Source organism: Pirellulales bacterium, assembly GCA_036267355.1.
Taxonomy (GTDB): Bacteria; Planctomycetota; Planctomycetia; order Pirellulales; family DATAWG01; genus DATAWG01.
In genome coordinates this window covers 1-57671 of record DATAWG010000057.1, presented here as the reverse complement: position 1 = coordinate 57671, position 57671 = coordinate 1, and the positions used below count along the sequence as shown (strand labels likewise).

At 61.4% G+C, this 57671-nt stretch carries 44 protein-coding genes (1 of these 44 running past the window's edge); 20 read left to right on the top strand and 24 right to left on the bottom strand.

Features of this window, described 5'->3' with window-relative positions; translation table 11 throughout:
• On the bottom strand, positions 1–309 hold the start of the coding sequence (locus tag VHX65_09185) for a citrate/2-methylcitrate synthase (protein HEX3998708.1). It extends 834 nt beyond the left edge of the window; the window shows 309 of its 1143 coding nt (coding positions 1–309); its start codon is at positions 307–309; its stop codon lies off the left edge, out of view.
• A 126-nt stretch (positions 310–435) separates the two neighbouring features.
• Positions 436–1326, bottom strand: coding sequence for a methylisocitrate lyase (prpB, locus tag VHX65_09180; GenBank protein ID HEX3998707.1), 891 nt, complete (start codon positions 1324–1326; stop codon positions 436–438).
• A gap of 192 nt (positions 1327–1518) precedes the next feature.
• On the opposite strand from prpB, the gene VHX65_09175 reads away from it, so the two are divergent.
• Together VHX65_09175 and VHX65_09170 are read left to right on the top strand one after the other, a co-directional pair.
• Positions 1519–3291 (top strand): DUF6798 domain-containing protein, encoded by a 1773-nt coding sequence (locus VHX65_09175; GenBank protein ID HEX3998706.1) that lies wholly within the window; start codon positions 1519–1521, stop codon positions 3289–3291.
• A gap of 457 nt (positions 3292–3748) precedes the next feature.
• Positions 3749–5437, top strand: coding sequence for a SpoIIE family protein phosphatase (locus tag VHX65_09170; GenBank protein ID HEX3998705.1), 1689 nt, complete (start codon positions 3749–3751; stop codon positions 5435–5437).
• 205 nt (positions 5438–5642) lie between these two features.
• Here VHX65_09170 and VHX65_09165 read toward each other — a convergent pair whose 3' ends face one another.
• Entirely contained in the window at positions 5643–6116 is a 474-nt protein-coding gene (locus VHX65_09165; GenBank protein HEX3998704.1) for a hemerythrin domain-containing protein, read from the bottom strand.
• Positions 6117–6587: 471 nt separating this feature from the next.
• Positions 6588–8630, bottom strand: coding sequence for an arginine--tRNA ligase (gene argS, locus VHX65_09160; GenBank protein HEX3998703.1), 2043 nt, complete (start codon positions 8628–8630; stop codon positions 6588–6590).
• A 385-nt stretch (positions 8631–9015) separates the two neighbouring features.
• Between argS and thrS the strand changes: the two genes are divergently transcribed.
• From thrS to VHX65_09145, 3 genes are read left to right on the top strand one after another with little or no spacing between them, the layout of a single operon-like run.
• The gene (gene thrS, locus VHX65_09155; GenBank protein HEX3998702.1) at positions 9016–11019 is read left to right on the top strand and encodes a threonine--tRNA ligase; all 2004 of its coding nucleotides are present in this window, start codon (positions 9016–9018) and stop codon (positions 11017–11019) included.
• Entirely contained in the window at positions 11009–11200 is a 192-nt protein-coding gene (locus VHX65_09150) for a hypothetical protein (protein HEX3998701.1), read from the top strand. Before thrS ends, VHX65_09150 begins: the two co-directional genes overlap by 11 nt.
• Positions 11201–11203: 3 nt before the next feature.
• Positions 11204–11434, top strand: a complete 231-nt coding sequence (locus VHX65_09145) for a hypothetical protein (GenBank protein HEX3998700.1) — start codon at positions 11204–11206, stop codon at positions 11432–11434.
• A gap of 189 nt (positions 11435–11623) precedes the next feature.
• On the opposite strand, the gene VHX65_09140 is transcribed toward VHX65_09145, so the two are convergent.
• From VHX65_09140 to VHX65_09130, 3 genes are all read right to left on the bottom strand, one after another.
• On the bottom strand, positions 11624–15943 hold the full coding sequence (locus tag VHX65_09140; GenBank protein ID HEX3998699.1) for a hypothetical protein: 4320 nt from the start codon (positions 15941–15943) through the stop codon (positions 11624–11626).
• Between the two features lie 330 nt (positions 15944–16273).
• Positions 16274–18286 (bottom strand): hypothetical protein, encoded by a 2013-nt coding sequence (locus VHX65_09135; protein ID HEX3998698.1) that lies wholly within the window; start codon positions 18284–18286, stop codon positions 16274–16276.
• A 79-nt stretch (positions 18287–18365) separates the two neighbouring features.
• The gene (locus VHX65_09130) at positions 18366–21527 is read right to left on the bottom strand and encodes a PA14 domain-containing protein (protein HEX3998697.1); all 3162 of its coding nucleotides are present in this window, start codon (positions 21525–21527) and stop codon (positions 18366–18368) included.
• A 382-nt stretch (positions 21528–21909) separates the two neighbouring features.
• On the opposite strand from VHX65_09130, the gene VHX65_09125 reads away from it, so the two are divergent.
• Positions 21910–22707: a hypothetical protein gene (locus VHX65_09125; protein HEX3998696.1), complete on the top strand. Its 798-nt coding sequence runs from the start codon at positions 21910–21912 to the stop codon at positions 22705–22707.
• A 55-nt stretch (positions 22708–22762) separates the two neighbouring features.
• Here VHX65_09125 and VHX65_09120 read toward each other — a convergent pair whose 3' ends face one another.
• Complete coding sequence (locus VHX65_09120; protein HEX3998695.1) at positions 22763–22945, bottom strand: hypothetical protein; 183 nt, start codon at positions 22943–22945, stop codon at positions 22763–22765.
• Between the two features lie 532 nt (positions 22946–23477).
• Here VHX65_09120 and VHX65_09115 point away from each other — a divergent pair.
• From VHX65_09115 to lysA, 5 genes are all read left to right on the top strand, one after another.
• Positions 23478–24644 (top strand): aminotransferase class V-fold PLP-dependent enzyme, encoded by a 1167-nt coding sequence (locus tag VHX65_09115; GenBank protein HEX3998694.1) that lies wholly within the window; start codon positions 23478–23480, stop codon positions 24642–24644.
• A gap of 215 nt (positions 24645–24859) precedes the next feature.
• Entirely contained in the window at positions 24860–25483 is a 624-nt protein-coding gene (gene nadD / locus VHX65_09110; GenBank protein HEX3998693.1) for a nicotinate-nucleotide adenylyltransferase, read from the top strand.
• A gap of 114 nt (positions 25484–25597) precedes the next feature.
• Entirely contained in the window at positions 25598–27448 is a 1851-nt protein-coding gene (locus tag VHX65_09105; protein HEX3998692.1) for a hypothetical protein, read from the top strand.
• Between the two features lie 154 nt (positions 27449–27602).
• Positions 27603–29546 carry a di-heme oxidoredictase family protein gene (locus VHX65_09100; GenBank protein HEX3998691.1) on the top strand — a complete coding sequence of 648 codons (1944 nt, stop codon included), beginning with the start codon at positions 27603–27605 and terminating at the stop codon, positions 29544–29546.
• A gap of 468 nt (positions 29547–30014) precedes the next feature.
• Positions 30015–31286, top strand: a complete 1272-nt coding sequence (lysA, locus tag VHX65_09095; GenBank protein ID HEX3998690.1) for a diaminopimelate decarboxylase — start codon at positions 30015–30017, stop codon at positions 31284–31286.
• 64 nt (positions 31287–31350) lie between these two features.
• Here lysA and VHX65_09090 read toward each other — a convergent pair whose 3' ends face one another.
• From VHX65_09090 to VHX65_09060, 7 genes are all read right to left on the bottom strand, one after another.
• Positions 31351–32133 (bottom strand): MBL fold metallo-hydrolase, encoded by a 783-nt coding sequence (locus VHX65_09090; protein HEX3998689.1) that lies wholly within the window; start codon positions 32131–32133, stop codon positions 31351–31353.
• Positions 32134–32431: 298 nt separating this feature from the next.
• On the bottom strand, positions 32432–32899 hold the full coding sequence (ruvX, locus tag VHX65_09085; GenBank protein HEX3998688.1) for a Holliday junction resolvase RuvX: 468 nt from the start codon (positions 32897–32899) through the stop codon (positions 32432–32434).
• 256 nt (positions 32900–33155) lie between these two features.
• A complete protein-coding gene (locus VHX65_09080; protein ID HEX3998687.1) occupies positions 33156–34256 on the bottom strand; it encodes a mannose-1-phosphate guanylyltransferase in 1101 nt (366 codons plus the stop codon).
• 76 nt (positions 34257–34332) lie between these two features.
• Entirely contained in the window at positions 34333–35745 is a 1413-nt protein-coding gene (locus tag VHX65_09075; GenBank protein ID HEX3998686.1) for a UTP--glucose-1-phosphate uridylyltransferase, read from the bottom strand.
• Between the two features lie 300 nt (positions 35746–36045).
• A complete protein-coding gene (gene ndk, locus VHX65_09070; protein ID HEX3998685.1) occupies positions 36046–36507 on the bottom strand; it encodes a nucleoside-diphosphate kinase in 462 nt (153 codons plus the stop codon).
• Positions 36508–36636: 129 nt separating this feature from the next.
• Positions 36637–39192, bottom strand: a complete 2556-nt coding sequence (locus VHX65_09065) for a serine/threonine-protein kinase (GenBank protein HEX3998684.1) — start codon at positions 39190–39192, stop codon at positions 36637–36639.
• A gap of 17 nt (positions 39193–39209) precedes the next feature.
• Complete coding sequence (locus tag VHX65_09060; GenBank protein HEX3998683.1) at positions 39210–39839, bottom strand: sigma-70 family RNA polymerase sigma factor; 630 nt, start codon at positions 39837–39839, stop codon at positions 39210–39212.
• 163 nt (positions 39840–40002) lie between these two features.
• On the opposite strand from VHX65_09060, the gene VHX65_09055 reads away from it, so the two are divergent.
• Together VHX65_09055 and VHX65_09050 are read left to right on the top strand one after the other, a co-directional pair.
• Complete coding sequence (locus VHX65_09055) at positions 40003–40371, top strand: hypothetical protein (GenBank protein ID HEX3998682.1); 369 nt, start codon at positions 40003–40005, stop codon at positions 40369–40371.
• Positions 40372–40385: 14 nt separating this feature from the next.
• Positions 40386–41171, top strand: a complete 786-nt coding sequence (locus tag VHX65_09050) for an enoyl-CoA hydratase/isomerase family protein (protein HEX3998681.1) — start codon at positions 40386–40388, stop codon at positions 41169–41171.
• A gap of 49 nt (positions 41172–41220) precedes the next feature.
• Here VHX65_09050 and VHX65_09045 read toward each other — a convergent pair whose 3' ends face one another.
• A complete protein-coding gene (locus VHX65_09045; protein ID HEX3998680.1) occupies positions 41221–41430 on the bottom strand; it encodes a hypothetical protein in 210 nt (69 codons plus the stop codon).
• 259 nt (positions 41431–41689) lie between these two features.
• Here VHX65_09045 and rpmG point away from each other — a divergent pair, with 259 nt between their 5' ends.
• On the top strand, positions 41690–41854 hold the full coding sequence (gene rpmG / locus VHX65_09040; GenBank protein HEX3998679.1) for a 50S ribosomal protein L33: 165 nt from the start codon (positions 41690–41692) through the stop codon (positions 41852–41854).
• Between the two features lie 205 nt (positions 41855–42059).
• On the opposite strand, the gene VHX65_09035 is transcribed toward rpmG, so the two are convergent.
• The 3 genes from VHX65_09035 to VHX65_09025 form a co-directional block, all read right to left on the bottom strand.
• Positions 42060–42260, bottom strand: coding sequence for a hypothetical protein (locus VHX65_09035; protein ID HEX3998678.1), 201 nt, complete (start codon positions 42258–42260; stop codon positions 42060–42062).
• Positions 42261–42447: 187 nt separating this feature from the next.
• Complete coding sequence (locus tag VHX65_09030) at positions 42448–43173, bottom strand: DUF6677 family protein (protein HEX3998677.1); 726 nt, start codon at positions 43171–43173, stop codon at positions 42448–42450.
• Between the two features lie 446 nt (positions 43174–43619).
• Positions 43620–44453 (bottom strand): AAA family ATPase, encoded by an 834-nt coding sequence (locus tag VHX65_09025; GenBank protein ID HEX3998676.1) that lies wholly within the window; start codon positions 44451–44453, stop codon positions 43620–43622.
• Between the two features lie 257 nt (positions 44454–44710).
• Here VHX65_09025 and VHX65_09020 point away from each other — a divergent pair, with 257 nt between their 5' ends.
• The gene (locus VHX65_09020) at positions 44711–45421 is read left to right on the top strand and encodes a 16S rRNA (uracil(1498)-N(3))-methyltransferase (GenBank protein ID HEX3998675.1); all 711 of its coding nucleotides are present in this window, start codon (positions 44711–44713) and stop codon (positions 45419–45421) included.
• A 30-nt stretch (positions 45422–45451) separates the two neighbouring features.
• On the opposite strand, the gene VHX65_09015 is transcribed toward VHX65_09020, so the two are convergent.
• Positions 45452–46924, bottom strand: a complete 1473-nt coding sequence (locus VHX65_09015; protein HEX3998674.1) for a DUF1501 domain-containing protein — start codon at positions 46922–46924, stop codon at positions 45452–45454.
• A 469-nt stretch (positions 46925–47393) separates the two neighbouring features.
• Positions 47394–48035 (bottom strand): UdgX family uracil-DNA binding protein, encoded by a 642-nt coding sequence (locus VHX65_09010; GenBank protein HEX3998673.1) that lies wholly within the window; start codon positions 48033–48035, stop codon positions 47394–47396.
• A 168-nt stretch (positions 48036–48203) separates the two neighbouring features.
• On the opposite strand from VHX65_09010, the gene VHX65_09005 reads away from it, so the two are divergent.
• The 4 genes from VHX65_09005 (at position 48204) to VHX65_08990 (ending at position 52070) form a co-directional block, all read left to right on the top strand.
• A complete protein-coding gene (locus VHX65_09005) occupies positions 48204–49325 on the top strand; it encodes an aldo/keto reductase (protein ID HEX3998672.1) in 1122 nt (373 codons plus the stop codon).
• Between the two features lie 44 nt (positions 49326–49369).
• Positions 49370–50413: an aldo/keto reductase gene (locus VHX65_09000; GenBank protein HEX3998671.1), complete on the top strand. Its 1044-nt coding sequence runs from the start codon at positions 49370–49372 to the stop codon at positions 50411–50413.
• A gap of 215 nt (positions 50414–50628) precedes the next feature.
• Positions 50629–51651: a hypothetical protein gene (locus tag VHX65_08995; GenBank protein ID HEX3998670.1), complete on the top strand. Its 1023-nt coding sequence runs from the start codon at positions 50629–50631 to the stop codon at positions 51649–51651.
• A gap of 8 nt (positions 51652–51659) precedes the next feature.
• On the top strand, positions 51660–52070 hold the full coding sequence (locus tag VHX65_08990; protein HEX3998669.1) for an NUDIX domain-containing protein: 411 nt from the start codon (positions 51660–51662) through the stop codon (positions 52068–52070).
• A gap of 28 nt (positions 52071–52098) precedes the next feature.
• Here VHX65_08990 and VHX65_08985 read toward each other — a convergent pair whose 3' ends face one another.
• From VHX65_08985 to VHX65_08975, 3 genes are all read right to left on the bottom strand, one after another.
• Entirely contained in the window at positions 52099–55206 is a 3108-nt protein-coding gene (locus VHX65_08985; GenBank protein HEX3998668.1) for a TolC family protein, read from the bottom strand.
• 177 nt (positions 55207–55383) lie between these two features.
• Complete coding sequence (locus tag VHX65_08980) at positions 55384–56121, bottom strand: CPBP family intramembrane glutamic endopeptidase (GenBank protein ID HEX3998667.1); 738 nt, start codon at positions 56119–56121, stop codon at positions 55384–55386.
• Between the two features lie 456 nt (positions 56122–56577).
• The gene (locus VHX65_08975) at positions 56578–56745 is read right to left on the bottom strand and encodes a hypothetical protein (protein HEX3998666.1); all 168 of its coding nucleotides are present in this window, start codon (positions 56743–56745) and stop codon (positions 56578–56580) included.
• Between the two features lie 37 nt (positions 56746–56782).
• Between VHX65_08975 and VHX65_08970 the strand changes: the two genes are divergently transcribed.
• The coding region (locus VHX65_08970) for a hypothetical protein (protein ID HEX3998665.1) at positions 56783–57671 on the top strand (889 nt) is incomplete at its 3' end.

The window sequence follows — 57671 nt, the reverse complement described above, 5'->3', positions numbered from 1 at the left end:
ATGGGCCAGAATGCTCGCGCCGGATCGCATCGCGTCCATCAGCGGCACATGCCCCGGAATCATCCGCACCATGTCGATCACCTGGTGCGGCACGGCTGCATAGTGCGCCAAGCGATGGCGGAACGCGCTCAATTCATCGACCTTCGGCAATTCGCCGTACAATAGCAAATAAGCCACTTCGTCGAACCGTGCTTTGGCAGCCAATTCCTCAATGCCATAGCCGCGATACGCAAGCCCGCCGGCAATGGTGCTGACCGCCGTTTCGCCGGCAACGATTCCTTCCAAACCAGGGCGATAGAGATCTTCCATAGCGAAAGGCTTGCGGCTGTAGGCTGCAGGTCGCTCCCTCTCGAACGCTTCGGGCAATAGATCGGCAACACTAGCCCGAAGCGTTAGCGAGGGACGGCCTCAATGCCAGACTTATTTTTCTTGCGTTTAGTGCGGCGGGTTGGGCTCGCCACCGAAATAACGGCGGTCGCGCTGTTCGTAGTCGGAATACTCCAGTAGCTCGTAGAGTTCTTCGCGGTTCTGCATCAGGTCCAGCAATCCGCTCTGCGTTCCCTCGTCGGCCAGCACGGCCAAGGCCGCTTCGACCGCCTTCATCGCCACGCGGAGCATCGTCACCGGATACAACACAACGGCATAGCCCAGGCCGGCGAGCTCCTCGAGCGGCAACAGCGGGCTTTTGCCAAACTCCGTCATATTCGCCACAAGCGGCGCGTCGACCTCGTCAGCGAACCGGGCAAATTCGTCTCGACCCGCGAGCGCCTCGGGAAAAATCCAATCCGCGCCGGCCGCCAGATACGCCTGCGAGCGGTAGATCGCGTCCTCGAGCGAACTGACGCCGCGAGCGTCGGTCCTGGCGATCAACACCAAATCCGAATCTTGCCGCGCGGCGGCAGCGGCTCGCAGCTTCGCGCACATCTCGGCCGGCTCGATGAGCGTTTTGCCCGATAAATGGCCGCAGCGTTTCGGCCAATGCTGATCTTCGATCTGGATCGCGGCGGCTCCGGCGGACTCCAATTCGCGCACCGTTCGTTCGACATGGATCGCCTCGCCAAAGCCGGTGTCGGCATCGACGATGACCGGGATCGCAACGCTCCGTGCCAATCGGGCCGTTTGCTCCGCCAATTCGGTGAGGGTAAACAATCCGACGTCGGGCATGGCCAGCGTGCCGGCGGAAAAAGCCGCCCCCGACAGGTAAACGGCATCGTAGCCCGATTGCTCAGCTAGCCGGGCAACCAGAGCGTCGAACGCCCCCGGAACTTGGATCGTCGCATCGACCACGGCTTGGCGCAATCGGCTTCCCGGTGAAAGATCGGACACGGCGTGGGGCTCCGGCAGTCTGGGCGGTGCGGCGAAACGACGCGCATGCGAATATACGGGCCGCGCCGCCAACCCCGCAAGGGCGCGAGCGGCCATGGGGCACTTGGCCCCGCCCGCGCGAAAAGATTCGACCTACCCCGATCCGTTTTCCTCGATTACGCTAATTCCATGCCCGCCCCCTCAACCTCCGCTATGCCCACCGCATCGCTGCCAGCGCCGTCGTTGGGCAATGGCTTGCAGCCGGTTTGGCGGCGCGTCGTCGAAACGCTGCTTATTTTCGTTGTCTTCTCCTTGCACGGCGCTTGGCCGGTGCCCGATGTGAACGAGGCCCATTATCTTTCCAAGGCAAAACACTATTGGAATCCGGAGTGGTGCAAAACCGATTTTTTCGTCAACACCGCCGATGCGCACCAAGTGTTTTATTGGACGTTTGGCTGGCTGACGCGGTTCGTGTCGCTGCCGGCGGCGGCATGGATCGGCCGATTGCTCACCTGGGGGCTTCTGGCGTTTGCCTGGGGGCGATTGAGTTGGGCCGTGGTGCCGCGAAATTGGCTCGTGATTCTCGGCGCCGTGTTGTTCGTGTCGCTAAATGAAAATGCGCACATGGCCGGCGAATGGGTCGTGGGCGGCGTCGAAGCGAAAGGTTTTGCCTACGTGTTGGTGCTGCTCGGAATGGAAGCGGTCGTGCGCGCGCGGTGGAATTGGGCGTGGCTCTTTCTGGGCGCCGCCACGGGAATGCATGCCATCGTCGGCGGTTGGTCGATTGTCGCAGCCGGTGTCGCGTGGCTCGGCAACCGGGCGCAGGGTGCCATGCCCGCTGCCCCGAGTGGGCATGCGAGCGGCGAGGAATCGCAGCCCAAAAAGCATGCCCACGCAAAGCCGTCGACACGGCACGCGAACCCACCGCTACGGCGAATGCTTCCCGGCCTGCTCGGCGGGTTTTTGCTGGCGCTGCCGGGCGTGTGGTTCGCGATCGCGCTGACGCACGGCGCGGATCCGCAAACCGTCGCCCAGGCCGACGCGATCTATGTCTGGCAGCGATTGCCGCACCATCTGGCCGCCGACCATTTTCAAATCGGCTTTCCAAGCCGGCACATGCTGCTGTGGGTGCTCTGGTTCGTGTTGATCACGATCTCGCCCGCCGATGGGCCGCAGCGGCGATTGCGATGGATGGTCAGCACCGCAATGCTGCTGGCGGCGATCGGCTATGCATTGGTCCTCGTCGCGCATTGGAACATGACATTCGCCACGTCGCTGCTGCGGTTTTATTGGTTTCGCATGTCGGATGTTTTCATCCCGTTGGGCGTGACATTGGTCGGTCTGAACTGGCTGCGGCAAACGATGGGCGGCGGGCTGCAAACCGTTCCGACCGCAACGAACGGATCACCGAACGATTCGCGGGCCGATGCTGCGAGCGACGCACGGTCTGAGCTTGGCCGCTTGCGGGCGGCGCGCTTGTGGCTGGCCGGATTGATCCTCGTCGCAGGCGTCGATTTGGCGGTGCAGCTTGAGCATTTGCCGCCGGAACTGGCTTGCTGCGGCCTGCCGTCGGTCAATCCGCGGGCCGACAAGGGAGTCGTTTACGACGATTGGCGAGCGCTTTGCCGCTGGGCCGGCGAGAACACTGCCCCCGAGGCGTGTTTCATAACGCCGCGAATGGAGTCGACCTTCCGCTGGTATGCCAATCGCGGCGGCGTGGTGAGTTGGAAAGACATTCCTCAAGACGCCGCCGGAATTGTCGACTGGTGGCATCGCCTGCAAGACATCTGGGGAATGGGGACACCGGCCGGCACGATCAAATCGCTAGGTATGCTTTCTCCGCAGCGCTTGGCCCAGCTGGCCGCAAAATATCGGGCCGAATATGCGATCGTGCAACTCTATCCCGACGTGCCGCGTGTGCCGCTCAAAGCGGTTTACGAAAACAATTCCTATGCGGTGTATCGGTTTTCGGGCGCGAGCAAGTGATTGCTTCGATTTCTCACGAGCTCGAACGGCATGGTGGCACGCGTTTCAAGTGGCCGACGGCATACGGAGTATGCCTGCTACGTAGTAGGCACACTCCGTGTGCCGGCGGCGATGCCGATTCGCTCTCGCCCGCAAGCAGGCAGTGCTAAAACTCAACGTCTTCAACCCGTCCGCATCGACCATTCTTGCTCGCGGTCGAAACGCTCGAAGGGCATGGTGGCACGCGTTTCAAGTGGCCGACGGCATACGGAGTATGCCTGCTACGTAGTAGGCACATTCCGTGTGCCGGCGGCGAAGCGCAGAGCGGTAAGGGGAGCCAAAGCGAGGCTAACGGCACGCGGAGCGTATCTGCTACTTTGGTTGCCATCTCGTTTCCAACCTTTCCAATCGCTAGATTAGAATTAGGTGGTCTTTGGAAGCGCGGGCGGCACGACGCCTTTGGCGGCGAATCTCCATCATGGCAAATCTCAGCATCCTTAACGGCCAGCGATCCGGCGAAACCTACGAACTTGTCAGTCCGCAGGTGCAGCTTGGCCGCGATTCGTTTTGCGATGTGGTGATCCCGACCCGCAGCGTTTCGCGGCAGCATGCCCGAATCGTTTGCGAGGCCGATGGCTTCTATATCGAAGACCTCAACAGCCTCAATGGCACCTATATCAACGGGCGGCGGATCAGCCGGCGCACGCGGCTTGCCGATCGTGATCAAATTCGATTGTTCGATGTGCTGCTGGAATTTCACTCGGGGGCCGTGCCGCCCGGCGCCGCGGCGAAATTTCGCCGGCAGTCTGCCGACGTCGGTGAAGAAACCCTCACCGCTCCGCGTCCGACAACGATCGTCAATTCGTTCGACGCGCGCGACGAATCACGCCTTGATGTGGGAGCACAAATCAAACTTCGGGCGGTGCTCGAAATTGCCCGCAATTTGGGGCAATCGCTGGCCGTCGACGAGTTCTTGAAGAGCATTCTCGACACGCTGTTTCAAATCTTTCCGCAAGCCGATCGCGGCTACATTCTGCTGGCCGACGAAACCGACGGTCGCTTGGCACCGCGGGCCGTCAAGCTCGGCCGCGGCGAGGGGAACGAATCGCTGACGTTGGGACCAATCAGCCAATCGGTCGCCCAGCGCGTGATGACCGAGGGAAAAGCGATCCTGAGCACCGACGCCCAATCGGCCGACCGGGCTGCTTCGGTGTTGGAAGAGGCAGCCAGTTCGATGATTTCGGCGCCGCTGATGGGTCCGTCGCATCAGCCGCTGGGCCTGATCCATATCGACACATCCGACCCGATTCGCCAATTCGGCGACGAGGATTTGGATGTGCTGGCGAGCGTGGCGGTCGTGGCGGGGCATGCCGTCGAACATGCCCGGCTGCACGAAACGGCGATGAAGCTCGACCGCCGCGAGCGCGAATTGGCAATGGCCCAGGACGTGCAACTCCACTTCTTACCGCAGCAGGCGCCGGCGCTGCCGGGCTATCGCTTTTACAGCTATTATCGCGCGGCCGAAAACGTCGGCGGCGATTATTTCGGCTATATCCCGCTGCCCGACGGCCGGCTGGCAATCGCCGTCGCCGACGTGTCGGGCAAGAGCATTTCCGCGGCGCTGTTGATGGCGCGGCTTTGCGCCGAGGTGCGGTATTGCCTGGCGGTGACTCAAACTCCGGTCGAAGCCATTGCGCGCTTGAACCGCGAATTTTCCGGTCCCGCCCTGGGCGATATGTTCATCACGTTTCTGATGGGCGTGCTCGATCCAAAGGAGCAAATGCTGACGCTCGTAAACGCGGGGCACATGCCGCCGCTATTGCGGCATCGGCGATCGGGCGCGGTCGAGCCGCTGGGGGTGGCCGAATCGGGTCCGCCGCTGGGTTACGATCCGAATCAGGTTTACGCCGCCTCGTCGGTCGTGCTCGAGCCGGAAGATGTGATCGTGATGTATACCGACGGGATCAGCGAGGCGACGAACCCGAAGGGAACGTTCTACGGCACGAAGGGCATCGAACGCCTCTTGGCCCGGGGTGCCCGAGACGTAGAAACCTTGGGCCGGCAACTGATGGGCGACGTCGAACAATTCACCTGCGGCAGCCCCCAGAGCGACGACATCTGCCTCCTCTGCTTCACCCGGGAAGCCGGCAAATTCGCGCCATCGTAGTCCGGCAGCCATTTCGCTTGCGGTTTCGCGCGTTGCAGTGCCACGACCAATCGTGTGCCGCTGGCTCCGCCGGCAAAACCAGGGGCACACGGCAAATCCAAGAAATAGAGGAACAACCACGGATCACACGGATGATGCAAAGACTGAATTTCCTCAATCCGTGTCATCCGTGTGATCGGTGGTTTTCTTGCTCGAACCACTGGTGTTAATCGCCGCCGCCGATTTCTTCGTTGAACATCTGCACCACCAGCGAAATTTCCTCCGCTTCGTGCTGCTGGAATTGGCGATGAAATCGCGCGAAGCCGCTCGCCAGATCACCGGCGCCGAGGGGCCGTTCGTGGTAGACCAATTGCTCCGCCTCCTCGACCAAATCGCAAAGGGCCACAAATAGCCGCGGATGTTGCGACCGCAACGCCTCGGCCCGGCGGCTCAAACGCGGGGCAACGTCGATGCCGTCATCGAAATAGCCATAGGCTTCTTCCAGCGAAAAGTGCATCGCCAATTGATCGCGGAGCTTGCCGAGCAGCCTGGCGACCCGCCGCAATTCGATTCCGGCCTCGTGCGGCCGCGCCAACAATCCCCCGGTTTCTTCCAAAAGTTGCCGCAATTCGCGGTTATCCTCCTTGATCTCCTGGAGAAACGCGGCATTGATCGTGAGAGTCCGTTGCGCGGTGACCATGGTCGGCCTCCTATTGCCCGTCGTTCGGGCAAATGGGTTTTGACACTCCAATCGGTATATTCGGAACCGGGTGCCATGCCCGCGGCTGCGCGTGGGCATGTGCGGCTAGCAGCCGATTTTGGTTTTGATAATGCCTGAAATCACTACTGATGTCCGGCGGGAGCGTAATCAGCATCGCCATCGGCACACGGAGTGTGCCTGCTACGTAGCAGGCATACTCCGTATGCCGTCAGCCATTTAACACGCGCCAAACTGCGAGCGCCATGCCAGTGCAATGCAGCATCCAGCGACCGCTGCCGAGGAATGCTACCTTCCAGACCGCACGCAAACGCCCACGTCGATAATCGCAAAGCACAAGTCGGCCATCTGTAAAGCGGAGTCGCTCGATGAGGAAATGGCCGCACCGCAAATGAGTCTAGCGCGCTGCGGCGACCCTTGCAACGATTTTTTTCAGCGACCGGCATCGAGCGGCTACATTTTTTCGACGACTTTGATCCCGAGCAGCTTCAATCCAAGTTGCAGCGTGCCGGCGGTTAGGTGGCAGAGCGCCAGGCGGCTGCGTTTCAGTTCGGGCGTTTCCGCTCGCAACACGTGGCACCGCTCGTAGAAGGTCGAAAGGCGATTCGCCAGCGCGAATAGATAGTTCGTCAGATGGTTCGGCCGATAATCGGCCACCACGGCTGCGAGCGTTTCGCCGAAGCGGAGCAGTTCCAAGGCCAACGCTCGTTCGGCCGGCTGATCGATCGTGATCGGCGTGTCGGCAATCGAAATCGACCCGAGGTCGGCTTGCCCCTTGGCAAAAATGCTTCGCACCCGGGCGTAGGCATATTGCATGTAGGTGGCGGTGTTGCCGTTCATCGCCAGCATCTTGTCGTAGCTGAACACGTAATCGCTGGTGCGATTCTGCGACAGATCGGCATATTTAATCGCCCCGATGCCGACCGCCTCGGCAACCTCGCGGCGTTGTATCGCGGGAAGCTCCGGTCCGCCGGGTTTGGCATCGTCGTTCTGCGACACGATCGCCAATGCCCGGCTCACCGCTTCATCGAGCAAACCCGACAGACCGACGGTGTCGCCCGAGCGCGTTTTGAACGGTTTGCCGTCGTCGCCCAAGACGGTGCCGAAGCTGATGTGCATCAACTCGACATGTTCAAGCCCGAGCCATATTCGCACCGTCTTGAAAAGCTGCTCGAAGTGCAAGCTTTGGCGATGATCGACGACGTAGAGAATCGCATCCGGATGCCAGCGATTCATGCGGTATTGGATCGTCGCCAGATCGGTCGTGGCGTAGAGAAACGCGCCATCTTTCTTCTGCACGAGAAACGGCGACGCATCGGGCGTATCGTCAAAAAAGACCGCCGCCGCTCCTTCAGAAGTGCGGGCAATCTTGCGCTCGAGCAATTGCTGCACAGCGCCGGCGAGAAGATGTTCGTACTGGCTTTCGCCAAGCGTTTCGTCGAACCGCACGTCAAGCCGCTGATACAAATCTTCAATTTCGCGGCGGCAGGCCGGCAGAAATTGCTCCCACAGCCGCCGGTTCTCGATGTCGCCAGCATGTAGTTTGGCAGTCTCTTCAAGCACCCGGCTGCCGATGTTCGGATATTCGGCTGCGGCGGCCGAAAGTGTCTTATCGCTCTCGAATGCCATCAGCGCGGCTTGCAATTCGCTGAGTTCGTTTCGCGTTTCGTCCAGCGAGCGGCGGGCTTGGCGGAGCATCTTTTCGGCCTTTTGATCGCCGGACGCCGCCGGCTCATCTCGGGCGATGGCCGCTTCCTGTTGTTGAATTCGCAGCCCGAGCACCGGCAAGCGTTCTTTGCCTTCGAAGTAGCTAACCAGCCGATTCACCAACCGGTAGTTGCGACCCAATTCAGCGACGCGGTTCTGCTCGTATGCTTCGCGATTCAGAAAATGCTTGTAGCCGAAGAGGATCATCCCGAATTGCGTGCCCCAGTCGCCGATGTGATTGTCGCTGATGACGGTGTGGCCCAAGTATTTCAGCGTGTTGTACAGCGCGGCGCCGATCACCGTGGAGCGGATGTGGCCGACGTGCATCGGCTTGGCGACGTTTGGGGCCGAATAGTCGATGATATAGGTCCGCGGGCTGGCAACCGGTGCGATGCCCAGCCGCGGATCGGCGGCGGCGTCCATCACCTGCCGCACGATCCAGTCGTCGCGCAGGCGAAGATTGATGAAGCCCGGCCCGGCGATTTCCGGCGGCAAGCACATATCGCCGATTTCCGCCCCCCGCGCCCCCTGCGGGAGAGGGTCCAGGGATGAGGGGTTAATGCCCGCATTCAGCCGCTCGACGATCTGCGTGGCCACCTCGCGAGCCGGCCGGCCGAGCAGCTTGCCGAGCGGCATCGCAAAATTGGCCTGATAATCGCCGAACTTCCGATCCTGGCTCGGCCGAACCATATCCGCAAATTCGTCGAGACGCGCCGCATCGAGTTGCGCGCCTGCTAAATCGGCGAGCGCCTCGCGAAAATACCGCTGCAATTGGGCAAGGATGTTCATGGACTCGAAGATACCCATGCATCCGAAGCCCGACAAGGCAGGGCGTCGCCAGCGTTCACACTAGCCCGAAGCGTCAGCGAGGGACGAACCGCCGGGACCCATTCCATCCTGCGCAAGCCCCACTCCGTGTGTCCGCCAAAGCGGCGGCAAAGAGAAAAACGATGCCTGTCAGCAGCCTCCGTCGCTAACGCTTCGGGCTAGTTTCGTTTCTTCCTTCGCAGTCTTTGGGGTTTTCACGTGATCGGGCTTTGCCGGCGTGAATCATTCCGGCAACGCGAACCACCCTTTGTCGGCGGCGGTCTTATCCGTATATTTGCAGATTGTCCCCTTCTGCGAATTTTCGCGGTGTTGCCCAGGATTTCTGTGTTGCCCAGGATTTTTTCTCATGCTCAAAGTAAAGCTCCCCGACGGCAGCGTTCGAGAATACAGCGCCGGGGTCCGGCCGATCGATGTGGCCCATGAAATCGGGCCCGGATTGGCCAAAGCCACGATCGCGGCCGAAGTCGACGGCAAAACGGTCGATTCCGTCTCGCCGTTGCCGAGCGACGGCGAAGTGTCGCTGCGACTGCTGACTAAGAAAGATCCCGAGGCGCTGCGGATCATGCGTCACTCTTGCGCGCATATCATGGCCCGGGCGGTGATGCGGCTGTTCGACGGCGTGCAACTGGCGTTCGGGCCGACGACCGATCACGGGTTTTATTACGACATGAAACTCCCCCGCTCGCTGACCGAGGCCGATTTTCCGGCCATTGAAGCGGAAATGGCCCGGCTCATCAAGGCCGACGAAGCCTTCGAGCGAATCGACGAACCTCGCGAAAAAGCGCTCGAGCTCTGCAAGGAGCTGGGGCAGGATTTCAAGGTAGAGCATGTCCAACAGGGGCTCGCCAACGAATCATCGCTGTCGTTCTATCGGCAAGGCGAATTCATCGATCTCTGCCGCGGGCGGCATATTCCCTCGGCCGGCGCGATTGGGGCGTTCAAGCTGTTGAATATCGCCGGCGCCTATTGGAAGGGGGACCAGTCGCGCGAGCAGTTGCAACGGCTCTACGGCACCGCGTGGTTCAGCAAACAAGACCTGGAAAAATATCTGCATGATGTCGAAGAAGCCAAGCGGCGCGACCACCGCGTGCTCGGCAAGCAACTCGAATTGTTCGCCACCAGTCCGCTCGTCGGGTCGGGGTTGATTCTGTGGCTGCCGAAAGGGGCCACGGTCCGGGGGGTATTGGAAAACTTCATCCGCGAAGAACTCACCCGCCGCGGCTATCAGGCCGTTTATACGCCGAATATCGCCCGAGTCGATCTCTACAAAATCTCCGGCCATTATCCCTACTATTCCGACAGCCAGTTCAAGCCGATCGTGATGTCGGACGACGAGCAGTATTTGCTCAAGCCGATGAACTGCCCGCACCACATCATGATCTACAAATCGAAGCCGCGCAGCTATCGCGAACTGCCGGTGCGGCTGGCGGAATTCGGCACGGTGTATCGCTATGAGCAATCGGGCGAGCTCGGCGGGCTGACTCGCGTGCGCGGCTTCACGCAAGACGACGCCCATATTTTCTGCACCGAGGACCAAGTGGCCGAGGAGTTCCGCGGTTGCATCGACTTCACGCAAACGGTGCTCCGCTCACTCGGATTGAGCGACTATCGGGCCCGGCTTGGCTTCCGCGATCCGGCGAGCGACAAATACGTCGGCACGGCGGAAAATTGGAACAAGGCCGAGGCGGCGATCCAGCGGGTGGCACTCGAAATGAACCTGCCGGGCTGCACTCCTGAGATTGGCGAGGCGGCGTTTTACGGGCCGAAGGTGGACTTCGTCGTGGCCGATTGCTTGGGCCGCGAATGGCAACTCGGCACTGTGCAACTCGACTACAACCTGCCAAGCCCCGAGCGATTCAATCTGGAATACACGGGGGCCGACAATCATCCGCACCGGCCGGTGATGATTCATCGCGCGCCGCTCGGATCGCTCGAGCGGTTCGTGGGCGTGTTGATCGAGCATTTCGCGGGGGCGTTTCCGCTGTGGCTCGCGCCGGAGCAGGTGCGCGTGCTGTCGCTCAGCGAAAAAGCCGAATCGTTTGCCCGCGAAGTGGAAGCGAAGCTTTTGGCGGCCGGCTTCCGCACCACCGGCGATTATCGGCCGGAAAAGATCAACTCGAAAATTCGCGACGCCCAGTTGGAATTGATTCCCTACATGTTCGTGATCGGGCCAAAGGAAGCCGCGGCCGGCGCGGTGGCCGTCCGCGATCGCATCGAAGGCGATCTCGGCGCGATGGACCTCTCGGCCGCGATCGAAAAGCTGGCCAGCGAAGTGCGCGAGAAACGCGTGCGGCAAGTCGTCAAATCGTCGGCGTCGCTGGTCGATCGCGAAAGCGCGAATGAGTATTGACGCGCTGCCGCGCGAAACCGCCGTTAGCCCGCCGCCGCTGTTAGCCCGCCGCGCTAGCAAGGGACCGTTTACGCCGCGCAAGCAAATGGATCACCGCATGGCCATCGCCTTCTTCAGCGCTTGGACAACCTACGGCACCTGGCTTCCCGGCGACGCACGCGGTTGGTGGGAACGCGACTAAGGCTTGCAGTCGGCCGACAAGCCGAGGCAGTTTGCCGCCGCCCTGCGGATGACCGAACAAGCGCTGATTTTGGGCGACGACCAACGCCGCTTGGTCGAAAAAGTCATCGCCGAGCATTGCGCCATCCGGCACTGGACCCTGCATGCTGTAAATTGCCGGACGAATCATGTCCACGCCGTCGTTTCGGCGCCGGGCGTGCCGATCGAACGGCCGCGCGAGCAGTTTAAGGCCTGAGCCACGAAAAGACTCAAAGTGATCGAGCTCGGAGGCAGAACTAAATATTGGACCGATCGGGGTTGGGACGAATACGTCGACCATGAACGCCATTTAGCAGCTGCTCTCGAATATACGCTCTATGGACAGGAGGATAGGAGCCGGTAGCTTGACGACGGGATCCGTTGCTTGCGCGGCCGGCTAACTACCCTACTTTCCGCTCTGCAAAATGCCTTGCTGGAAGGCATCGACTTGCTCGGAATATTCGGGCGGCGGGCCGGCGTCGTGCGAATCGTGCAGGCCGCGCTGCGCGTCGGTCGCGTTGCCGCCGCTGCGGCGATCTAAGCGGCCGTTGCGGGCGCCGAGGCCATGCAGGATGTCGCTCATTTGCCGACGGGCGTCGTCGCCGTTCGGGCCCGGAAGCTCCGCATTGCGGCGCATCCGCTCGAGCCGGTCGGCTAGCTGCTGGGCTTGCTCGGGAGTCCAGTTAAGTTCCTTGAGCAAGTCGGGCTTGCCTTTTTTCAGGGTGTCCAATGCCATGTCGAACTGTTTTTTGGCGAACTCGGGGTTTGCCGCTTCGGCGTTGCTTGCCGCTGGGGGTGGGGGAGGCGTGGTGGGGTCGTACGCGCCGCCGCCACCGCCGTGGGGCGTCCAACCGCCGCTCTGCTTACCGCTGGGATCGGCCCTGTTCTTTCCGCTTTGGCCTTGTGCGCTTTGCGAATTCGGTTGGCCGGCTTCTTGCGATTGGGATGGGTTCGGGCTGCTGGGATGATCGGCCGAGGCGGCGGTTTGCGAGCCGGCGCCTTTTTTTTCGCCGGATTGGCCGGTGCGATGATCGGATTGCTTGTCGGTGCCGGCCTTGCTGGAGGTGTCGCCTTGGCCGTGGCCATCGGCGACGCCGTTGCCCTGATCGGCCGCGCTGTGTTTGCCTGGGCCGCCGCTGCCGGCTTGGCTCGCGTTCTGCCCGCCTCCCTTGCCGCCGCCGCCGGAGTAGGTGCCGTCTTGTTGCTGGCTTCCTTTGGAATCGGATTCTTTTTTGCTCACGGTCGAGGCGCTGCCGGAGTCTTTGCTCTGGATTTCCTTCTTGCCGGAGGAATCGGGCTGTTGGTTTTTGTGGTCTTTCGGTTGACTGGCGTCGGACGGGCTTGGCGGCGTGGCTTTGTCGTTCTTGGCGCTATCGGTGCCGGCGCCGCTTTCGCCCTTGTGGCTGTCGGGATCGCCCGCCTTCGTGTTCGACGCCTGCTGGTCGGGCTTGGCTTCGTGCCGGTCGGCGGTGGGTTGCGAGCCATCGGCGGCGCGCTCGCCGTTGCCTTGATTGGGCTTTTCGCCGTTGGCGGAACGGTTTTGGCCGGGCTCGGAATCACGCGAGTTTTTCTCGCCATTCTTGTCGGCGCCGTTTTTGTCGTTCTTGTCGCCCGACTTTGAATTCGTGCCGTTCGATGATTGATCGGTGGGCGCTTTTTCATTGGGCGAATTGGCGCCGTTCGATTGGTCGTTGGCTTTGTCGCCGGGCTGCTGGTCGGAAGGTGGCTTTTTCTCGGCGGTGTTTCGCGGATCGCCTTGCTGCGTCGAATCTTGGCCGGCGTTTGGCTTGCCGGCGTTCGATTTGTCGGCATTTGGCTTGCCGCCGCTGGATTGGGCATTCTGGCCGTCGCCGTTTTGCGGAGTGCCACCTTGCGGTTTGTCGTTCGGCGATTTATCGCTTGCCCCATTCTTGCCGGCTTGATTGCCGGGCTTTTGGCCATCGGACGACTGCTGACCGTGGGGCGACTTGCCGCCGGGAGTGGAATTCGAGGCATCGCTGCCGGACTTTTGTTGCGGATTTTGCGGACCGGTTTTATCGCCGGGCTTCGGCTCGGAATTCGGCAGCTTTTGCGAATCGGATTGACGCTGGCCGCCCGATTGCTGCTCGTTTCCGTGTTTCTGATCGGTGCCGGACGGATTCTGGCCGGATTGGTTTTGTTGGTTATCGTTTTGGCTGGATTGGTTCTGCGGCGACGGAGTGCGCGGTTGCGGGTTTTGGCCGGCCGAATTCTGAGGGTGGTCTTGCGAGTTTTGTCCTTGCGACTGCTGGGAGTTGTTCTTGGCGTCCTTCTGCATTTGCTGCACAGCGTCTTTTAGCGCCTGAGCATCGTCACTGCCGTCGGAAGCAGGAGAATCGGGTCGCTGCTGGGGTTGATTGGCGTTTTGCGAGGCCTGATTTTGCTGACCGCTGTTTTGGGTGCCGCTGTCTTTCTGGTCGCCACTTTTGCTATCGCCGTTCGAGGGATTGCTCGACTTGTCATTCCGGGGCGAATGGCCACCGCCGGCATTGTCACTTTTGGAGTTGTTGTTATTGTCGGAATTGCTGTTCGAGCCGCCTTTGTCGCCTCCCGACTTGCCGGCTTGGCTGCCGTTTTTGCCGGAGTTGCCGCCGCCCTGTTGCTGCTGCGGCTGCTGGTTGTCCGACTTTGAATTGTTACTGTTTTGCTTGTTATCGGGATCTTTTTGCTCGTTGGAATCTTGGTTGCCGTTTTTCGGCTGCAGTTGGTCCGAATTGGATGAATCTTGCTGCGATGGACCTTTTTTCGCCCCACCCTTTTGGCCGTCTTGCTGCTTTTGCTTGTCGGCGGATTGGTTGTCTTGCGGGCGATCGTGTGACGCATCGGGGGCAGAGTTGTCGGGGTGGTTTGGATTGTCGTTCGCTTTGTCGCCCGGCTCGGCCTTCGACGCCTCGTCGGGCTGGGCATTCGCGTCGGGCTTCTTGTCGGCGGCCGGATTGTTTTGGTTTGCGTTGTCGCCTTGCGGCTTTTTGGCGGCGTTCGGATTGTCGGCGGCATTAGCATTGTCGGCCTGATCGGCGGCATTGCCTTGGTTGGCGCCGTCCCCCTGGCCTTGGGAATCGCCTTGCCGCGCGCCGGGCGCAACAATGCGGATTCGGCGCGGCGATGTTTGCGTTGCGTTCGGCGTTGGCGCGCGATTGTCCATTGCGGTCGCCCAATAATCGATGACATCGCCGACGTTCAGATGCAATTTGGCCGGGTCGATCGTGTAATTGATCTGCATCGGCTCGCGGCGAATTTCGTTGAGCAGATTCTGCTCCAATATCCGGTTATGCCCGGACTCGCACGACAATGTCACGCGCGAAATCGCGAAATCGGGATCCAAGGCCCGCAATCGCAATGTCAGCCGGCGATTCACCGGCAGCGCCACGTCGTCTTTTTCCGGCAGAATGAATTTCACGTCCGGCGGCAAATCGGGAATCACTTCGATGCGATATTGCACGGGCTCCGGCTCTGCCCGCTCCTCCGGCCGCAGGCGATAGTGCGAAAACTCGGGCGACGTGCGATCGTGCGGATCGAGCGCGAGCGTAAAACTGCCGATCACCGATCGGCCATCGCTGGCGATCCGCATCGGAAGCTTGGTGCGGCCGTCGCGACCGTCCAATTCCAGTTGGGCCGATTTGATCGCCTGATTGGCCCGGCCGTGGACGACGACGCGAGTTCCCTCGAGCGCTTGAATGTCGCCGATGCCTTTGAGCGTGAATCGCGAACGGCCGGTGTAGTCGGGATACTGATAATCGACGCTTTCCAGCGCGATCGTGGGAGCGGTGACGGCCGTGAGATGGTAGGTCGGGCTCACGGCGTCGCCCGCTTCGATTCGGTAGTCGATGTCTTGCTGCACGCCGGCGTCTTGCTGGGCGGATGTCGGCGGGGCGGGAATTTTGGCGCTGTAGCGGAAACGCTCGGCCGGGAGATACATCGTCACCGGCTGGTCGACAGCTTCGTGGTCGGCGGTGGAATAAACGACAAGCACCGGTTCGTCGCTCTTAAGCCCCTTGATCTCGGCCGACACTTCGACCATTTCGCCGCGATAAACCGTTCGCGTGCCAGGCTCCGCGTCGATGATTTCGACCCGCGTCGGCACGGCGATATCGGCCCAAGGGAACACGACGCGTTCGATCGTGTCCCACGGGCTCTTCGGGGAAAAGAGCAAATAGCCGGCGAACAACATGAACACGGCCAGCAGCGCATAGCCGATATGGATCAATCGCGAACGATCGACGGCCGACTCGACCGTGACGCGCGACAAGCCGGCGGCCGCCTGCTCTTCGACGGCCTGATACACGGCGGTCGACATGCGGGCCGATTGGCTGCGGAGAAAGAGGAAGTTGATCAGGCTATTTTTCAGCGTGGGGCGGCTTTTTTCGATCGCCTGCGCCGCGTAGATCGGATTGATGCGATAGATGAGCCACGGCAGAAGTTTATCGGCGGCGTAGTAGCCGGCGCCGCCCAAAAACATTAGCAAGCAGAGCAGGCGTCCCCAGAATCCGAGCCCGTGCGGCAAAATCCAATGGTCGACCACCGCGGCCAAGAGGAAAAACGCCAGCGCGCCGGCCGCCAACGTCATCAATGCCGAGGCAATTTCGACCCCCTTCACCTGTCCGCGCGTCTTGCGAATTTGGCGGTCGATGAATTCATCGTATTCGACCCATTCCCCGCCCGGCGGTTTTGGCCCGCGCGGCTTCGACACGGTGGAGGAGCTTGCCATAGGATCGGCCTCTTCGAGGTTCCGGACCACGTAGATCAGGCGTTGGGGGCCTGATGATCGACGCCCCGGCGCATGCGCCAATTGCGCTGCATCAATTATAGACGCCCCCAAGGGCCGATTTGATCCCTCACGGGCAAAATTTACCGCGCGGGCAGCGAAAGAGGGCGGAAACCCGGCGAGAGCCCGCAGCGCTAGCAAGGAAGAAAAAAACCGTTTTCACACGGAAAATTACGGCCCCGCCGCCCATCGGACCCTTGCTTGCGGTGCGGGCTCGGCCCCCCCCTCCGAGCCGTCGTATGGCCTCGAGCTCAAAGCCGCAAAGCCTCCCTCTCAAGGTGTTTCATTCATGGTGTAGTAGGCATCCGCGTGCAGAAGCGGTTTGCCGTCGGCTGAGGTCAGGCCGGTCAACTTCAGGTGAAAGACGTGTTTCTTGGCTCGTTCGGGCACGGTGAGGCTGACCGTTTTGCCGTCGTCCGACACCTTGATCGCCGTGATTGGGTTCTGTTTGCGATCGATTTCGTCGGACCCATAGGTCGACCAGTAATGGTACGTGTAGGATTCGAGAAAATAGGTTGCCGCGGCCTCGGCTTTTTTGCGGTCGATCGGCTGCGTGAAGTGAACATCCCAGCCGGTGGGAGTGATGTTCATCGAATGCATTTCGAACGGAAGCTTGCCGGTGTAGGCAATCCGCTCGACGCCAAACGGCCGGCCGCCGACCGAGCCCCAACCGCGATTCGTTTCGCCGACGATCAAGCTGCCGTCGGGCGCGAATACGAGCCGGTTGGGCCCGCATTGGAAGCCGGTGCGGAACAGGAATACGCAACCCTGCATCCGCCCTTTCACTTCTTCGAGATTCGCCCGCATGACGAGCGATTCGGTCAGTTCGCCGATGAAGCATTGGCCTTCGAACGGTCCGAACTTGCCGCCGGTCGTGTCCCACACCGGCTCGGTCGACGAGCGGCTCATCGTGAAATAAGGGAACCAGATCGCTGGCTCGACCACTTCCGGCTTGTCGCCATCTTTCTTTCCAGGCCACCAGCGAATGCTCGCCGCATGGCCGTAAAACTCGCCGTAGCGCACTTCTTGGAGCTTGCAAGCCGGTACCCATTCGCCCTGGTTGTCGGTGAAATAGAGCCGGCCGTCGGGGGCGAAGTTCAGGCCGTTCGGGCTGCGCAAACCATAGGCCCAAGGGATCATTTCGCCCTTGGGCGTGATCTTCACGCAAAACCCGCGATAGGGCACTTTAGATTGATGGCCGAAGCCGAAGCCGACATTGAGCGTGATAAACATGTTGCCATCTTTATCGCGGGCCGGGCCGTAGATGAATTCGTGGTAATCGCCCGACAGGCCGAACTTATCGCAGATCGTGGTGAAGTCGTCGGCAACGTCGTTTTCCTTCGTGCTGCGAACCAGCGTCAGCTCCGGCCGCTGAACGAGATAGAGATCATTCTTGCCGACGACATTCAGCCCCAGGACCTCGTGCAGTCCGCGGACGTAGGGCTTCCAAGTGATCTTGTCGGGATCTTCGTCGGTCGGATTGCTCACGAGCCACACGTCGCCGCGGCGCGTGGCGACGTAGAGCTTGCCGTCGGGGCGGAACTTCAGTCCGCCGACTTCGATGGCTTCGCCGGTGGGCGTTGGGAGCGTGTCGATTTCATAGGAATCGGCCTCGCCACCCTGGGGAAAATCGCGGTTAAGCTGCCGGTTGAGCTTGGCCTCGAACTTTTGCGGAATGCTGGCGCTGAAATAGTAGGCCCAATCGCCGCTGACATTGCTTACCTTCAGCAGCAAATCATTCCGGCCGGCTTTCAGCGGAAGCACGAGATGATCTTCATCCGGAGAGCAGGCGCGAAACGCGTTGTCGGTGAGCATTAGCTTGCCGTTCAGCCACACCATCAGCCCGTCGTCGCTGCCGAGCGACACGTCAATATTTCGCGCGGCTGGCATGTCGATGCGACGATAGAGGTAGCAGATGCACTTGTCGGATTGCTTGAACTGCTTGAGATTGACGACCTGGCCATCGGCAAAATCCATCTTCCGCCACACGGCTTCTTGGCCCTTGCCGGGATAGCGGGCATCGAGATCGATTTGCTTCTCCGGCGGATAGACGGTTGCGAGCCCCTTGCTGTCGAACGGGCCGATCAAATACCACGGCCCGGCGCCGTGCATCGTCATGCCCATGGCTGCCATCGACGCCGCGTGCGTCTCCGCGCGCGTGGCTTTCTTGATGTAGATGAACTTGTCTTCGGGCTGATCGGTGACCTTGTCGTCGCCGCGGACAGCGAAGGAAGCAAGCACAGATCCGCCGAGCACGGCGGCGATGGCTAAAAATCGAAATCGCATCGAATCGAGTCTCCTCTTGCAGCGCCGCCGGGGGGGCGGACCGTGTCATGCTTCTTTTCTTCCGTCGGTCAGCCGTGGCCTACTTCGCTTTCGCTTCGCCTGCCGCAACCGGTTCGGCCGCAGCAGGGTTCACTGGGCACAAAACGGCCAGCACCAATCGGGCTTCGGTCGCGCTGCCGTTCAACGAATCGCGCAACACCACCGCCCAGCGGCCGCCTTGCTTCATCGCCTGCCACACGGTTCCTTCCGGAGCGGATCGCAAATGCAATAGCACCGGCTTGCCGTCTTGCTTGCAACGCACCACCGCATCGGCCGGAGCGGTCTTGTCGATTTCGTCGAGTTGCCCGGAATGGCCGTCGGCCGTCGTCCACTGAGGCGCTTCGTCGGCGTCGGCGGCGTTGAGCCACACGGTGCGGCCGGCAGGCGTTTCGACCGTCGCATCGCGCAGCACGCCGTTGGCCAGATCGGTGTGAAGCGAGACGACGGTTTCGTGGAATCTTGCCCGCTCGCCGGCGCCCAGTTGCAGTTCGTAGCGGAAGGTCGGGCCGCCGGGAGTGAGCTGGTAGCCGCGGAAGTCCAATCGCGTCGGTTGAAATGGCGCGTCGAGTTTGAGAATGGCGCCGAGCGAAATGTCTTTGTCTCGGCCCGAAAAATCCGGAATCGGCGACGACGAGGGGGTCACATCCCAAGGAAATCCGCCGGGCGATTTCCAGAACACAGGCCCTTTCAATTGGAGCTTATTGCCGCCGCGATCGTTCCACGCCGGCCCCATATTCACGAAGCCGCCCGACCACGAATACGCCAATCGGCAGGCTTGCAGATCGTAGCCAAGGTGCACACCGTTGGCGTAGCGAATCGCCATCGCCCGGGCCGACAGATCGGGCATGAACGAACGCACCGTTTCATATCCGGCGGCAGTTTGCTGAACCACCTCGGGCGGCTTTTCATTCTCCAAGCCCTCCGGCGGCGGCAGACTCTTGCTGTGTGAGAGATACGACCAAATCGCCCGCCGCTGGCGCTCTGCATTGCCATCCAAGATGTTCTTATATGGGCTGACGCCGTTGAGAAACACGGTCGGCATCCGCGTCCCCGGCTGAATTCGCTGCGGGTCGATCATCCAGCGGTCGAACCAATCGAAATTCACGCGATCGGCCACGAGCGACAGGTCGGGCCCGCGCGTGCCGCCGCTCGGTTTGCCAAGCATGTCGTGGCATTTCGTGCAGCCGAAGCCTTTTGCGCCGACGAGCGTGCGGCCCGCGTCGTCCATCGCTTTGTCGTCGGCGAATCGCTGCGGCTCGTGGCGCAAGGGATCACCATCAAGGGCTGCCAAACCGGCTGGCACCACGGCGATCATCGGCTTGGAGAACTGTGGCATCCGCAAGCTCATCCAAGGGCGCGACCGCCGGCCGTCGAACAACACTGCGTCGATATACGTGGCCAGAAGCTTGTCGGTAACATCCGTCAACGGCGGCGGGCTGACCATTTCGGCCATTTCCGGCGAGGCGTTTTCGGCGATCTTTGCCACCACATCCTTGGTCAATCCACCAAAGCCGCTGCGCTGATGGCAACCCGTGCAATTCAGTCTCGCGAGCGTCAGCCGGGCGAATTCGCCCGGGGCAGGAGAACCGGGCGCGGCGAGCGATTGCTTCAGAAACTCGACCACGGCGCGGCGATCGAGCATCGGGCCAAATTGTGGCACTTTGCCGTCGGCCGAATGATTTCCCAGGCATCCGCCGGCCGGCGCTTTGGCGATCGCGGCGAAGTCGTTCACCGCGAACGTGCGATCGAGCGGCTTCTTTTCGCCGGCAGGAGTAAATTCGTGGCAAGCCGCACAGTTCTTGCTCACCATGACTTGCCGGCCGAGCGCGGCAAGCCGCGTTTCGACCGGTTCTGTCGCCAGTTTGACGGCCTCTTCGGCGGAGAGCTCGCCGCCGGATTTTTCCGCCGCACCCAAGGCTTCCTGCAGGCCGGCCACGGCCGGTGCCGCAGGCAGATTGAGCGATTTCATCGTCGGCTCATCGCGGCGGATCAAATAGAGCGCGAGGCTCGTGGCGTCGGCCTTGTCGAGGCTGAGGCTCGGCATGCGCCCGGCTGGATCGACGCTGGCCGGATTTTGCAAATACGCGGCCACGGAAGTGTGCGTGGTCTTTTGGCACAATCCATGCAACGTCGCTCGTGCTTCTTGCGAGCCATGTCTTTCGTGGCACACGATGCAGCCGGTCTGGTTGTAAAGCCGCTCGCCACGGGCAACCAACTGCGATTCACCTTCGACCGGTTCCGCTGCCAGCGGATGGCCTTGCGAGGCCAAATACACGGCCACGGCATATCGCTCGAGCCGGCCATGCTCGTCGTCGCCAAAAAGCCGCGGCATGACGGCTTCCGGCCGTATCGCTTGCGGATTGTCGAGCCAATGGTAGATCCACGCGGCGTTCAGCCGCTCGCCGGCGTCAGTCAGCCGCGGGCCGGGGCGCGTGATGAGCGACATTGACAATTTCACCGCGTCGCTCGGCTTGTGGCATGCCACGCAGCTATGTTCTTCCACTGCCAGCCGGCCATCGAAAAACGCGTCGATGATCGGCGGCGACGCCTTGGTGTGCCCCAGCGATTTGGCCGGCAGCGGCTCGCGGGCGATCGAATCCGATTGCCAGTAGATTTTCAAAGACGTTGCCGGCTGCTGTGATCGGAAGGAAATCCGAATCGGCAAGGTTCCAAACGCCAGTTGCACTTCTGCCCCAGGCGCCGAATGCTGGCCTGGCTCGGCTTGATCCAACACCGCTTTGCCATCCAGCACAATCTTGAGCGGCCCGCTGTGCGCTGCCGAAAATCGATACTTGCCCGGATGCAACACCTGGATCACTCCGTCCCACGTCACTTGCCAACCCTTTATCGGCAAGCGCGGATCGGGCGATTCGCCGGAACCAAGCAGAAATGTCGGCACGCTTTCGTAGCGGCGAACTGCCGGCGCTTTCGCGTTGGCGTTGTCGGCCCCAATCGTGTACGTGGCGATAAGCCCAGGCGATTTGGCGGGCTCCTCATCGTCGAGCGAGTCTGCAGCGCCGCCTGCGGCCGCTCCACACTTCGCTGCAAACAGCGATATCGCGACGAACGAAATCACTCCGAGCGAACACCATCTTCCCAGCACTTGCCGCGGTCGACGCGAGCGAACGAAGCACCGTGGTTGGAAGAATCGAAACCAATCGGGCCAACGATTGCCCGTAACGGACTGCCGTGCGGCAGGCATCAAAGAATCTCCAGCGGGCGTGTGGGGGGGAGGGAGGCAGGCGGGGAGTCGGCCGGGGCGCGATTCGCCCATGCTAATCACCGCGCACGCGAATCGCAAGCGACGGGGCGGTGTGGTAGTGACACGGATTGCCGTAGGTCAGCCTTTCGAGGCTGACGAAGCCGAGGAATGTCAGGCTGGAAAGCCTGACCTACCTGTGGCCGTCAAAATCGTTGCGAGCGGCAAGGCTTCTTGCGAAAGGCGAAAAGCGGCGTAGCCTGATTGGCCCACCGGCGTTTTGATGCAGTCGGGGCCGGGAAAGAGTCGAGTTCCAAAAATGCGAATCGCAACGGATCGCGTGCAGCCGTTCAGCCCACTTTTTGGATCCGCGAGATATTCAGCGATGCGTTCTCAATCTCTTGGCGCGCTGCTTTTCATTTCCATCGATTTGCCATCGACCCCTTTGGAAATCAGTAGCAATCGGCCTGCTCGCACATTAAAAACGGCCGGACGCGTACTCGAGCACCTCAACGCCGCCGGCATGTCGGCGACGTGGTTTACCAATGATCCGGTCGGCGATCCCACGCTTGCCCAAGCGCTCGCCGCCGGAATCGGTCACGTAGCGGGATTGCGAGTTGATGACGACGGGCATCTCGCCGATTCTAGCCCACTGACCGCCGCGCGCAGCCGATTGGTTGCAGAGATTCTCGCTCGCACTGCCCGAGCCCGCTGCGCTGGAATTTCGATTTCGACCGTGGCGCTTGGCGAGGCGGCCGCGGCGCCGGCAGAATTGCTCGGGAAATATGGTTTCACAGCCGTTCGCTCGCCGGCGCGCGATGCATCGCCGAGCAAGAACGCTGCCGGAATCTTGCCTTTGCGCTATGGGCTATGGCTCGTTTCGCCCGACTTTGTATTGACCGGGCCCGGCCGGATCTCAGAGTGGCGCTCGGCAAGCCGGATTCGATGTGCCATCGATCGATCGATTCGGAATCAAGCTTCGCTGCACTTGGCTGTCGATATCGCGGCGATCTCGTCCGGCAATGGAGCCGACCGCTTGGGCGGATTGCCCGGCATCGTGCGGCATATCGAAGGCCGCCGGCAAGCTGGACTACTGCGGGTTTGCCCAATCGCGGCAGCAATCTCGCAGCTTTCTGGGCCAGCGCCGGTGCGGGCGAGCGGATCGATCCTCCGAGCAGCGTGATCCCAGCACGCCGTTGCCTGCCATTTCCGACTCCTGGGCCCCTGTTCTCTTGCCCCTACAGTTGTTCCTTGTAGGTGGTCCAACTCAAATAGCCGAGAATTCCCGCGCAGGCGATTGCCACGACATCCATGGCGACGCTCACCCGCTCGAAGGGGAATTTGATCGACAAATCGAGTGCAAACACCGCAAGCACTAGGACGGCAACCACCATCCCAAGCACGGTCAAAGTCTTGGCCATCAGGTGCTTCCTCGCGGCTGCCGGCTCAGGAGGGACAACTTGCGAATGGAGAATGAGCTTAGAGTAGAAATCGGCATTGGGTCCGAGGAAGAGTTGGCCGGAAGCGGATGGAAATATTTTCCACGTTATGAAAGCTTTCCCAGTATAGTTCAAGCCTAAACGCTGTCACTCGCCCATTTTGCCCGATTTTCCTTGCCGAACGTTCGTGAGGATGAGGTTCGATAGTCACTGGCGGGTGCCCCCATTCGCTTGCAATGGGCCGATTTTAACGGTGGCAACAGATTAACCGGCAACGGGTTTGGGCGAAAGCGGCGGAATACAGGCGCCAAAAACGATCCATCCTATTGGCCGGCGAATTGGCCCCTGCATACGCCCCGCGCGGCGGGGCACTTGACCGCGCGACCCGATCGCGGAAGCGTGGATGACTGGCGTTGTCGCTCCGAAGTGTCAGAATTCACTATATCGCCAATCGGACGGCCGAAGGCCGTGATCAGAATTCGTTTCCCGTGCCAAGAGCCGGAGCATCCGCCATATGACCGCCGAGCTAGCCGACGATCCGAAGTGGGACCGCTTCCGCCGTCAAATGCCCGTCGTCGGCCGTTGGGCGTATTTCGACCACGCTGCGGTTTCGCCGTTGCCGCGCCCGTCGGCGGACACGGTCGTCGCTTGGGCCGAGGAGCAAGCGGAAAACGGGGTTGCCTCGTGGTTGAAATTCAAGGCGCACTATGAATCGCTGCGCACGATTGCGGCGCAGCTTGTCGGCGGCATTCCCGAAGAAATCGCCCTCTTGCGCAGCACGACCGAAGGAATCAACATCGTTGCCGAAGGATTTCCCTGGCAGTCGGGCGACAATGTCGTGACGCTGGCGGACGAATTTCCGGCGAACCTGTATCCCTGGATCAACCAAGCCTACCGCGGCGTCGAGACACGTCGAGTGCCGACCGACAATGGCCGAGTCGATCTGAATCGTCTGGCCGATGCGTGTGACGAGCGGACGCGAATCCTGACGATTAGTTGGGTCGGCTACGCCAGCGGTTGGCGAAACGATCTGGCGGCCACGGCGGAGATTGCGCATCGCCGGGGGGCCTTGTTGTTTGTCGATGCAATTCAAGCACTCGGAACATTCCCGATCCACGTGCATCAATTGGGCATCGATTTTCTCGCCGCCGGCGGCCAAAAATGGATGTTGGGCCCCGAAGCGGCCGGGCTCTTCTTCATCCGCCGCGAGCATCTCGACCGGCTTCGAGTTCCCTGCCTTGGGCACGGCAGCATGACCAACGCTTCCGATTACACGCGCATCGAAATCCGCCTGAAAGACACCGCAGCCCGATTCGAAGGGGCGGCGACGAACATGGTCGGCTTTCTCGGTCTGGCGGCCAGCCTGGAATTGCTTCTGGAACTTGGCGCCGAGTCGATCGGCCGGCGAATTCTCGCGTTGACCGGCGTGGCCTGCCGCCGGCTCGGCGAAATCGGCGCCGTGGTGACAAGCCATCGCGATCAATCTGCGCACAATTCGGGAATCGTGCGATTCAATCTTCCCGGCCGGGACCTGGCCCAAGCGGCACGGCAACTATTGCAGCGCGGAGTCGTGTTGAGCGTGCGCGGCGGCGGCTTGCGCATCAGCCCGCATGCCTACACCAATGAGGCCGATATTTCGCGATTGACCGAATCGCTGCGCGAGATCATGGCGAGCGGCTAATCGCCGGCGGTCGCCGATAACTGGATGCCATGCCCATTGCCCCTAAGCGGGCGTGTAATCGGCGGCTAGCGCCTTGCCGTTCACGCGCGTGAGCGGCAAGGCGCTAGCCGCCGGTAAAACTGCCAAAAGCAATGCCCACGCAAAGCCGTGGGGATGGCGCCGCTTTGTCCGTTTGGCGAAAATCCTTTCCTCAAGTTGCACATTGGTGGTTGCCCATGCGTATCGGTCTGTTCGGTGGCAGTTTTGATCCGGTTCACTATGGGCATCTGCTTCTCGCGGAATGTTGCCGCGAGCAGGTTGCCCTGAATCAAGTGTGGTTCATACCGGCGGCGAATCCGCCACACAAGCGCGGCTCCGAGCTGACCGACGGCATGAAGCGCGTCGATATGCTGCGGCTGGCGACCGGCGGCCAACCGGCGTTCGTCGTTTCGACGATGGAACTCGATCGCGGCGGAATCAGCTACACGGTCGATACGCTCGAGGCCCTGCACGCTCAACTGCCGGCCAGCGAACTCTTTCTCTTGCTCGGCTCCGATTCGCTCGCCGAACTGGCGACATGGCGCGATCCGGCGCGGATCTGCGCGCTGGCCTTGCCGGTGGCGGTGCGGCGAGCCGGCGGTCCGCCGCCCGATTTTTCACCGCTGGCAACACTGATTTCCGCCGATCGGCTCGAAGCGATTCGCCGCTTGGCGGTCGAGATGCCGCTGGTGGAACTGAGCGCGAGCGCTATTCGCCGCCGAACCGCGGCCGGCTTGAGCATTCGCTACCGGACGCCTCGGGCCGTCGAGCAATACATCGCCGCCGGCCGCTTGTACGCATCGACAGAAGAATCGCGCTAAGCTGCGGGGTAGGCGACCGACCGAAATAGTGGACTTTTCTACTGCTGCCGCGTATGCTCGCAAGCGGTTTGCTCTTCGCTCCATTTTCGGAATCTCCGTTCCAGGAGTAATCTCATGGCTGTCGCCACTCCGTTTAGCTGGCTCCTGGTGATGTTGTTGGGCGGCGGAGCTGGCGTCCCGTTGGCGGTGCCGCCGCTGCCTGAAGACCCGGTGATGGCACATGTGGCTCCGGCGGATTGCGTTTGGTATTTCACCGCCTCAGGCGTTGCAGAACCGGATCCCAAAAGTAGGAATCAAACGGAGCAGCTCGCGGCAGAGCCGGAAGTGCGCAATTTCGTACGCGACGTTGGTCGGGCGTTGGCTGCTGCGATTCGCAAAGGAGCTCCGCCGACACCGCAAGGCAAGCTGCTCGGCGCTGAAGGCCCGGGCTTGCTCCACATGCTGCTGACGCGTCCGGTCGCTGCTTTCATATCCAAGGCCGAAGTCGGGCCACTCGGGCCAGCCGTCGCCGGCGGAATCGTCGTCGGCACCGGCGACGATACCGCCCAGGTCGAGGCGACTCTTGAAAAACTGGAACAGATGCTGCTGGGGCCGAACGCAAACGGCGGGGCCACAGCAGTCGCGCAGGCCCCGGCTTCCGTGAAATGGAACAAGCTCCCCACGCCGCCGGGGGTCCCGACCGTGGAATGGGGCTTTCGCGGAAAGTACCTCATCGTCGGTATCGGCGATGGTTCGGCCGATGCGATCTCGACGCGCCTGTCTGGGCCAACGCCCGACTGGCTCGTGGCGCTCAAGAAAAAGCTGCCGGTCGAGCGCATCGGCACCGTGCACTATCTCAACGTCAAGAAAGTGCTCGCCACGGCAGCGCCGTTTCTGGGCCTGCAAGGTCAAGCTGCTTTGCACGCCGCGGGCGTGGATCAAGTCGCCGGGTTTGCCAATGTCAGCGGTCTGGACGGCACCGGCTGTGTCAGCAAGTCGTGGCTACAATTCGACGGCGAGCCAAGGGGGCTGTTGACCTGGTTCGGCTCGGTTCCGCTCACGGCCGCCGATTTAGTGCCAATCCCCAAGGATGCGTCTTTCGCCATCGCAGCCCGCGTGCCGCCGGCCGAAGTGTGGAAAACAATCTTGTCCGGCATCAGCACGATCGACGCCGGCGCCGGAGCGCAGATGGCCGACGGGGTCAAGCAAATGGAATCGGCGCTCGGGTTTCGCGTGCAGGAAGATTTCTTGCAAACGCTCGGCGACTCGTGGTGCGTTTACAATTCGCCGGGCGAAGGGGGTTTGATCATCACGGGGCTGACGATGGTCGCCTCCGTGAAAGACCACGACCGGCTGGTGAAAACCAACGAGCAATTCGTCGAATTCGTGCGCAAGAATCCGGTCGGCGCCAGCAGCGGTGCGGCGATTGAGGAGACGACGTTTCAAAAGCAGAAAATCTATTATCTCAACGTGCCGGGTGGAGAAATTCCCTTTGCGCCGGCATGGTGCATCACCGACAAGCAATGGATCATTTCGCTTTCGCCGCAAAACATCCGTGCCTATCTCTCGCGCGATCCGGCAGCCGGGTCGCTGGCCGACATCCCGGTCGTGGCCGAGAAACTCAAAGCGGCGAGCCCCGTGTTGATCACCTATCAAGACACGGCGGCGACGTTGAAGATTACTTACCCCGTGCTGCAAATCTTCGCCACGATTGCGGCGTCGCACATGCAGCAAGAGGGGCTCGATGTCAACGCGTCGATGCTTCCCTCGCTGGCCTCGCTGCTCCGCCATGTCGAGCCCGGCATCAGCACGCTCTCGCGAGAGAAAAACGGTTTTCTCTATGTGAGCCGGCAATCGCTTCCGCTCGACCCGACGATGTCGGGCATGCTTCCATTATGGGTAGGTGCGTTCACGTTCGCCCGCGCCGATTCGGTCCGCCCGGCGCCGCCGACGATCATTGAATCCGCTGAACCTGCCAGGCGCTAAATTGCCGAGTTCGTGAAAACCAAACTGCACCCCCTAAGATTTCCTTGTGTTCTCGGAAATTCACGCTTTATAATGCGGTCGGCAGAAGGCGGGCATCTATCGCTTGCCGTCGAATTGGATTTCGATCTCTTCTCTTTACACATTGAGGTGTCGTATGCGCGCGAACCGGGCTGAATCGCGTTTTGCAGTCGCGGCCAAATTGCGGGCGGCGGTTTTTGCGGCAGCGGCGTTGGCGGCCGCGTGCTCGCTGTTCAGCATCTCGCGCCAGTCGGCCTTTGCGACGGAGCCAGTCCCCCAGCGGCCTACGGCAAAACAAGCGGCAGCAAAGCCGGCCGCAAACGCGAACCTCGCGGCGAAACCTGAAGCAGCGCCCGACGGGGCCGAATTGTTTGCCCGCGAATGGCTACCGAATGATTCGCGGGCCCACGGCGGCGATGGCTTGGGACCGGTGTTCAACGATAGCTCTTGCATCGCTTGCCACAACCAAGGGGGTGTCGGCGGCGCCGGGCCGGCGAGCAAGAATGTCGATATCATCACGGCTTTCAGCATTTCGGTAAACGACGCGCCGCCGCAGTTTGTTCCTCCGCCGCAAACGTTGCCGCAAGGATTGTTCAATCTGGCGTTTGGCGGCCTAGCCCCACCGGTGCCCGTGCAGCCTACGGCAAACGCCAAGCCGGTTGCGGCTCCGCGCAAGCCGACGACCGCGGAAAGGAAGCTGGCCAAGGAACGGGCGAAGAAGGAATTAATGAAGATCCATCCGGGTTTCGCGACAGCCCGCAGCGTCGTGCTGCACCATTTCGGCACAGACCCGAAATACCAGCAATGGCGGCAAGGCGTGTTTAGCGGGCAGCCCTCGAATCCGTTCATGGATACTCTCGCCGAACCGGCCGCGGTTGCTCCTGTCACCACAACCGATGTGCCACCGCCGACCGTTGCAAGCGGCAATCTTACGGTCACGGTGGAAGGTGGCCAAACCGTCACGAATCCGAACACCCCCGCCAAAGATGTGGAAAGCGATCTCGCTCCGCCGGCCGGCCCGACCATTGCCTCGGCGCCGCCAATCACCCAGCAGGTCGCAACGAATTCGGAAGCTGCCATCTTGCAAAACGAAGTGCAAATGAAGCATTCGGGAACGTTCAACACCACATTTCAAACCGGCAACGTGCAAATCAGTCATTCGCAACGAAATCCAATTGCCCTGTTCGGCATCGGGTTGATCGACGCGATTCCGGAAAAGACGATCGTCGATCTGGCCAAGGCCGAGCATGAAAAATATCCCGACGTGGCCGGCCGGCCAGCGAAGCAAAAAGACGGCAAGATCGGCCGCTTTGGTTGGAAGGCTCAAAAACCGTCGCTCGAAGATTTTGCTCTCACCGCCTGCGCGGTCGAGCTCGGTTTGAACGTGCCCGGCCACGAGCAGGCTGGCGTGCCGCTCAAGCCGAACTACAAAGCGCCCGGCTTGGATATGAACAAAGCCGAGTGCGACGCTTTGGTCAGCTACTTGCGAAACCTGCCGGCGCCGACCGAACGCAAGCCGGCCACCGCCCAAGAAGCAGCTACGATCAGCGCCGGCCACAAGCTCTTCGCCAGCGTCGGCTGCGCGAATTGCCATGTCGAAAAGGTGGGTGTAGTGAGCGGCCTGTATAGCGATCTGTTGTTGCACGACATGGGCCCGGAATTGGGCGACTCGGGCAACTACGGCGTGTTCACGCCCGACGCTCCGGAAGAGGAACAGGATGATTCCCCGATGGCGGTCGCTCCGGCGGGCGGTTTGGCACCATTTGCTGGCCCCGGCCAGCCCGTCCAGCAATTCCAGGCGAAAATGACGCCGCAGCAATTGGCGAAGCTGGTCGGCGCATTGCGTCAAGAATGGCGGACCGCGCCGCTGTGGGGCGTTCGCGATTCGGGTCCCTATTTGCACGACGGCCGCGCCGACACGCTCGAACAAGCGATCGCCTTCCACGGCGGCCAAGGCGCGTCGTCGGCCCTGAAATTCTTCCAACTTAAACCGGGAGAACGCAATCAGGTGACCGTGTTCCTCAAATCGCTCACTGCACCGGAGCCGACCGCAAAAACAGTTCGTTTGGCGGCACGATAGACTGGGACCGAGCGATTCAGTTTCGCAGGGTGCCATGCCCACGGCCTTGCGCTTAGCATTCCCCACAGTATTCACGCAGGGCAGGATAAAACGTCGGCCTGAAGGCCGATTCTAACAGCCCAGGCCGGAGCCGCGCCAGGCGGCCGAGGTCCTGGGTTAACCGCCCGCACGACGCGTCGGCGCTGTCAGGGCCGTTCAACAAGACGCCGCGAATTGTGGAACGGCCCCTTCAGGGCGGGACAAACGTGTCGCACTGCTTCCCCAAAGCTGCGCCGCTCATGCGTCTCCGCCCTGGGCTGCAGGAATGAGCCTTTCAGGCTCAGATTTCGGATGCAATCACGGACTGGCAGCAGGAGAGTTCTAGAAATGCTCGCGACCGCTTGCCGCGCGGACGGCTCACGCTTACTGTGGACAAATAATCGCCGTCTCGAGTTTTCGATTCGTCCGCCCGTTTGATTATTTCCCCTTATGCCCACAACTTTGATTCGCAACCATATCGCCGGTCTGCCGGTTGCCGAGTTGGCCGGCCGATTCGGCACGCCTTTCTATGTTTACGACGCCGCAAAGATTGCCGAGCGGATCGCCGATCTTGCGGCATTCGATGTGATTCGCTACGCGCAAAAGGCCTGCTCGAATCTGGCGATCCTGGATTTCATCCGCCGCAAGGGCGTGGTTGTCGACGCGGTGAGCGAGGGAGAAGTGCGACGCGCGCTCGCGGCCTGCTACTCGCCGCACGGCGATCCACCGCCGATCGTGTACACGGCCGATATCTTCGACCGCGCTTCGATGGAGCTTGTCGTCGAGCTGGGCTTGCACGTCAATTGCGGCTCGCCCGATATGATCGAGCAGTTCGGGCGCCGGATGCCCGGCGCCAAGATCACGCTGCGGATCAATCCCGGCTTCGGCCACGGCCATAGCCAAAAGACCAACACCGGCGGCGAGCAGTCGAAGCACGGAATTTGGCACGAGCAGTTGTCGGAATGCCTGCGGCTCGCCGATTTTCACGGCCTGCAAATCAGCGGCCTGCACATGCACATCGGCTCTGGCACCGATCTAGAACACTTGCGGCAGGTGTGCGGAGCGATGGAGCGGGCCGCGGCCGACGTGGGCCGTTCGCTGACGACGATCAGCGCCGGCGGCGGTTTGCCGGTGCCGTATCGCGAGTCGCAATCCTATGTCGATCTCAAGGCCTATTTCGGATTATGGGACGCGGTTCGCCGCCGGCTTGAAGATCGGTTTGGCCACAAATTGTCGCTTGAAATCGAACCGGGAAGATACCTCGTGGCCGAATCGGGCTATCTCGTGAGCGAGATCCGGGCGGTGAAGCGGATGGGGAGCAACATGTTTTATTTGCTCGATGCGGGCTTCAACAACCTTGCCCGGCCGATCTTATACGGCGCGTATCACCCGATGTCGATCGCCCCAGCAAGCGGCAGCGAGGCGTCGGGCGACCGGCCGATGCACGACGTGGTGGTCGGCGGTCCGCTCTGTGAATCGGGCGATATCTTCACGCAAGAGGAAGGCGGAATCGTTTGCACCCGATCGTTGCCGGCCGCCGAAGTGGGCGAATTTCTGGTACTCGAAATCGCCGGGGCGTATGGCTTCGTGATGGGCTCGAACTACAATTCCAAGCCGCTGGCCGCCGAGGTTCTCATCGACCGCGGCGAAGCCCATCTGGTCCGCAGCCGGCAAACGTTCGAAGACTTGATCCGCGGCGAACGCGTGTTGGGCGATTCGTGAGAACACACGCGGCCGCGTCAGGCTAGAGAGCGCTGACCTACGATGGCGGTGCGTAAGCAAGCCGTCAGGCCGGCAACCGGCCTTCTGCCAACTCGATGTCCCATTGCTCCAATAGCGGCCAATCGATCGCGCAGGTGCCGAAATCGGCCATGTGCAGATACGTTTTCAGCCGCTCGATCGCCCGATCCAGCAGGGCGTTGTCTTTGCGGAAGATCGGACCGTGGCTTGGCAATAGCCATTTCACATCGCTGCCGCGAATTCGCTCGAGCGAGCGGATGAATGCCGGAATATCACTGCCATGATGAGCATCGATCGCTCCGACGCAGCCATCGCGATAGATATTGTCGCCGCTGAACAGCAGGTCGCCCAGGCGAAACGACAGTTGGCTATCGGTGTGTCCCGGCGTGTGCCACACTTCGAGGCTTAGGCTTCCGACCGCGATCCGCTCTCCATCGTCGACCAAGTGCTCCGTTTCGACCGGAGGCATTTCCATGTGGATATTTTGAGCTTCGATTTCGGCAAACGTTTTGATGCGATCGCCGCGAGCCAAGGTTTCAGCGCACAGCCTGTGGCCGGTGACGCTCGTCTTCAACGCTTGCTTGAAACGGGCGAGGCCCTGGATATGGTCGACATCGGCGTGCGTGGCGATGATCGTCTGGCATTGCGACAGCGGGAAATCAAGCTGCCGGATCAGCTCCAAGATTTCGTCGGCCGTGTCTTGAAAGCCGACATCGATCAGCAGCCACGCATTGGCGTCGTAAACAAGGTAGACATTGCACCCCAGCCGTTGTCCAGCTTGGTGGTTGATCTCGATCACATGTGGAAAAACTGGCTTACGCTGCAACATAACGCACATTCAATCCAGCTCGATCGGGTTCATGCCGCACCGGATTGTAAGGCCCAGTGCTGCGCTGGACAAGGAGCCAATAACCGCCGAGCCGCGGCTAGTCTGGATTATTCATGGCGCCACACCAGCCCGAAGCGTTGGCAAGGAAGCGCGCTGACAGACGTTGTCGCTTTGCGCGATCCAGTGCGCCGCTTGAGTGACGACGAAGATGGAAGGCCCAGCGGCGCGCAACCTCGCTAACGCTTCGGGCTACGATTCCGCAGCGTGTCGCGAATTCCTGTGACATGAATAATCCGGGCTAGTCCAATCCGCGCGGCTCCTGCGATTCCGGTTGGCCGGCTTCGAGATAGGCCGAGAGCAGAATATGAGCGGCCAGCTTATCGAGACGAGCCTTGCGGCGTTTCTTGGTCATCTTCGCGCCGGCCAAAAGATGCTCCGCTTCGGACGACGTGAATCGCTCGTCGAAATACACCACCGGCACGCCCGTCGTCTCGGTTAACCAGCGTCCGAATTCTTGGGCCTCGATCGATTTCTGGCTCTCCCGACCATCGAGATGCAGCGGCAAGCCAACGACGAACCGCACGATTCGTTCTTCGACAGCCAGCTTACGAAACCATTCGGCATCAGCGGCGGTATCGCGCCGCGTGTAGTTCGCCAGTGGATTCACCCACCGCCGCTCAGGATCGGTAATTGCAACACCGATCCGCACGGTGCCGTAATCCACCGCCGCCAATCGACCGGGCCAGTTTTGCAGATTTGCCGACATTCAGTAGCACATTCCGAGGATGTGAAAGAATGGGGACAGGCACCTCACGCCAATCGGTTTTGCCGATGTTTCATCAAGCGAGTTTGGAGTCCGTCCCCATTCTTTCACAAGCTCTCCGCGCGTGCCGTTCGCGAAAACAGCGAGGCGGTCCTGACAATATTTGCTGCACATTTCGACATGCTACGGCACATGGAATGTGCCTGCTACTTTATGCTACGGCACATGGAATGTGCCTGCTACGTTACGCGCTTTCGCCCTACAAATATTCCGTCCAGCCGCGTTCTTCCAATTGCTTTACAACCTGCCGGATTGCTTCTTCATCGTGACGGCTGGCAACGAGCGTGGCATCGGGGGTGTGAACGACGATCATGTCTTTCAGCCCGACGGCCGCGATCAGATGCCGGTCGACCGAACGGAGGATCGTGCCGCTGGTGTTGACGGCAATGTGTGGGTCGGCGGCGATCGTATTATTCTGCGTATCGACTCCGCGCAGCCGAGCCATTGCCTGCCAGCTTCCGACGTCGTCCCACGTGAACGGGGCTTCGATCACAACGACATCCGGCGCACGCTCCATGATGGCATAATCGATCGAAATGCCGCGGATCGCGGCAAACTCCCGCTCGAACGTGGCTTGGAATTCGCTCGTGCCGTCGGCGGCCGCGATCGCGCGCAGTCGGCCGAATAGCTCGGACTGATGCTGCTCGAGCGCGGCGAGAATCGTGCGGGCCTTCCAGACAAAAATGCCCGAGTTCCAATAAAAATTACCCGAGGCCAAATACTCTCGCGCCACGGCGGCCGGCGGTTTTTCTTTGAACCGCGCGACTTCGAACGCGAGGCAAGCCGCGCCACTCGCTGGCTCGACGGGCAATTCCACCGGCTCGCCTCGCTCGATGTAGCCAAAACTTTCGGCCGGATAGGTCGCCTTGATTCCGAAGGTGACAATCCGTTCCGGTTGGCGGTCGACCAGGTCCGCGGCGCAGTGGATCGCATCGCGCAGCGCTTGGGCGGGCAGAATGGCATGATCGGCCGGCATCACGGCGAGCGTCGCATCGGAATCGCCGCGGCTGATGCGGAATGCGGCCAAGCCGATGCATGGCGCCGTGTCGCGCTTGCACGGTTCGCCGATCACGGCCGCGGCGGGGAGTTCGGGCAATTGGCCTCGCACCGCTTCGACCAGCCGCGCTGCCGTGACGATCAAGATTCGCTCCGGCGGCACGAGTTGGCCCAACCGATCCACCGTGTCTTGAATCAGCGACCGCGTTCCGGAGAGTGGCAGCAACTGCTTCGGCCATGCGGCACGGCTTTCCGGCCAAAACCGAGTTCCCGATCCGCCGGCCATGATTACGGCATGCAACATGAAAACGCACCGCGGTGTGGAAAATCACTTGATGCCCGGGCGGAATGGCCAAGCTACCAATTCTAACCGTCCCAAGCTAACAAAAGTACTTTGGCTCCGTCAGCCGCAAACCCGGCCGGATCTTGTCCGCAAGTTCGGCGGCATCAAGGGCAAACAGCGGGCTGATTTCGACCGGCACGTCGGGCGCGACCTCGGCCCCGGCGGCGCGAAGCCATTCCGTGTGCAGCCGGATCATTGCCGCCTGCGCAGCCTCGGGCGAATCGGTGGGCTCGCCAGGACCATTCTTCACCGGCGCAAAGGTTCGGGCTGCGTCGGATTCGACCACGATCGCATGCCGCGCTTCGGGCAACAGGTCGAACACGAAGCGTTCGAACTTGATCGCGTTCGGCGCGTCGGGCTCCACGCGAGTGCCCGGCGAAGTATCGCGGTCGACCGCGACGCACGACACCTTTTTGCGCGCCAGATGCATCGGCAATCCCGCGGCGCTGTGTTGCACTCGTTCGAGAAACTCGCGCTCAAAGAAATGCACCCCCGTGTTGCCGGCCCAAAATCGTAGTCCGCCGCTCGCGTCGCGCTCGTGAGCCACGTCGTCGGGCATGTCGCTGTATTCGATGATCCGCACTTGTCCGTCGATGGCCGCCAAAACGCCAAGCTTTTCTTTGGGCCGTTGCTTCGCGACCACCAGGGTCGACATCTCCGAACCGCTGAGAAGATGGTAGCCCAAGAATTCCGGATCGCCGATTGGCACCAACGGATTATCGACCTGAAAATAGAACAAGTGCCGCAGCCCGCGACACTGCATGTCTTGCAATCCACCGCTGGTGGCAAGGGCCGCAAGCATTCCACCATGGCCGTCGGGGCTAAGCGCGATGCGGCCGGCCGATTCCAATAACACGCGGCCGGTCGACGCCTCGACCGCCGGCATCTGGCCTTGGCAAAAAATGCGCAGATCGTCGGCCACGACGCCGAATCGCTGGTGTTCGTCAAGATAAGCGACCGTTTCCTGGTGCGTGGCCAGGCTGGTCATCAAGTAGAGCGGCAGCCGCGTGCCATATCGCCGACCATGCGCCGCCAATCGCTCGAAGAGAATTTGAAAGAGCGGAGCCTTCGATACCGGCCCGATCGGATAGGTCCCCTTCGGGTGCGACCAGCCGAGGCGCGTGCCTTGTCCACCGGCAACCAGTATCGCGCCGACCTCTCCGGCGGCAAACGCCGCTTCGCCGCGCATGCGGGCCTCGTCGGGCGAGAATTCAGATTGTTCGCCGTGCTCCGGCAGCCGAAACGCGGGCGGCGGTTCGGCTCTTCGCGCGAGCGCCGCCCAATCGGTCGCAGCTTCTTGCCCCGCAAACAGCCGCGAGAGCTCGGCGAAATCGATGCCGCGGATTTGCTCGGCCAGCATCTTACGCTCGTCCGGCGACAGCTCGTTCCAAAAGGTCAGCAGGTGATGCTGATCGTAATATCGAAGATGCTCCTCGAGCGACGGCTGCATGACGTGTCTCGTTGCTTCCCGTGCGCCGCTGGCCCTGGCAGTTTGCGCACGCATCAGTAGGAGATCATTCTACTCATATCCAGCCGCGGACCCATGCGTAAGCCAACAAACAAAGCAGCGGAAAACCGACGAAAATCACCAAGTAGGTGAATAACGTCGTCCAAACATGTCGGGGCCAACGGGCCATAAGAACGGGCCATAAATTCGAAGTCGTGGGCAGTCTGCTACGGGCAGTGCTCGTCCCAAAACCGCGTCGCGGCATCTGCGCGATTCCCGCGAGACAGAAAAGCAAGGGCCGGATTAACCTTCGTCCGAAGCGCGCAGCCAGGGTGTAATGGTCGGCTGGTAGGCGAAGATTTCGTCAGGCTTGAAATACAGGCCGATTTCCCGTTGGGCGGCTTCCGGACCGTCCGACGCGTGAATCAGGTTCATCTGCCGGCTGGAACTGAAATCGCCACGGATCGTGCCAGCCGCGGCCTTCAGTCCGCTTGTGGCGCCCAGCATATCACGAACAACGCGGATCGCTTCCAGCCCTTCGATCACCGTGGCCACGACCGGGCTGCCGGTAACGAATTTTTCCAAAGCCGGGTAGAATGGCTTCTGAACGTGTTCGGCATAGTGCTGCTTCGATAGCTCGGGAGTGATCCGAAGCATTTTCATCGCGACAACATTGAATCCCTTATCTTCGAATCGCTCCAAGATCCGTCCGACGAGCCGGCGCTCGACGCAATCAGGTTTGAACATGACAAACGTGCGTTCCATGACCGCATTCTCCTGGTTACAAGGAAAACGCGGATTCTAGCCGCGAAAAGCCGCCGGCAAAAGGGGCCGAGTCCGGCGGCGCGTAGCTCATCTAGCAACCAGCAGCGGAAACTGGCGCGCGTGGAAACATCAATCAAGGCGGCGCGGTGGATCCGGTGGGCCGCGACGATGTTGCACGAACGGGGGGCCGATCAGATTCTTCCACGTGGCCTGCTGCACCGGCGTCAGCACTGCGACAATCAGTTCGATCGTGCGTCGCTCGTGAAACGCCTCCGGCGATTCATCGGGACGCCGATCCCTCGGGTCGTCGCAATCCGGCGGACAATCTTTGCGCGGCGGCGTTGCTGGCGGCTTCGGCGGCCCCTCGAACCGCGGACGATCGTGGCGCCGGCCCAGCGGCGGCCCAGCGTTCTCTTCGGGCGGCCCGTCCTTCATGCCTGGCGGGCCATCGGAAAGAGCGCCCTCGCCGGGTTCGGCGCGGCGCGGGTGATCGGCCCGTCCGCCGCGCCTTGGCTCGTCTGCCTCGAGACCATCGTCTCGCGCTGGGCGGCGCTTCGGTTCGCTTAAGTCCACGCGCCCCTCGGGCGGTCCCGGCGGCCGCCGCCGTTCTATAATCATGTTGATCTGCGTTCGCTCTTCCGGCGTGAGGTCGAGAGCGGCAACAATATCCGCACTCTGAAACGCTGCCGATCCTTGCTGCTGCCATGCAATTTGTTTCAGCCGGCTGATCTGTCTTTGGTTCAGCAGCGCAAACAACTTCTCGCCATGCGAACGCAATTCTTCCGTGACGGATGCTCGCGGCGCGGTCGCCAGCGAATGGTCGGTTGCCCGCGTTCGCTCGCGCTCTTCCCACAGTTGCGTCAGGAGCGACTCGATCGCCGATCGACGATCTGCGGGAATGTTCAACTCATCTTGCACCTGCGGATCGTCGAGCAGCATTAATGGGGCAAACTGATCGAGCAGGGCGAGTTCGTCGACAATCCGCGCCACGCGCTCGGAAGCGGCCGTCAGTTCGCTAGTCAGTGCCGGATCGCTGCCGCGCTGTTTCAAGAACGCGTTGTAGTATTCCAACGATTTTTCGAGAAACTTGCGCCGCAGTTGCTGCAGCGACGGCTTGGCAGCCAACTCCGCTTCGCTCAGCTCGGTGAATGTGTCGATCGCCTGGCGCGCTTGCTGGAAGCTCGCTTCCGCCGCCTCGCGCTGCTTGATTTCGCTCTGGTGAGCGGCCATCTCGCTCCGATAAGCGGCCGCCGTATGCGCATGTTCTTGGGCAATGACGATCGCGCTGGCTGCCAATCCGAGGAGACCCAAAAACAGCACGACCGCCGCCGCGCTCACGACCGTGCGATGCCGCCGGCCCCAGCGCCGCACGCGCTCGGCCAACGCGGGCCGGCGAGCCAAGATCGGTTTGTCGTCGAGCCAGCGCTGCAAATCGTCGGCGAACTGCTGAGCCGTCGGGTAGCGATCGCCGGGGACCTTGGCCGTCCCCTTGAGCACGATCGTTTCCAGTTCCACCGGAACATTCTTGTCGATGCTGCGCGGCGCGCGCGGCTCATCTTCCATGATCCGGCGGAGGAGCACATTCCGATCGGCCCCCTCGAAAATCGGCTCGAGCGTGAGCGATTCATACATCGTCGCTCCGAGCGAATAAATATCGGTGCGATGATCCAGCAACACTCGACCACCTGCCGCCTGCTCGGGGCTCATATAGCGCAGCGTGCCGAGCAGATCGCCGGTCCGCGTCAGTTCGGCATCGGTGTGGAATTGGGCAAGGCCGAAGTCGGTAACCCACAGATTATTCCGTTGATCGAGCAGCAAATTGCCTGGCTTGATATCGCGATGAACCACGCCCATCACATGAGCATGCTCAAGCGCCGTCGCCGCTTGATGCATCAGCCGGGCAACGGTGCGGAAATAATCGTTCGGCTTCGATCGCTCTTGACTCAACACCGTCGAGCCGCGGACGCGAGTTTCAGCGTTGCCCGCATCAATGCTCGGCGCAACCGACGCGGCTCCGTTGCCGCTACGCTTAGCCAGTGTGAAATCCGCCGAACTTCGAGCCCGCGAGCCGGCAGCGAAGGGCTCCGTCGCGCTCGGATCCACGCCGGTCCGCCCGGCGCTCCGCCGCATTTCGGCGATTGAAGAGGAAAGGGCCTGGCCGTCGATCAATTGCATCGCATAGAAATGGACGCCGCGATCGATTCCCACCGAATAAACGGGCACGATATTCGAATGATGCAGTTGGGCGGCGGCTTGCGCTTCGTTGCGAAAACGTTCGAGCCGCGACGGATCAAGCGACGCCGCGAACGGCAGCACTTTCAACGCCACGCGCCGCCCGAGCGACAATTGAAATGCCTCGTAGACCACGCCCATCCCACCGCGGCCGATTTCGCGCACGATCTGAAAATCGCCGAGCGGCTGCGATGCATTCACTCCGCCGAGCAATTGCGGAGGCGTCGGCCGGCGGCGAACCTTGACCGCCGCCGAATGCACCATTTCCAAACCATCGAGGCAGATCGACAGGTCCGCGGCAATTTCGCGATGCCGCTCGAGAAAATCCTTGCGGCGCGGCGCGGACCCCTTTTCCAACGCGGCCATGTACTCCCGCACCGCGGCCACGAGCCTTGGATCGTCGGAATTGACCGCGCTCGATTCATCGAACCGCGGTGGGCGCTCGTCGGCCATGTTGTCACCGTGCTGAATTATTCGTGGCTCGCGCCCAGCGTTTGCCGCAATCGGGCCAATGCCCGCACCCACAACTTCTCGACGCTTTCCACGGTCCGCCCCATCCGCTCGGCCACTTGGGCAAATGGCAATCCTTCGAGATGCCGGAACATGATCACCTCGCGATAATGGTCGGGAAGCTTTTCCAGCGCATTGGCAAGTTGTAGTGACGCTTCATGATTCACCGCTTGCTCGCTCGGCGAACTGACATCGGCCGCCAGCTCCGCCCCCATGACGCCCGATGCATCGCTCAACTCGACCGCCAGCGTGCGTTCGAGCCGTGCATCGCGGCGTTTGGTGCCCAAATAGCGGCGCACATGGTTGGCGATCAGGCCCGCCAAAATGCTTCGCAACCAGGCGACGAATTCCCCTTCGCTCGAACCACGAAAATCTCGAAAATGCCGATGGGCCTCGAGCAGCGTTTCTTGCACCAAGTCCGAAGCGTCGGCTTTGCCCTGCAAGCGGCGGCCGATTTGCGTTCGGGCCAGCACTGCCAAATAATGCCGGTAAATGTCGAGCAAAACCCCGAGGGCGTTGCCATCGCCGTCGCGAGCCAAAATCAATAAGTCTTTCGATTGCCGCTCGTTGGGCTCGGATTCGATCTCCATCGTTTGGGCAAACCTTGGGCAGGTCGAATATCGAAGCACGGACGCGAATTGCTGACGCGGAGACCCTGTTAGCATGGTAACCATTCGAGCCGCAAAAGGGCCGCCCCGGCGCCCCTATTTGCTAGAATAACGTTCCAAACCGCCCTTCTTGCGACCCAATTCCATGCCAACTGCCACGATCACGCTCGGCCAGATTGCTCACGCCCGAAGCGGCGACAAGGGGAACCATGCCAATATCGGAGTCGTGGCTTATACCGAAGCCGGATTCGAGTGGTTGCGTTCGGAATTGACCGCCGAACGCGTGGCGGAATTTTTTCACGGCCTCGGAGCGACGCGGGTCGAGCGATTCGAACTGCCCCGGGTGCAAGCCCTGAACTTCCTCCTATACAATGCCCTTGCGGGGGGCGCCAGCCAGTCGTTGCGGATCGACACGCAAGGCAAACTGCTGGGCACCGCGATCCTCGACCTCCCGCTTCCCGCACCACCGAATCTCGCTGAAACGCTGTGCGAATCGAATACGAGCAACCATTAACTCCTAACCGCTAAATGTCCCAGCCGCTCATCAAAATTCACGTTCACGAGTCGACGGCCACGGTCATTTTGAACCGGCCCGAAAAGCGGAACGCTTTATCGCGAGCGCTGCTGGCGGATTTGGCCCGAGCCTTCGCGGATTTGCATTTCGAGCGGCGGATTCGTGCGATCGTCTTGGCGGCCAGTGGGCCCGTGTTTTGCGCCGGAATGGATTTGGCTGAAATGCTGGAAACTAGCCGCTCGGCCGATGCGGCCGAGCAATGGCACAGCGATTCGGTGGCCTATCGAGATTTATTGGAAACGATGCTGCGGTTTCCAAAGCCAGTGATTGCGGCCGTGAATGGGCCGGCGCTTGCGGGCGGCGCGGGGCTGGTTTTGGCGTGCGATATCGTCGTCGCGGCGGATTCCGCCACGTTCGGGTTGCCCGAGCCGCGGCGCGGCCTTGTGGCCGGGATGGTCGCTCCGCTTTTGACGTTTCGCGTCGGAGCGGGGCGGGCCGGCTATTTGCTTATGTCGGCGACAACCATCAGCGCCGCCGATGGTCTGTCGATGGGATTGTTTCACGAAGTCGTTTCGGCCGATCATCTTTGGCCCCGGGCCAATCAATTGGCGGTCGACTGTGCGCAATGCGCGCCGGAGGCATTGCTCCTCACGAAGCGGATGTTGAACGAAACGATTGGCGAACAATTGCCGACGCTGCTTTCCGCGGGCGCCGCGGTGAGCGCTACGTCGCGCACCACCGAGGCCGCAGCAGAGGGTTTGGCCGCATTTCTGGGAAAACGGCAGCCGATCTGGCCATGAAGCTTCGGCCGGCGTTTTCCTCGAGCCCGCCGCGCTAGCAAGGAAGCCACTAGCAGCCGGCGTGCGCGCCGACTCCCTTGCCACGGCTGCGGGCGCGGGAGGTCGGTCGGAACAGTTCGGCATCGGCTGAGATGCCGTATCGCTGGAGCACCGCTGCCATCAATTGGCCGACGGCCCGCGGCTCCTCCGCAGTCGCCTGAGGATCGGTCTCTTCCGGTTCGAGTTGTTCAGGCGTCGGCACTTTCAAGATACAAATCATCGGGCACCTCCGTGGACCGTGAATTCTGCGACTTCGGGCCGAAAATAGCGGCCGATATCCGCCCTCACCAGCACATTATACGGACATCTATAAATTTGTACAGTAGACGAGCCTGATCGGAAGCGATTTTGTCTGTCGGGATAGGAGAATTTGCCCCGATGGTCCCCTGGCCACATCCGGCGGCTTGCGATTAGAATGGCGCTTTCGCGGCACATTCCGATCGCCGCACGAACGCTAGCATTTGTCAGGAGTCGCTTGGATGGCCAAGAGCAAGAAAAAAGTGGAAACGATCTTCCTCGTCTGCGAGGAAACAGGCGATTACAACTACACGATTCGTCGCAAGTCGGGGGGCGAGAAGCTTAAGCTGAGCAAGTATTCCCCGCGGCTGCGCAAGCATACGCTGCATGTCGAGAAGAAGAAGTAGGCCGTGGCGGCCGAGCGGCACAACGCTACAGCGCCGCTAAGCTCGGCCGAAAAATAACTTCCGCTTTTCGAACCCCTCACCTGGCCCTCCCCGCAAGGGCAGAGGGGTCTGTGGAGAAGTTATCTTTCGGTCGAGCTCAAGTGGCAGGCAAGTTCGATTGCTCGGCGCTGCGGCACAGCACACGGGAGCGTGCCTGTTACACGCTTCATCGCGCTCCGAGCGCGAGCAAGAATAGAATTCCGAACACGACGCCCATAAAGCCGGCGATCCATACGCCGAGGCGCAGCGCGTGTTGCAGAATCGGCCCGACGTGTTCGTGCCGCGTCGCCGCATAGACCAGGCTGATCGAGACCACCAGCGGCAATGCATACCAGATTTGTGCGACGGCAAGCAAAGTGAGAAACATCGCTGCACATGCTTCTGTTAAATCTTTAAAATTCACTGCTCGCGGACACCGCGGCCAACAAGCCCGGATTATTCATCGCGCCACACTAGCCCGAAGCGTAAGCGAGAGAGCCACCGCGGCTTACCGCTAACCTTCGGGCTACTATTTCTCAGCGTGTCGCGAATTCCTGGCACTATGAATAGTCGGTCTAATTGTTTTTCTTTTCTTCCGACGCTTCGGCGAGCGGTTCTCCCGCGATCAGCACCGGGCCGCCCCACGAGTCGTAAATCGCCAACACATTGAGCAAACCGGCGATCAGTGTATAGACGGTGCCCAATTCGAAAAACGGGCCCATCTTGAAGTTCCACGAACTGAGCTGACTATAGGGGTCGGCGGTCCGCGTGGCCTTCGATGAGTAGCGCTGCGTGCTGGGCGAATAGAGATAGCCGACATTTTTCGGCGGCGCCTGATCGGCCAAGTCGGGAAAATCGTCGCGATCGAATTCGCCGGCGGCCACCTGCTGCTCGGCCCATTCGACCGGAACCAATTGGCCCGGCATCAGCGGCGGCGCCATGACTCCGCCGAAGAGCGGCGCCCGCGGCGGATCCGAACCCATCCGCATCGCCTGCACCAGCGCCGGCAGCGCCGGCAAGCCGACGCCAAGCTGGCAGAAATAGGCATATCGCTGATCGTTATGCCGCCACGAGGCGTAGACGACTTTTCCCTGCCCCATCCACATTCCCATGAAGAATGTGCCGAGGATGCAGACCATGAACAGACCCCCTTTTCCCCAGCGCCGCTGATAGAAATGTCCGGCGCCGGGGATCAGCCACGCGAGGCAGGCCGCCAACACAGGATCGCGCAAGTCGATCACTAGCGAACAGTGGGCGGAAGAATGAGAAACCGAAGCATTCAGCTCAGCGGCAGTAGTCACGGCATCGGCCTCAGCACACGGGAGGGTGAATTGCTCCCATCTTAATACCGAGCCAATCGTATCACTAGGGCAAACCGTACCGCGGCCCAGTGTTACGTGGGATTGGATGACCACCCGCCGTAGCCCCAGAGACCGCATGATGGGTTGCCATGCCCACGGACTGAGCCCATCCTACCGGCGGCTAGCCGGATTAATTCATGGCACCGTGAATTCGTTACACGCTGCGAAATGGTAGCCCGAAGCGTTGGCGAGGATAAGCCTCGGTGGCCCCCCCGCCTACGCTTCGGCTTAGTGAGGCGCACTGAATAATCCAGGTTGGCGCCTTGCCGCTCACCCGCGTGAGCGGCAAGGCGCTAGCCGTCGGTAAAGCGGCCAAGAACTTGTCCACGCAAAGCCGCGGGCTTAGCACTCTGAATTCCGAACGCCGAGATATTTCATTGCGGCAACTAAGCGGCTGTTTCGATGACGCCTAGTTCGCGATAGACCGAATCGATCGTGTCGGCGTCGATCGTGGTCAGCTGCCGGCCGGCGCCGGCCACCAGCGCCAACGATGCCAATTGATTCACCCGCCGCGGAATGCCTCCGGTCAATTCATGAAGCCGCAGCACGGCCGCGTCGGTGAACAACAGCGTCTTTCGGCCGGCCAGCGACAAGGCCGAGATCAGATAGCCCGCGGTGTCCGATTCTTCCCAAGGGTCGAGATCGATTCGCAACTCGGCGAGCTCCAACAGCCGGGCGCCGATTCGCGAAACCTTTTCGGCCGGAGCCGCCAGCACGAGCACCAGCGATGTCGGCATGCCGCGATCCGATTGGATCAGCCGCACCAGATGGTCGAGTACCTCGGGCTGGCCCCCGTCGGCGTCATCCAGCAGAATCACCGTATCGAGTTGCTGGTAGCGGTTTTCATCGACCCGATCGATCAAATCACGCCACAATTCGAAGTGCGATTTTCTCCGATCGGGATTCAATCCCAACTCGGCCGCCAAGAGCCAAAGAAACTCGTGCAAATCGATCCCCAGCAAGCTGAGGTTGGCCACCTGCGCTCCGTCGCGGCGAAGGTTCGTCGCCAGGCGGTCGAGGACGAGCGACTTGCCCGTGCCCGAGAGGCCGAGCAACAATCCGAGCCGCTGCCGCTGCTCGACGAGGAATTCGAGCCGGGCCAAAGCTTCTTCGTGGCAAGGGCTTTGGAAGAAGAGCCGAGGCGCGAGCCCGCTGGGAAACGGCGTTTCGCGCAAGCCCCAATGGGCCCGATAGGTCGATGTGGGGGCGGCGGTGTCCATCCTTGGTCCTTGCAGCCGGAGTGCGGCGTGAAATGACGACGTCGTGCCCTGCGTAACTTTTCCTAGATCGGTATAATCGCCAGCGAACTTGAGCTTCGCCTCCAACCAAATTTTCGCGCCGCCGCATCCCTCAAGCCCGGGGAAGGCCGCCTCTGTCTCACCACCCTCGACAATCGCCGCCGGCCTTCCCGGGGTAGTTTCGCCAAGCCGCCAAACTATCGAGCCGCTTCTCGTCCCTCCCTCACGGAACCTCTATCTTGCCCGACCGCTTTTTCTGCCCGCCGCCGCTCGGTCTTGGCGAGGTCCGCATCGACGGGCCGGAAGCTCACCATTTGCTCCACGTGTTGCGGGCAAAGCCCGGCCTGGCGGTGGTGCTCTTCGACGGCAGCGGAGCGGAATTCGATGCGGTCGTGGATCGAACGGATCGGGCTGCGGTGTATCTGAACGTTTCGGCGCGACGGCTCGTCGACCGGGAGGCGGCCGTGTCGGTCACGCTGGGCGTGGCGATGCCGAAGGGAGATCGGCAACGTTGGCTCGTCGAGAAGGCGACGGAGTTGGGCGTCGCACGATTGGTGCCGCTAACGACCGCCCGCGGCGTGGCGCAGCCGGTCGGCTCGGCGCTCGAGCGGTTTCGCAGGGCAGTCGTCGAAGCGGCAAAGCAATGCGGCCGCAATCGATTGATGGAGGTCGCCGAGCCGCAACCGTGCGCCGATTTCTGCCAATCGGCTCCGGCGACAGCGATCCGCCTCATCGCTCACCCCCGCGGGACGGCGCTGCGCGGGGCACTAGAATCCGCTGGCGGGCAGTGCGACAACGTTTGCTTGGCCGTCGGGCCGGAAGGCGGATTGACTGACGCGGAAGTCGAACAAGCCATGGCCGCAGGCTGGCAGGCCGTTGATCTAGGCCAGCGATTGCTGCGCACTGAAACCGCGGCGATCGCGCTTGCCGCCCGGGTGTTGTTGAATTGACCCGCTCGCGAATCGCTCGCCCGCCATCGGCTACGCAAACAATCCCATCACGGCCGATCCTTTCACCATCTCGCGCGGCTGGTTGAGATGGTTGAAAATGATCGTGGCCGGATCGAGGCCGACCGCGTGGTAAATCGTCGCCAGCAGCTCGGTCGGATGCACGGGGTTTTCCAGCGGCCCGCTGGCCGTTTTGTCGCTCTTGCCGTACACGAAGCCGCGCTTGATACCTGCGCCGGCGATGCAAGCCGTATAGCAATAGGGCCAGTGGTCGCGGCCGTCGGGGCTATTGCCGTTGCCCGAGGTGCTCAGCCCGCGCTGCGGGGACCGGCCGAATTCGCCCACGGCCACAACCAGCGTGTCGGCCAATAGCCCGCGCTGGTCCATATCGCCGATAAGCGCGGCCAGAGCGGTGTCGAACATCGGGGCCGCTTGGTTCTTGATCCGCTTCGTCAGATCGACGTGCATGTCCCAAGAATGGTTGTCGGAATTGGCCACCTTCGGCCAGATCACTTCGACCACGCGCGTGCCAGCCTCGACCAATCGCCGGGCCAGCAAGCAGCTTTGGCCCCACGTGTTCCGGCCGTACATCTCGCGCATCGAGTCGGGCTCTTTTTTCAGATCGAACGCATCGCGGGCCCGGCCCGAGAGAATCAGCCCGAGCGCTTTGTCGTAGTAGGAATCGAGATCGTATTTCGCGGTGGCCCGTTCGATGTCGGGCATGCCTTGGTCGATCAATTGGCGGAGCTTTGCCCGCCGCTCCAATCGCTGGCTCGACACCTCCGGCCGCAATTGCAGATCGTCGATCTTGATGCGGTCCATCTTGTTCATGTCCATGTCGTCGCCGGGCGGATAGAGATAGTAGGGGTCGTAGGCGCGGCCCAAGAATCCGGCCGTGCCCGACTTTCCAACCACTCCGCTTTCCTGCAGCGGCCGCGGCATCATCACGAACGGCAACATGGGCACCGTCGGCGGCTTGAGGCGAATGATGTTCGAGCCGAAGTTCGGATAGTCCTTCGGCGACGGCGGCTCGAGCTGGCCCGACGGGCTGACCTTGTCGGCCGTGTAGCCGGTGTTCATCTGGTAGATGGCCGCGGTGTGGTTGAACAGGCCGTTGGGCGTGTAGCTCATCGAGCGGATAAGCGTCACTTTGTCGGTCACCTGACCGAATTTCGGCATCAGCTCCGTCAATTCGATGCCGGGCACTTTCGACGGCACGGTTTTGAACGCGCTGCGCACGTTGTCGGGCACGTTTTCCTTGGGATCCCACAGGTCCAAGTGACTGGGGCCGCCCTGGAGATAGAGCATGATGACGCTCTTGGCTTTTCCCCAACCCGGCCCGCCGCCGGCCACCGGAGTCGCGCTGGCTTGCGCCTGATGCGCGAGCAGATCGCCGAGCGTGAGCCCCAACACGGCCGAGCCGCCGACGCGCAACAAATCTCGCCGGGTGATTCCTAGGCCACGGTCGCACAAATCTTTGCCAGGTTGTCCGGGAATGACCAGCATGGCGACACCTCGCGAATTTTTTGGGAACGGATAGGCGTAAGGGCGAGCCTCAAGCAAACGAACGCGATGCGACGTTGTGGCAGGCAGGAAAGCAAAAGTCGGCCGCACCGACCGGCGGGATCAATCGGCCTTCAATATACCGGTTCGCCGAGCGGGGTGTCAAATTTCGGTAGGCGGGTATCGCATCAACCGGAAACTGCGTCCCTTTTTCGGGGGCGGTAGCCAACGGATCAGCGCGGCGGCGATCAGGCAGAGCATTGCGATTGTCAACTTGTCGGAATACCACGACCATGTGGTTGCTGTGAGGACGACCGCGGCAAAAATCGTGTTCGAAATTATCTTGCGCCAGCGCCCGGTCGGATTGCGTTCCGCAGCCTCTGGCTCGGATGAAGGCGACTTGTACGGATTTTCGTCGTCCATACCGCCATCATATCCGTCTGAGAGAGGCGCAAAAACATAGCGGCCGAGTTCAGCTATTCTTGTCGGCCTTCAACCTCTTGGCCACGAGCTTCAGATCCGCGACGAATTCGGCGCGCAGGCGGTGCCGGCTTTCGGGGTCGGGGGCCCGGAGGATTGCGGAGGGGTGATAGGTGGCCAATAGTGCTGGGCCATCATCGCCGCGTTCGATCCACTGGCCGCGCTCGCGCGTGATGCGGAATTTCGGGCCCAAGAAGGCTTGGGCCGCCGTGGCGCCCATCGCAACGATTACACGCGGCCCGACAGCCTCGATTTCGGCGTCGAGCCATGGCCGGCAGGCGTTGATTTCGCGCGAAGCCGGCTTCGAATGCAATCGCCGCTTGCCACGCGGAATCCATTTGAAATGCTTGACGGCATTGGTGACATACACCTTTTGTCGGTCGATCCCGGCTTCTTGAAGCACCTCATCCAATAGCCGCCCAGCCGGGCCGACAAAAGGATGCCCGTCGCGATCTTCCTGGTCGCCCGGCTGCTCGCCGACCAGCATCAACGTGGCCAGCCGTTTGCCTTCGCCGAACACCGTTTGCGTGGCTCGGCGGAACAGCTCGCAGCCTTCGCAGTGCGATGCCGCGGCGCGCAGTTTCGCGAGGCTGTGCGTCGTGGGAACAAATTCTGCGGCCGACGTTGTGATCATTCCGCTCGAATGCAGCAAAATCAGGGCCAGGGGCACGGCCTTTGCAGCCAATCGCCGCCAGTCTCATGGTACGCGCGAATCAAAATAGAGTCGCCTGTCATGGCAAACTCCGAGCAACGAACGAACGAATCGAACGACTCTGCCGGCAACGCCGGCCGACGGGGTTTTTTGCGTACCTTAACCGCATTCGGGGCAGGAGCAGCGATCGGCCGGGCGCAATTGGCTGCCGCGGCTCCAGGCGGGTCGCCGGCGAATCCGGCAACCCCCGGTGACAGCCCAACTGCCGGACAAACGAATTCCCCGCGCGATGGAAATGCCGCCGCCGGTACGATCCCCAAGCGGCCGCTCGGCCGAACCGGCGTGAATCTCGCCGCGCTCGGACTCGGCGGCCATCACTTGGGCGACGCCAAAACGATCGACGACGCCATTCGCTTGGTTCACGAAGCGATCGCCGGCGGCATTGAGTTCTTCGACAACTGCTGGGAATATTGGAACGGAAAAAGCGAAAACTGGCTCGGCCGAGCGCTCGTAGGGCGGCGCAAGGAAGTGTTCTTGATGACCAAGGTGTGTACGCACGGCCGCAGCGCCGCGCTGGCGATGGAAATGCTCGAGCAATCGCTCGTGCGCCTCGGCACCGATCATCTCGATCTGTGGCAGGTTCACGGCGTCGGCTTCGACAACGATCCCGAGTTGGCGTATGCCAAAGGGGGCGTGATCGAGGCCCTCGATATGGCGAAGCAGCAAGGCAAAACGCGGTTCGTCGGCTTCACGGGCCACAAGGATCCCGAAGTTCATCTGAAGATGATCCAGCTCGGCTATCCGTTCGACACCGTGCAAATGCCGCTGAATCCCTTCGATGCGACGTTTCGCAGCTTCGAGCAAATCATTTTGCCGGAAGCCAATCGCCGCGGAATTGCCGTGCTGGGAATGAAAAGCATGGGGGGCACCGCCTGGGCAGTAAAGCGCGGGGTCGTCACGCCCCAAGAAATGCTCCGCTACGCGATTAGCCTTCCCGTGGCACTAACGATCAGCGGCATGGAATCGCTCGATGTGTTGCGGCAAAACTTGCAGGTCGCGCAGAATTTTCAGCCCATGACCGCCGACGAAATGCAATCGCTCCGCAAGCGCTGCGCCGCGACAGCGGCCGACGGACGCTTCGAGCCGTATAAGGTTGGATTGATTTTCGACAATCCCTTGGCGCGGCTGCCACATAGCTTTCCCATCGATAAGCAGCAGAAAGAAGTGAAGCAGATGTTGCAAAAGGGCACTGGAACTTGGACGACGGACTAGGGACGAGGGGCAAGCGACGAGAGGAGCCAATACAGGAGCGAGCAATGGACGGCGAATTCAAGACAGGCCGGCGCGAGTTCTTGCAGACGGGATTGCTCGCGGCCGGAGCGGCTGCGGCGGCAGGCGCGGCTCAGCAACAGGCATCTGGCGCCGAGTCGGTGAACGCCGACGCGATCCCGCGGCGCAAGTTTGGCCGGCATCCCGATGAAATCTCTTGCATTGGCATCGGCGGATATCACATCGGCCAGGCCCCGTCGCTCAAAGAAGCGATTCAAATCTGCCATGAAGCCATTGATGCCGGGATCAATTTCTTCGACAACGCTTGGGAATACAACGATCATCGTAGCGAAGAATGGATGGGCGAAGCGCTCGCCGGCCGCCGCGACAAAGTGTTTCTGATGACCAAGGTTTGCACGCACGGCCGCGATAAGAAAGTGGCCATGCAGCAACTCGAAGAATCGCTGAAGCGGCTCAAGACCGATCATCTCGATCTGTGGCAAATTCATGAAGTGATTTACGACAACGATCCGGATTTGCACTTCGCTCCGGGCGGCGTCGTCGAAGCGCTCGAACAGGCCAAGAAAGACGGCAAGGTGCGTTATGTCGGTTTCACAGGCCATAAGAAACCGGCGACGCATCTGAAAATGCTTGCCCACGATTATCCGTTCGACTCGGTGCAAATGCCGCTCAATTGCTTCGACGGCACGTTTCGCAGCTTCGAGGAGCATGTGCTGCCGGCCGTAAACAAACGGGGCATGGCCGGGCTGGGAATGAAAAGCTTGGGAGGCGATGGGCAGCCGATAATGCACGGCGTGGTGACGGTCGAAGAAGCCCTCCGCTACGCGATGAGTCTGCCCGTGACGACGACGATCATCGGCATCGATTCGATCGAGGTGTTGCACCAAAATCTGAAAATCGCCCGTGGCTTCCAGCCGATGCCGCCGGAACAAATGGCTGCATTGCGCAAACGAGTCGGTGCAGTCGCCGGCGACGGCCATTTGGAACTCTACAAAACCAGCGTCAAATACGACGCCGACGTCGGCCGGGCGCAGCACGGCTATCCGACCATGCAGGAAATGCCGCTCTAGGGCGACCTACTGTTCGCACCGTCGAACTGGCCGAAAACACGCTGAAGCGTGAACTCCGTTGGAGTTCACGCTTCAGCGTGTTGCGTTGGATTACTCCGCCGCGCCGTTCGGCGAATGGTATGATTATAAGCCGAGCGGCACTTCTGGACTGCTCCCGGCGCGATGAGGCAAAGATTCCATTTCGCGGAAATCGCACTACCGCCCGCGGCCATCCAATGACAAAACCGATTGCGAAAATCGTCTGCCTGGCGCTTGTTTGCATCGTCGGATGCCAAGCCCATTCCAGTTCAGAAGCCACTGCCCTGCGCGATGAACTACGCGCCGAGCAGGAAAAAGTTTCGGCGTTAAACCAACGGGCCGAACAGACCGAGGCGGCGAAAGACGCCGCGCAAAAACAGGTCGCCGATCTTGCCCAACAAGTCCACGGTTTACAGAAACAATTGGCCGACGAGAATGAAACACATACCAAGCTAGAGCGTCAATTGGCCGACGCCAAAAGAGTTCAATCCGCGGCCGATGAACAAGCGCGCCATGCACTGGCCGACAACGAGGTTCTGAAAGGCAAGCTCTCCGCCAGCGGCACGCTACGCACGATCGACGGCGCGCCCGTGGCTCCGGCGATTGACGGCGTCGCCGGCGTGCCGCCAGCAATTCAAACGGCGTTTCAAAACGGACTGGCGTGGCGGGCCGATCTGGTGCGATCGTTGGAAATCGAAATCCGCGATACTCCGTCCAAAGTCGAGGCTCGATCGCTGAAGGCACAGCTCGACAAGCTGAAGGCGGCCCCCGTGGTCCCACCGCCGTTGCGCTTGTTCGACCTGACGATCGGCCAAATTGGACCGGTTGAGATCGACAACTATTTGCGTGTCGATGCCGTGGCCGGCGACAACACGATCGTGGTCACGCCGGTCCGAGTCGAGCAGAGCCTTACCCCGCAAGCCGCTACGGCCGGCGCAGCGACCGCGCCGCTGGCCGCCGGTTCGCCGTACACGTCGGAAGGCGATCCGATTGCGATCCAAGGTTTTGCGACAAAGGGCGTGTCGCCGGGCGCGAAGATTGCTACCTTGCCCGGCTTCTATTACGTCGAAAAAACGGAGCAATATGGCGCGCGCACCGTATTCGTGCTCGCCCCCGTGGATCCGAACAAGCTGCGGTCGTATTTCAATCAGATGCAAAGTGAAATGCGCTCCGCGGCCAAGCAAACACCTCGCGCCGGCAGCGCAGCCGCGGCGAAATAGGGTTGTCCATGCTCGAGTCGGCCGGAACACTTTTATACCGCCGCTCCGACGACGGCATCGAAGTGCTGCTCGTCCATCCGTCGGGCAACTACAATCGCCGCGCCCCGTGGAGCATTCCCAAGGGGCTCGTCGAAGCCGGCGAACTGCCGGAAGCGGCGGCCCGGCGCGAAACGGCCGAAGAGACGGGAGTCGTTGCCGGCGAATTGGCTTCGCTGGCCTCGATCGACTACCAGAAAAGCCGCAAACGGGTGCATGGCTTTGCCGGCGAGTTGCCGGTGTGCGCCAGTCCAAAATGCGCGAGTTGGGAAATCGATCGGGCCGAAATCCTCGGCATCGAAGAGGCCAGGCGGCGAATCCACGTCGATCAATTGCCGCTTCTGGATCGCCTCGAAGAACTGCTCGCCGGTGGCAAGCGCTGAGCCGTTTCCCTGCCAGCGGCCTCACTCGCTACCGCGAAAATGGCGGCAGCGGTTCGATCGAGTTCGGTTGGGCGACCGGTGCGTTCATCGGCGGCAGCGGTCGGACGACCTCCAGCGTTGAAGATTGCGGCGAGCGTTGTGCGGCAGGCGTTGGCGGCAGCGGTTGCAATTGCGATTGTGCGGCGCACGCCGCGCTGGGCGAGGGCAGCGCAGCCGGATACGACACCGGCCGCACGGCGGCACCTCGCGCCCAGATGGAGCCCTCGCTGGTTGTCGGCGGCAACGGGCTCACGCCGTCGTTCCCGTCGATCGGCGGACGACGCCGAATCGACGACTCCGGCCACGAAGCCTGCCCCGCAGGCCGCGACTCGGTCGTCGACGAGCGAATCACCAACTCGCTTTGCGATGGCGCGGCGCTCGATGCGGAATGGTTTGATTGCGCTGTTGCCGTCGGCGAGGGGGCAAATTCCGAATTCGTAATCAAGCGAAGTTGCGAAGCTTCGCCTTGAGGCGGAGCACTGGCACGCTGCCGCGTGCTTGAGCGCGAATAAATGCTCAGCGTGTTGACCTCATCCGGTTTCGCGGTGGCCGCACTTATTGGCTTGTCGTTCGGCGATGCGGCTTGTGGCGGCGCAACATCCTTCGAAGGCGCGCTCGTCGGCGAACCGACGAGCGGTGCAAAGGGGATGGCCACGGCGGTTGCCGGCCCGAGGTGTTCCGGGGCGATCGGCGCTGGGGCCGCGGGCGGCGATTGGCGGGCCAGCAGTTTGTCCATCGACAATGGCGGCGACATCGCCGGTTGCACCGTGGGGCTCAACAAGCGTTCATTTCGCGGATGCAGATCGGGCCTCTGCTGCGTCGTCGGATCGGAAAAGTCGGGACCGGTCGATGGCGGCAGCGTTTCCGGGGGACTGAATCGCGACGGAGCGGCTTGCGGCGGAGCAACGGGTGGCGGAAGAATTGGTGGAATGTTCGTCGGCCGAAGGTTGGCCGGCGGTGCGCTCATCGGCGCAGCGGTTGGCCCCTGCCGCGGCTGATCCATCGGTGTCGGGCCCATCGGCGTCGGCCGCATCGGCGCCGCGCTCGACGGCGGCAACATCGTCGAAGGTGCATTTCCCGGCGGCACGGGGTTCACCACGGCGCCCGGCGGAACACCTTCTATCGTTTCCCCCGGACCAGCGAACATCGGCTGCTCACCGGAGGGCTGCGGAATCGGTCCGGCGCTCACCGGCGCCGGTTTCATGCGATAGTCCAGCAGTTCGTGGGTTCGCACTTTGACCTTCGCCGCGTCGGCATACGCCTTGTCGGGCCAAGGGCTTTCCGATAGATAAATCTCGTTGTAATCGAGAAGGGATCCCTTGGCGTAATGCAGATTCTTGATTGCCAAAGCATATTCCACCAGGGCGCCGAAAAATCCGCTTTCGGCATCGGCCTGCCGGCGCTGCGATTCCAGAAACAAATCCAGCGGCACCTTGTCGGCTTCAAACGCGGCTTTCGTCGCGCCGACTTCCGCAAGCGACGCCACCCGCCGGTTGAACGCGGTTTGAGCCACCACGTAAGCTCGATCGACTTCCGCAATCGCGTTGCTCAGGTCGTGAACGACCAATTGCTCCTGGTCGTCGAGAACTGCCCGCTCGCGCGCCAACATCAACTGCGCGTTGCGAACCGCAGTGTGCCCCTTTCGCTCGCCGATCGGCATCGAGTATTGCGCGCCGAGCTCCCATTCCTGAAACATTCCGGTGCCGAGATCACCGTAAGCGCTGGCAAACTCGGCCTGGTTGGGATCGGAGTTGATCAGATCGTGGCCAAAGCCGCGGAAGCGATACAGCCCGGTAACATCCAACGTCGGCAACAGGAAATTTCGGCTGGCGATCAATTCCAGTTCGCGGCGTTTGACCATCCACCGCTCGCGGCGCAGTTCTGGCCGGCGCGTGAGCGCTTCAGGAAGGATTTCATCCCAGGCGAAGATCATTTTCGCGAGCGCCGGTTCGTCGGACGGACGAATCAATCGGCCATCGCTGATCGGCAGCCCGAGCAAACGCCGCAAACGGCGCTCGGCGACGCGAACGCCGGCGGCGCGAAAGGTTCCGCCGCCCGAACCGTTGTCGGTGTGCGTGCCGTCGACGAGGCGACCATTCCAGGCGTTTTCGACTTCTTCTTGGAACTGAAAATATTGTTGCCGCGCCAAGGCTTCTTTCTGCGCCTCGCCACCCGTGCGACCGGCTAGGTTCAACGCGTGCGTGCGCCGCCAGCTTTCGAGCGCATTGTCGCGGGCCAGCACCTTGGCATCGAGATCGCGATACGCGAAATAGAGATCCCAGTAGGCATTTTCGACATTACTCGCCAAATCCCGAATTCCCATCTCGAAATCGGTGAGCGCGACGTCGGTGTTGATCCGCGCGATCAGCACGCCGTTCATCTGTCCGGGCGCACCGTGCGGGCCCGCGATGCGGTTGTATTCCAGCCCGCCCCCTTGCAACAAATGCTGGCGCACCTCGGCTTCGAAGTTCGTATCCCAGGAGCTGGGGAACAGGTTCCCCGGCTCGTTGTTGTTGTCGTAGGTCGTGTTGTGGCGGAACGTGAATTCCGTACCGGTCGGCGTTTCCTTGACAATCTCTTCCTTGAACGTGTCGAGGTCTTGAACCAGGATGCGCGTGCCGCCGCCGAAGAAGATGTTGTTCAAGGCGCGGTGATTGTGCTGCGAATCGACGCTGGCATTGAACACGGCGTCGTAGTCGGCCAAGGCGGATTCGACGCCATAGCGCGGATCAGTGTCGGCAATTGCCGGGTCCGAAATCGTGCGCACTTCCTGCGGCGATCTCAGCTCGGCACCGCCCAAGTCGTGCATTACCTTCGAGCGGGCAAGCGCCGTGTGCATTGCCTCGGAGAGCTTCATGTCCCAGTAGTGCACTGGGCCATCCTCGCGGATCGTTTCCGGCGACAACGTCGCAAGCGCCGGATCATCGGGGCACGGCTTCAACGTCGGCGTTTCGATCTCTAGCGCGACGTTCTGATAATGCAGCAACTCTCCCGGCGCCACCAGCGGGGTGTTGTGCAGCCCGCATCCCGCTATCGCAGCAAGCGCCGCGAGCGCGACAAACGGAGATCGAAATATCCGGGTTCGTATACGGTTCATCAGGTGCGCTAGCAATGCAGAGTGGCGGACTCGCGCGGTCAACGCAGTTCTTCGGCCTAATCATCGTCATTGGAACGACCGGATTTTTCGTTATTTTCGACGTAACCGGCAAATTTTCCACAAATTACCAATTAGAAGATCACTGGCAACGCTAGCAGCCGGGGTTTGGCGCCACGATCAACGGCGAGCCAGGAACGCCATCTGAAAGCCGATCGCGAAAATCGCGGCATCGACCAGCAGGTGGCTGATCCATGGCCCCCACAATGACCCGTCGCGATCGTAGCGCCACGCCCAAAGTGCGCCCCCGATCGCCACGCCCACGGATGCGGCGGCTGCCCACGGCCAAGGAAAATAGCTGAACACCAGAATCACGTGATGCGCCATGAACCCGATACTGGAAATTGCGATCGCGGCCGGCCGCGACGAATGTTCACGAAGCCGGCCGAAGACAAACCACCGCCAGTAATATTCTTCGAGCAGTGAATGCACTAGCGAATAGAAGGCCGACATTTCGATGATCGCCGCCGGACTCGTAAGGCCCATGCCGAACAGCTTCTTGCGAACCACCTCGGCAGATGTGGCGAGCGATCCGCTCGGAAGCAGCCAGCCGAAATAAATCGCTAAAGTTGCCCCGCCAATCAGCAGTCCGCTGGCAATTCCCCAGATCACACCCGAGCGCGATGGGCCTTTCCAATGGATGCGTCTTCGTTCGACAAACAAGAGCCAATAGATCGGCAGCGCGAACTGGATCGCCTTACCGACGATGAACACCGCCTGTTGATTCGCTGCCGGTTGACCGTTCATCCCTATGAAATAGAACCAAGTCAGCAGGGCGGGGTAAACCAGTGCGAACCACACCCCGACGGTTTGCAGCGCGCCACGCGGGCGGTTGTGAAGAATCGGCGGCTCGATCATAGAGACATTCCGGCGCAGGCGGCACGCAAGTGTGCCTACTACGCAGCAGGCATACTCCGTATACCGTCGGCCACTTGAACCGGGCGCCACCATCCGATTCGAGCGTTTCGACCACAAGCAAGAATGGCAATCCGGATGCTTGAAGGAACTAAGTTATAGCGATGCCCGATTGCCAGAGTTTGCAAATCGACATCGCCGCGGGCGCGCGGAGTATGCTTGATACGATAGGACCGCTTCCGACACCAGTTCGTTCCTGCCGATTATTCGCCGATCCGCGATTTGAATTTTCGCGAAATTGGTCCGCAACAACGTCCTTGGCCGCGTTGAACCAGGTGCAGAGCGGCGAAAAAAAAGCAGCCTCTGCTGTTTAGGCAAAGGCTGCGTTGAAATTGCAATTGCAAACCGCAAGCGCCACCATGCCACGTTCACTCGAACGAGGTGGAACGCCGAAAAACCTCAATCACCCGACTGACCCGACGACCGCAAACCAGCGACATCAATTGTCGTCATTGTTGTTGTTGTTGTCATCGGCGCCGCCGTGGCCGTGCGGGCCGTCACGATGCCCATCGTGATGCCAAGCCGGGCCGGGACCATGCGGGCCAGAACCACCGGGACCGAAGCCATGCGGACCAGCACCATCGGGACCGCTCGGACTACGATGATGTTCGCCGTCGCCATGACCTTCGCCACCGCCGTCCGGACCGTGGTGACCGCCATGGCCCGCGTGCGCTTCGCCGTGGCCGAAGAACCCCGTCATCTGACCGCCAGGACCAGGTCGCCTATGGCCATGCTGACCATGATGGCCGCCCTGCATTCCGGCCGGGCCACCCTTGAATCCGCCGAACGCACCGTGCGGTCCGCCGAAACCACCGTGGCCGCGATTAAACTGGCCACGGCCACCGGCAGCCCAGCCACCGGCACCCATTCCACCGCGGCCGAAGCCAACAGAACCGAAGCCGTGGTGATGGTGCTTCCATCCGCCACAGCCATGGTGATGATGCCCCTGCTGTCCACCGTGGAATCCGGCCGGCCCACGTCCACCCCAGCCGCCGAATCCACCACGATGCATGCCGCCGCGGCCCGCGCCGAAGCCAGCCTTTCCGAAGCCACCTTTATGGCCATGCTTGCCATGATGGCCACCATGGTGACCAGCCGATTTGCCGTGGCCTTTATGGCCATGATGGGCCTTCTTTCCACCGAAGTGGCCGGCGCCACGAGCGCCGTGGCCCTTACCGTGGCCCAATTTGCCATGACCCTTATGGCCCTGGCTCATGCCTTTACCATGACCATGCTTGCCGTGATGACCGGCAGCGTGGGCGCCACTCTTGCCATGCCCGAACTTGCCGTGACCTTGGTGGCCGTGATGGCCTTTGCCACCGAGGTGACCGGCGCCATGAGCTCCGTGGCCCTTGCCATGGCCCATTTTGCCATGACCCTTATGGCCGTGGCCCATGCCCTTTGCATGACCATGCTTGCCGTGATGACCGGCAGCGTGGGCGCCACTCTTGCCATGCCCGAACTTGCCGTGACCTTGGTGGCCGTGATGGCCT

What these genes read in the sequence shown, in the direction of transcription:
- VHX65_09090 (HEX3998689.1), bottom strand. Translation starts at nt 32,133, where the DNA reads ATGTTGCAGCGTAAGCCAGTTTTTCCACATGTGATCGAGATCAACCAC.
- VHX65_08995 (HEX3998670.1), top strand. Translation starts at nt 50,629, where the DNA reads ATGACAAAACCGATTGCGAAAATCGTCTGCCTGGCGCTTGTTTGCATC.
- VHX65_08975 (HEX3998666.1), bottom strand. Translation starts at nt 56,745, where the DNA reads ATGGCTTCGGTCCCGGTGGTTCTGGCCCGCATGGTCCCGGCCCGGCTT.
- VHX65_09055 (HEX3998682.1), top strand. Translation starts at nt 40,003, where the DNA reads ATGCCAACTGCCACGATCACGCTCGGCCAGATTGCTCACGCCCGAAGC.
- VHX65_09115 (HEX3998694.1), top strand. Translation starts at nt 23,478, where the DNA reads ATGACCGCCGAGCTAGCCGACGATCCGAAGTGGGACCGCTTCCGCCGT.
- VHX65_09000 (HEX3998671.1), top strand. Translation starts at nt 49,370, where the DNA reads ATGGACGGCGAATTCAAGACAGGCCGGCGCGAGTTCTTGCAGACGGGA.
- VHX65_09100 (HEX3998691.1), top strand. Translation starts at nt 27,603, where the DNA reads ATGCGCGCGAACCGGGCTGAATCGCGTTTTGCAGTCGCGGCCAAATTG.
- VHX65_09010 (HEX3998673.1), bottom strand. Translation starts at nt 48,035, where the DNA reads ATGATCACAACGTCGGCCGCAGAATTTGTTCCCACGACGCACAGCCTC.
- rpmG (HEX3998679.1), top strand. Translation starts at nt 41,690, where the DNA reads ATGGCCAAGAGCAAGAAAAAAGTGGAAACGATCTTCCTCGTCTGCGAG.
- ruvX (HEX3998688.1), bottom strand. Translation starts at nt 32,899, where the DNA reads ATGTCGGCAAATCTGCAAAACTGGCCCGGTCGATTGGCGGCGGTGGAT.
- VHX65_09175 (HEX3998706.1), top strand. Translation starts at nt 1,519, where the DNA reads ATGCCCACCGCATCGCTGCCAGCGCCGTCGTTGGGCAATGGCTTGCAG.
- VHX65_09130 (HEX3998697.1), bottom strand. Translation starts at nt 21,527, where the DNA reads ATGCCTGCCGCACGGCAGTCCGTTACGGGCAATCGTTGGCCCGATTGG.
- VHX65_09170 (HEX3998705.1), top strand. Translation starts at nt 3,749, where the DNA reads ATGGCAAATCTCAGCATCCTTAACGGCCAGCGATCCGGCGAAACCTAC.
- ndk (HEX3998685.1), bottom strand. Translation starts at nt 36,507, where the DNA reads ATGGAACGCACGTTTGTCATGTTCAAACCTGATTGCGTCGAGCGCCGG.
- VHX65_08985 (HEX3998668.1), bottom strand. Translation starts at nt 55,206, where the DNA reads ATGAACCGTATACGAACCCGGATATTTCGATCTCCGTTTGTCGCGCTC.
- VHX65_09120 (HEX3998695.1), bottom strand. Translation starts at nt 22,945, where the DNA reads ATGGCCAAGACTTTGACCGTGCTTGGGATGGTGGTTGCCGTCCTAGTG.
- VHX65_09105 (HEX3998692.1), top strand. Translation starts at nt 25,598, where the DNA reads ATGGCTGTCGCCACTCCGTTTAGCTGGCTCCTGGTGATGTTGTTGGGC.
- lysA (HEX3998690.1), top strand. Translation starts at nt 30,015, where the DNA reads ATGCCCACAACTTTGATTCGCAACCATATCGCCGGTCTGCCGGTTGCC.
- VHX65_08980 (HEX3998667.1), bottom strand. Translation starts at nt 56,121, where the DNA reads ATGATCGAGCCGCCGATTCTTCACAACCGCCCGCGTGGCGCGCTGCAA.
- argS (HEX3998703.1), bottom strand. Translation starts at nt 8,630, where the DNA reads ATGAACATCCTTGCCCAATTGCAGCGGTATTTTCGCGAGGCGCTCGCC.
- VHX65_09025 (HEX3998676.1), bottom strand. Translation starts at nt 44,453, where the DNA reads ATGGACACCGCCGCCCCCACATCGACCTATCGGGCCCATTGGGGCTTG.
- VHX65_09150 (HEX3998701.1), top strand. Translation starts at nt 11,009, where the DNA reads ATGAGTATTGACGCGCTGCCGCGCGAAACCGCCGTTAGCCCGCCGCCG.
- VHX65_09065 (HEX3998684.1), bottom strand. Translation starts at nt 39,192, where the DNA reads ATGGCCGACGAGCGCCCACCGCGGTTCGATGAATCGAGCGCGGTCAAT.
- VHX65_09080 (HEX3998687.1), bottom strand. Translation starts at nt 34,256, where the DNA reads ATGTTGCATGCCGTAATCATGGCCGGCGGATCGGGAACTCGGTTTTGG.
- VHX65_09015 (HEX3998674.1), bottom strand. Translation starts at nt 46,924, where the DNA reads ATGCTGGTCATTCCCGGACAACCTGGCAAAGATTTGTGCGACCGTGGC.
- VHX65_08990 (HEX3998669.1), top strand. Translation starts at nt 51,660, where the DNA reads ATGCTCGAGTCGGCCGGAACACTTTTATACCGCCGCTCCGACGACGGC.
- nadD (HEX3998693.1), top strand. Translation starts at nt 24,860, where the DNA reads ATGCGTATCGGTCTGTTCGGTGGCAGTTTTGATCCGGTTCACTATGGG.
- VHX65_09165 (HEX3998704.1), bottom strand. Translation starts at nt 6,116, where the DNA reads ATGGTCACCGCGCAACGGACTCTCACGATCAATGCCGCGTTTCTCCAG.
- VHX65_09135 (HEX3998698.1), bottom strand. Translation starts at nt 18,286, where the DNA reads ATGCGATTTCGATTTTTAGCCATCGCCGCCGTGCTCGGCGGATCTGTG.
- VHX65_09035 (HEX3998678.1), bottom strand. Translation starts at nt 42,260, where the DNA reads ATGTTTCTCACTTTGCTTGCCGTCGCACAAATCTGGTATGCATTGCCG.
- VHX65_09140 (HEX3998699.1), bottom strand. Translation starts at nt 15,943, where the DNA reads ATGGCAAGCTCCTCCACCGTGTCGAAGCCGCGCGGGCCAAAACCGCCG.
- VHX65_09045 (HEX3998680.1), bottom strand. Translation starts at nt 41,430, where the DNA reads ATGATTTGTATCTTGAAAGTGCCGACGCCTGAACAACTCGAACCGGAA.
- VHX65_09060 (HEX3998683.1), bottom strand. Translation starts at nt 39,839, where the DNA reads ATGGAGATCGAATCCGAGCCCAACGAGCGGCAATCGAAAGACTTATTG.
- thrS (HEX3998702.1), top strand. Translation starts at nt 9,016, where the DNA reads ATGCTCAAAGTAAAGCTCCCCGACGGCAGCGTTCGAGAATACAGCGCC.
- VHX65_09075 (HEX3998686.1), bottom strand. Translation starts at nt 35,745, where the DNA reads ATGCAGCCGTCGCTCGAGGAGCATCTTCGATATTACGATCAGCATCAC.
- VHX65_09125 (HEX3998696.1), top strand. Translation starts at nt 21,910, where the DNA reads ATGCGTTCTCAATCTCTTGGCGCGCTGCTTTTCATTTCCATCGATTTG.
- VHX65_09050 (HEX3998681.1), top strand. Translation starts at nt 40,386, where the DNA reads ATGTCCCAGCCGCTCATCAAAATTCACGTTCACGAGTCGACGGCCACG.